Source organism: Streptomyces sp. NPDC007945 (genome assembly GCF_042958885.1).
Taxonomy (GTDB): domain Bacteria; phylum Actinomycetota; class Actinomycetes; order Streptomycetales; family Streptomycetaceae; genus Streptomyces.
This window is the reverse complement of record NZ_JBIBJV010000005.1, coordinates 170,774-227,204: the sequence shown is the minus strand read 5'-3', so window position 1 is coordinate 227,204 and position 56,431 is coordinate 170,774. Positions and strand designations below refer to the sequence as shown.

General features: G+C 74.2%; 48 protein-coding genes and 1 pseudogene (1 of these 49 only partly in view). 16 read left to right on the top strand and 33 right to left on the bottom strand.

All coding sequences use genetic code 11. The annotated features are described in order from the left end of the window. The 7 genes from asnB to ACFZCF_RS18060 form a co-directional block, all read right to left on the bottom strand. A protein-coding gene (gene asnB, locus ACFZCF_RS18090; RefSeq protein ID WP_391287230.1) for an asparagine synthase (glutamine-hydrolyzing) crosses the window boundary here: on the bottom strand, nt 1–1,121 show its 5' portion. The gene continues 814 nt to the left of window position 1, outside the view; 1,121 of the gene's 1,935 nt are visible here — the first part of the coding sequence; it begins with the start codon at nt 1,119–1,121; its stop codon lies off the left edge, out of view. 2 nt (nt 1,122–1,123) lie between these two features. Further along, complete coding sequence (locus tag ACFZCF_RS18085; protein ID WP_391287229.1) at nt 1,124–2,677, bottom strand: Wzz/FepE/Etk N-terminal domain-containing protein; 1,554 nt, start codon at nt 2,675–2,677, stop codon at nt 1,124–1,126. After that, nucleotides 2,674–4,008, bottom strand: coding sequence for a Wzz/FepE/Etk N-terminal domain-containing protein (locus ACFZCF_RS18080; RefSeq protein WP_391287228.1), 1,335 nt, complete (start codon nt 4,006–4,008; stop codon nt 2,674–2,676). Before ACFZCF_RS18080 ends, ACFZCF_RS18085 begins: the two co-directional genes overlap by 4 nt. After that, nucleotides 4,005–5,252 carry a glycosyltransferase gene (locus ACFZCF_RS18075; protein ID WP_391287227.1) on the bottom strand — a complete coding sequence of 416 codons (1,248 nt, stop codon included), beginning with the start codon at nt 5,250–5,252 and terminating at the stop codon, nt 4,005–4,007. Before ACFZCF_RS18075 ends, ACFZCF_RS18080 begins: the two co-directional genes overlap by 4 nt. Further along, entirely contained in the window at nt 5,242–6,558 is a 1,317-nt protein-coding gene (locus tag ACFZCF_RS18070) for a nucleotide sugar dehydrogenase (RefSeq protein WP_388444091.1), read from the bottom strand. Before ACFZCF_RS18070 ends, ACFZCF_RS18075 begins: the two co-directional genes overlap by 11 nt. A 73-nt stretch (nt 6,559–6,631) precedes the next feature. After that, nucleotides 6,632–8,110 carry an exopolysaccharide biosynthesis polyprenyl glycosylphosphotransferase gene (locus tag ACFZCF_RS18065; RefSeq protein ID WP_391287226.1) on the bottom strand — a complete coding sequence of 493 codons (1,479 nt, stop codon included), beginning with the start codon at nt 8,108–8,110 and terminating at the stop codon, nt 6,632–6,634. 391 nt (nt 8,111–8,501) lie between these two features. Next, nucleotides 8,502–8,789, bottom strand: coding sequence for a hypothetical protein (locus ACFZCF_RS18060; RefSeq protein WP_388444085.1), 288 nt, complete (start codon nt 8,787–8,789; stop codon nt 8,502–8,504). Between the two features lie 88 nt (nt 8,790–8,877). On the opposite strand from ACFZCF_RS18060, the gene ACFZCF_RS18055 reads away from it, so the two are divergent. Next, a complete protein-coding gene (locus ACFZCF_RS18055; RefSeq protein WP_391287225.1) occupies nt 8,878–9,414 on the top strand; it encodes a hypothetical protein in 537 nt (178 codons plus the stop codon). A gap of 42 nt (nt 9,415–9,456) precedes the next feature. On the opposite strand, the gene ACFZCF_RS18050 is transcribed toward ACFZCF_RS18055, so the two are convergent. Beyond that, nucleotides 9,457–9,834 carry an ArsR/SmtB family transcription factor gene (locus ACFZCF_RS18050; RefSeq protein WP_388444079.1) on the bottom strand — a complete coding sequence of 126 codons (378 nt, stop codon included), beginning with the start codon at nt 9,832–9,834 and terminating at the stop codon, nt 9,457–9,459. Between the two features lie 151 nt (nt 9,835–9,985). On the opposite strand from ACFZCF_RS18050, the gene ACFZCF_RS18045 reads away from it, so the two are divergent. After that, entirely contained in the window at nt 9,986–11,182 is a 1,197-nt protein-coding gene (locus tag ACFZCF_RS18045) for an MFS transporter (RefSeq protein WP_391287224.1), read from the top strand. Between the two features lie 184 nt (nt 11,183–11,366). Here the strand turns inward: ACFZCF_RS18045 and ACFZCF_RS18040 are convergent, their stop codons facing one another. The 7 genes from ACFZCF_RS18040 to ACFZCF_RS18010 all read right to left on the bottom strand — a co-directional run bounded on the left by ACFZCF_RS18040 (nt 11,367) and on the right by ACFZCF_RS18010 (nt 24,908). After that, entirely contained in the window at nt 11,367–13,322 is a 1,956-nt protein-coding gene (locus ACFZCF_RS18040) for a hypothetical protein (protein WP_391287223.1), read from the bottom strand. Next, complete coding sequence (locus tag ACFZCF_RS18035) at nt 13,319–16,876, bottom strand: DUF5682 family protein (protein WP_391287222.1); 3,558 nt, start codon at nt 16,874–16,876, stop codon at nt 13,319–13,321. The genes ACFZCF_RS18040 and ACFZCF_RS18035 overlap by 4 nt, the downstream gene beginning before the upstream one ends. Continuing rightward, nucleotides 16,873–18,030: an AAA family ATPase gene (locus ACFZCF_RS18030; protein ID WP_388444068.1), complete on the bottom strand. Its 1,158-nt coding sequence runs from the start codon at nt 18,028–18,030 to the stop codon at nt 16,873–16,875. The genes ACFZCF_RS18035 and ACFZCF_RS18030 overlap by 4 nt, the downstream gene beginning before the upstream one ends. Before the next feature lie 397 nt (nt 18,031–18,427). Then, nucleotides 18,428–23,335 (bottom strand): DNA-binding protein, encoded by a 4,908-nt coding sequence (locus ACFZCF_RS18025; protein WP_391287221.1) that lies wholly within the window; start codon nt 23,333–23,335, stop codon nt 18,428–18,430. Then, a complete protein-coding gene (locus ACFZCF_RS18020) occupies nt 23,332–24,189 on the bottom strand; it encodes a DUF4132 domain-containing protein (RefSeq protein ID WP_391287220.1) in 858 nt (285 codons plus the stop codon). Before ACFZCF_RS18020 ends, ACFZCF_RS18025 begins: the two co-directional genes overlap by 4 nt. A 255-nt stretch (nt 24,190–24,444) precedes the next feature. Further along, nucleotides 24,445–24,642: a hypothetical protein gene (locus tag ACFZCF_RS18015; protein ID WP_391287219.1), complete on the bottom strand. Its 198-nt coding sequence runs from the start codon at nt 24,640–24,642 to the stop codon at nt 24,445–24,447. Continuing rightward, entirely contained in the window at nt 24,603–24,908 is a 306-nt protein-coding gene (locus ACFZCF_RS18010; RefSeq protein ID WP_391287218.1) for a hypothetical protein, read from the bottom strand. Before ACFZCF_RS18010 ends, ACFZCF_RS18015 begins: the two co-directional genes overlap by 40 nt. 350 nt (nt 24,909–25,258) lie before the next feature. Here ACFZCF_RS18010 and ACFZCF_RS18005 point away from each other — a divergent pair, with 350 nt between their 5' ends. Then, the gene (locus tag ACFZCF_RS18005) at nt 25,259–27,175 is read left to right on the top strand and encodes a rhamnogalacturonan lyase (protein ID WP_391287217.1); all 1,917 of its coding nucleotides are present in this window, start codon (nt 25,259–25,261) and stop codon (nt 27,173–27,175) included. A gap of 62 nt (nt 27,176–27,237) precedes the next feature. Here the strand turns inward: ACFZCF_RS18005 and ACFZCF_RS18000 are convergent. The 5 genes and pseudogenes from ACFZCF_RS18000 to rpmB form a co-directional block, all read right to left on the bottom strand. Continuing rightward, nucleotides 27,238–27,770: pseudogene (locus ACFZCF_RS18000) on the bottom strand (GTP-binding protein). 22 nt (nt 27,771–27,792) lie between these two features. After that, the gene (gene rpmF, locus ACFZCF_RS17995; RefSeq protein ID WP_391287216.1) at nt 27,793–27,963 is read right to left on the bottom strand and encodes a 50S ribosomal protein L32; all 171 of its coding nucleotides are present in this window, start codon (nt 27,961–27,963) and stop codon (nt 27,793–27,795) included. A 64-nt stretch (nt 27,964–28,027) separates the two neighbouring features. After that, nucleotides 28,028–28,651, bottom strand: coding sequence for a hypothetical protein (locus ACFZCF_RS17990; protein ID WP_391287215.1), 624 nt, complete (start codon nt 28,649–28,651; stop codon nt 28,028–28,030). Nucleotides 28,652–28,874: 223 nt separating this feature from the next. Then, complete coding sequence (rpsN, locus tag ACFZCF_RS17985) at nt 28,875–29,180, bottom strand: 30S ribosomal protein S14 (RefSeq protein ID WP_388444047.1); 306 nt, start codon at nt 29,178–29,180, stop codon at nt 28,875–28,877. Then, the gene (gene rpmB, locus ACFZCF_RS17980; protein WP_388444044.1) at nt 29,180–29,416 is read right to left on the bottom strand and encodes a 50S ribosomal protein L28; all 237 of its coding nucleotides are present in this window, start codon (nt 29,414–29,416) and stop codon (nt 29,180–29,182) included. Before rpmB ends, rpsN begins: the two co-directional genes overlap by 1 nt. A 67-nt stretch (nt 29,417–29,483) precedes the next feature. Between rpmB and rpmG the strand changes: the two genes are divergently transcribed. The 4 genes from rpmG (at nt 29,484) to rpsR (ending at nt 31,509) form a co-directional block, all read left to right on the top strand. Then, entirely contained in the window at nt 29,484–29,648 is a 165-nt protein-coding gene (gene rpmG, locus ACFZCF_RS17975) for a 50S ribosomal protein L33 (RefSeq protein ID WP_169090767.1), read from the top strand. 108 nt (nt 29,649–29,756) lie between these two features. Continuing rightward, nucleotides 29,757–30,005 (top strand): type B 50S ribosomal protein L31, encoded by a 249-nt coding sequence (locus ACFZCF_RS17970; protein WP_362176309.1) that lies wholly within the window; start codon nt 29,757–29,759, stop codon nt 30,003–30,005. Next, nucleotides 30,002–31,201, top strand: a complete 1,200-nt coding sequence (locus ACFZCF_RS17965) for a GTP-binding protein (RefSeq protein ID WP_391287214.1) — start codon at nt 30,002–30,004, stop codon at nt 31,199–31,201. The genes ACFZCF_RS17970 and ACFZCF_RS17965 overlap by 4 nt, the downstream gene beginning before the upstream one ends. Nucleotides 31,202–31,272: 71 nt before the next feature. After that, nucleotides 31,273–31,509 (top strand): 30S ribosomal protein S18, encoded by a 237-nt coding sequence (gene rpsR / locus ACFZCF_RS17960; protein ID WP_388444036.1) that lies wholly within the window; start codon nt 31,273–31,275, stop codon nt 31,507–31,509. 98 nt (nt 31,510–31,607) lie between these two features. On the opposite strand, the gene ACFZCF_RS17955 is transcribed toward rpsR, so the two are convergent. Further along, entirely contained in the window at nt 31,608–32,408 is an 801-nt protein-coding gene (locus ACFZCF_RS17955; protein ID WP_391287213.1) for a helix-turn-helix domain-containing protein, read from the bottom strand. Nucleotides 32,409–32,473: 65 nt separating this feature from the next. Here ACFZCF_RS17955 and ACFZCF_RS17950 point away from each other — a divergent pair, with 65 nt between their 5' ends. Together ACFZCF_RS17950 and ACFZCF_RS17945 are read left to right on the top strand one after the other, a co-directional pair. Then, entirely contained in the window at nt 32,474–33,112 is a 639-nt protein-coding gene (locus tag ACFZCF_RS17950) for a flavin reductase (protein ID WP_391287212.1), read from the top strand. 371 nt (nt 33,113–33,483) lie between these two features. Continuing rightward, nucleotides 33,484–34,452: an alpha/beta hydrolase fold domain-containing protein gene (locus ACFZCF_RS17945; RefSeq protein WP_391287211.1), complete on the top strand. Its 969-nt coding sequence runs from the start codon at nt 33,484–33,486 to the stop codon at nt 34,450–34,452. A 111-nt stretch (nt 34,453–34,563) separates the two neighbouring features. On the opposite strand, the gene ACFZCF_RS17940 is transcribed toward ACFZCF_RS17945, so the two are convergent. From ACFZCF_RS17940 to ACFZCF_RS17925, 4 genes are read right to left on the bottom strand one after another with little or no spacing between them, the layout of a single operon-like run. Then, the gene (locus ACFZCF_RS17940; protein WP_391287210.1) at nt 34,564–37,044 is read right to left on the bottom strand and encodes a glycoside hydrolase family 3 N-terminal domain-containing protein; all 2,481 of its coding nucleotides are present in this window, start codon (nt 37,042–37,044) and stop codon (nt 34,564–34,566) included. 8 nt (nt 37,045–37,052) lie between these two features. Then, on the bottom strand, nt 37,053–37,892 hold the full coding sequence (locus ACFZCF_RS17935) for an ABC transporter permease subunit (RefSeq protein ID WP_391287209.1): 840 nt from the start codon (nt 37,890–37,892) through the stop codon (nt 37,053–37,055). Then, on the bottom strand, nt 37,892–38,776 hold the full coding sequence (locus ACFZCF_RS17930; protein WP_391287208.1) for an ABC transporter permease subunit: 885 nt from the start codon (nt 38,774–38,776) through the stop codon (nt 37,892–37,894). The genes ACFZCF_RS17935 and ACFZCF_RS17930 overlap by 1 nt, the downstream gene beginning before the upstream one ends. A gap of 19 nt (nt 38,777–38,795) precedes the next feature. After that, nucleotides 38,796–40,103 carry an ABC transporter substrate-binding protein gene (locus ACFZCF_RS17925; protein ID WP_388444018.1) on the bottom strand — a complete coding sequence of 436 codons (1,308 nt, stop codon included), beginning with the start codon at nt 40,101–40,103 and terminating at the stop codon, nt 38,796–38,798. A 153-nt stretch (nt 40,104–40,256) separates the two neighbouring features. On the opposite strand from ACFZCF_RS17925, the gene ACFZCF_RS17920 reads away from it, so the two are divergent. Next, the gene (locus ACFZCF_RS17920; RefSeq protein WP_388444015.1) at nt 40,257–41,312 is read left to right on the top strand and encodes a LacI family DNA-binding transcriptional regulator; all 1,056 of its coding nucleotides are present in this window, start codon (nt 40,257–40,259) and stop codon (nt 41,310–41,312) included. A 21-nt stretch (nt 41,313–41,333) separates the two neighbouring features. Here the strand turns inward: ACFZCF_RS17920 and ACFZCF_RS17915 are convergent, their stop codons facing one another. The 3 genes from ACFZCF_RS17915 to ACFZCF_RS17905 all read right to left on the bottom strand — a co-directional run bounded on the left by ACFZCF_RS17915 (nt 41,334) and on the right by ACFZCF_RS17905 (nt 44,066). Further along, complete coding sequence (locus ACFZCF_RS17915) at nt 41,334–42,530, bottom strand: S8 family serine peptidase (RefSeq protein WP_391287207.1); 1,197 nt, start codon at nt 42,528–42,530, stop codon at nt 41,334–41,336. Nucleotides 42,531–42,650: 120 nt separating this feature from the next. Next, complete coding sequence (locus tag ACFZCF_RS17910; protein WP_391287206.1) at nt 42,651–43,442, bottom strand: sortase domain-bontaining protein; 792 nt, start codon at nt 43,440–43,442, stop codon at nt 42,651–42,653. A gap of 96 nt (nt 43,443–43,538) precedes the next feature. Next, nucleotides 43,539–44,066, bottom strand: coding sequence for an AAA family ATPase (locus ACFZCF_RS17905; protein WP_391287205.1), 528 nt, complete (start codon nt 44,064–44,066; stop codon nt 43,539–43,541). Between the two features lie 329 nt (nt 44,067–44,395). Here ACFZCF_RS17905 and ACFZCF_RS17900 point away from each other — a divergent pair, with 329 nt between their 5' ends. From ACFZCF_RS17900 to ACFZCF_RS17890, 3 genes are all read left to right on the top strand, one after another. Beyond that, complete coding sequence (locus ACFZCF_RS17900) at nt 44,396–46,444, top strand: ATP-binding cassette domain-containing protein (RefSeq protein ID WP_391287204.1); 2,049 nt, start codon at nt 44,396–44,398, stop codon at nt 46,442–46,444. Between the two features lie 127 nt (nt 46,445–46,571). Continuing rightward, entirely contained in the window at nt 46,572–47,387 is an 816-nt protein-coding gene (locus ACFZCF_RS17895; protein ID WP_391287203.1) for an alpha/beta fold hydrolase, read from the top strand. Between the two features lie 162 nt (nt 47,388–47,549). Next, a complete protein-coding gene (locus ACFZCF_RS17890; protein ID WP_391287202.1) occupies nt 47,550–48,716 on the top strand; it encodes an esterase-like activity of phytase family protein in 1,167 nt (388 codons plus the stop codon). Nucleotides 48,717–48,911: 195 nt separating this feature from the next. On the opposite strand, the gene ACFZCF_RS17885 is transcribed toward ACFZCF_RS17890, so the two are convergent. After that, on the bottom strand, nt 48,912–49,397 hold the full coding sequence (locus ACFZCF_RS17885; protein ID WP_388443991.1) for a MarR family winged helix-turn-helix transcriptional regulator: 486 nt from the start codon (nt 49,395–49,397) through the stop codon (nt 48,912–48,914). 114 nt (nt 49,398–49,511) lie between these two features. Between ACFZCF_RS17885 and ACFZCF_RS17880 the strand changes: the two genes are divergently transcribed. Then, entirely contained in the window at nt 49,512–51,647 is a 2,136-nt protein-coding gene (locus ACFZCF_RS17880) for an MMPL family transporter (protein WP_391287201.1), read from the top strand. A gap of 92 nt (nt 51,648–51,739) precedes the next feature. Here the strand turns inward: ACFZCF_RS17880 and ACFZCF_RS17875 are convergent, their stop codons facing one another. Both ACFZCF_RS17875 and ACFZCF_RS17870 read right to left on the bottom strand, forming a co-directional pair. Beyond that, entirely contained in the window at nt 51,740–52,279 is a 540-nt protein-coding gene (locus ACFZCF_RS17875; RefSeq protein WP_388443985.1) for a DUF6817 domain-containing protein, read from the bottom strand. A gap of 117 nt (nt 52,280–52,396) precedes the next feature. Further along, nucleotides 52,397–52,762: a DoxX family protein gene (locus ACFZCF_RS17870; RefSeq protein WP_391287200.1), complete on the bottom strand. Its 366-nt coding sequence runs from the start codon at nt 52,760–52,762 to the stop codon at nt 52,397–52,399. A 61-nt stretch (nt 52,763–52,823) separates the two neighbouring features. On the opposite strand from ACFZCF_RS17870, the gene ACFZCF_RS17865 reads away from it, so the two are divergent. Further along, on the top strand, nt 52,824–53,705 hold the full coding sequence (locus ACFZCF_RS17865) for a LysR substrate-binding domain-containing protein (RefSeq protein WP_391287199.1): 882 nt from the start codon (nt 52,824–52,826) through the stop codon (nt 53,703–53,705). Between the two features lie 288 nt (nt 53,706–53,993). Beyond that, complete coding sequence (locus tag ACFZCF_RS17860; protein WP_388443976.1) at nt 53,994–54,323, top strand: DUF6401 family natural product biosynthesis protein; 330 nt, start codon at nt 53,994–53,996, stop codon at nt 54,321–54,323. A gap of 67 nt (nt 54,324–54,390) precedes the next feature. On the opposite strand, the gene ACFZCF_RS17855 is transcribed toward ACFZCF_RS17860, so the two are convergent. Together ACFZCF_RS17855 and ACFZCF_RS17850 are read right to left on the bottom strand one after the other, a co-directional pair. Next, nucleotides 54,391–55,197: a hypothetical protein gene (locus tag ACFZCF_RS17855; protein WP_388443973.1), complete on the bottom strand. Its 807-nt coding sequence runs from the start codon at nt 55,195–55,197 to the stop codon at nt 54,391–54,393. Between the two features lie 447 nt (nt 55,198–55,644). Beyond that, a complete protein-coding gene (locus tag ACFZCF_RS17850) occupies nt 55,645–56,331 on the bottom strand; it encodes a 2OG-Fe(II) oxygenase (protein ID WP_388443971.1) in 687 nt (228 codons plus the stop codon). Nucleotides 56,332–56,431 lie beyond the last annotated feature (100 nt).

Below are 56,431 nucleotides of genomic sequence, written 5' to 3'. Positions count from 1 at the left end.
TCGTCCGCGCCCATCCCCGACAGCATCACCTTCACCCCGGCCTCCCGTGCCGCCGAGCAGATCAGGAAGGTGTTGATCGCCGCCGGATCCCCGATCGGCTCGTCCAGGTGGTACGTCATCCGGGGCAGCAGCTCCTGGACGTCCGGGGCGATCTCGATCTCGTGCAGCTCGACCCCGAACCGCTCCGCCACCTGCCGCGCGTAGCGCAGGTCGTCCGGCATCGCCTCGAACCGGGCGTCCTCGGCACGGAAGCCGATCGTGTAGGCGGAGATCCCCGGCCGGTCACGTGCGGCGAGCGCCGTCAGATAACTGGAGTCGAGACCGCCGGAGAGGAAGGTCGCCACCGGCACGTCGGACAGCAGGTGACGGCGGGTCGACTCCTCGACGACGGCCGCGAGATCGGGCAGTTCGCCCGCGAGGGCCCGGTCCCGGCCCTCGGCGGCGACCTCCCGCAGGTGCCAGAACCTGCCCCGCTCCACCCGCCCGTCCGGACGGCACCGCAGCCAGCTCCCCGGCGGCAGCTTCTCCGCCTCCCGGAACGCGCACCGCGAGTCCGGCACCCAGTAGTACAGCAGCGACGCCACCAGCGCCCCGTGGTCCACCTCCAGCGACCCGCCGCTCACCGCCGCCAGCGCCTTCAGCTCCGACGCGAACACCAACCCCTCGCCGCGCCGCAGCAGGAACAACGGCTTGATGCCCAACTGGTCGCGCGCCAGGACGAGTTCACCGCTGCGCTCGTCGAGGACGCCGAACGCGAACATGCCGCGCAGCCGGGGCAGGCAGTCCGTGCCCCACCGTCGCCACGCCTCCAGGAGCACCTCGGTGTCCGACGTCCCCCGGAACCGCACCCCGGCGGACGCCAGCTCCGCCCGCAGCTCCGGCGCGTTGTACAGCTCGCCGTTGTAGGTGAGGACGAGACCGTCCTTCTCCATCGGCTGGGCGCCCGTCTCCGACAGGTCGACCACGGACAGCCGGCGATGCCCCAGGTGCACCTCGCCGTCCCCGGCGCGCCCGCTGTACCGGCCCGACCCGTCCGGACCCCGGTGCGCCAGCGTCTCCGTGAGCCGGTCGGCCACGGCCTTCCCGTCCGGCCACCGGTACGTACCCGCGATGCCACACATCCCTACCGTGCCTCCTGGTCGCTGTCCGGCACCCGCGCCGCCCGCACCGGCAGCCGGTCCGTCCGCCACCGGCCTTCCCCCACCGCCTCACGGGCGGGCGAGGTGCCCCCGCCGTTCCGCGAAGCCGGCCGCGCGCCCGGCGCGCGCGCCGGCCCCGGGGCCTGCCCGTCCCACACCGTGCCGTCGGTCCGGTCCAGCGGATCGGGGTCCACGAGGACCACACCCACCACCGGGACCCGCTGGTCGGCGAGGTGCCGCGCCACGGCGTGCAGCCAGGCGACACTGCCGAACCCGGCCCGCACGAACAGCACCGCCCGGGCCCCGAGACGGGGCAGGTCCGTCCACGCCGCACCCGGCGCCACCGAACCGACACCGATCCGCCGCTCCCGGTGCGACAGCCCCGCTTCGCCCGCCCCGTCGACCACCACCGGATCCCCCGGGACCGGCCGCCGGCCCGCCAGCGGCAGCCCCGGCAGCCCGTCGAGCACCACCACCGGACCGTCCGCGCCCATCGCGCGGGCGAGGTCCAGCGCGACCGCCCCCGTCTCCCGCGCACAGCCCAGCTCCAGCAGCGCCACCGGCCCCGCAGCCCCGCGCACCGTCCGCGCCAGCGACCGGGTGAGCCGCTCCCGCGCCTCCCGCGTACGCCTCCGCCGCCACGGCCACGACCGGCGCGGCAGCTCCGCGACGACCGAGGCGCCGAGGTGCGCGGCGATCTCCCGGCGCAGCACGGGACGGTCCGCCACCACCGAGCCGACGGCCGCCACCGCCAGACCGAGCGCGAGCCCGAGGGCCAGCCCGATCGCCGCGTCGACGGCGACGGACTTCGGCAGCGAGTGCCGCACCGCGCGCGGAGCGTCCACGATCTGCGTACCGGCGACCAGACGTGGGGTGCCGACCCGGGCCTGCGCCGCACGCTGGTCGAAGTCCGAGATGCGCGACGTGAGTTCGGCCCGACGGGCGAAGAGCGACTCCATGCCCGCCGACTCCGCGGGGGCCTTCTCGCGCGCCCCCTCGGCGATCGCCCCGTTGACGCGGGCGAGCTCCTCCCGCATGCGGTCGCGCTGGTCCAGCAGCGCCTTCGCCTCGGCGTCCGCCGTCTCCCGCAGCCGCCGCACGTGGTCGGCGACGAACGCCTCGGCCAGCGCCCCGGCACGGGCCACCGCCTCCGCCTCGGTCGCGCCCGAGACCGTGATCTCCATCAGGTTGTTGGTGAGCCCGAGCCCCTCGTACTCCTCCATGAAGTCCTCGGGCCTCACGGGGGAGCCCAGCGACCGCAGCGCCTCGCCCGCGATCCGCGTGGTGTGCAGCAACGCGACATCGGTGCGGATCAGCGTGCCCGGATCGTTCGGCTGGTCCTCCTGGTGCGCCACGAGCACCTTCGCCGTCGCCGTCGGCGGCGGCACGAGCACCAGCGCGAGCAACGCCCCCGCGAGCAGCCCGAACAGCGCCAGCGAGGACCACAGCCCGCGCCGCCTGCGCACCGCCGCCAGCAGTGTCTGCAGGTCGATCAGCGGAGCGCCGACCGCCGGCTCCTCCTCCGTGCGCGCCGTCACCGGCCACCCCCCTCCGGCCGGCCCCGTACCGCCCCCGCGACGACGAGGCCGACGACCTCCTGCCGGGCGTCCGCGCACGCCCCCGCGATGCCGGCCAGCTCGCCCGACGTCCAGCTGCCCGGGCTGACGACGACCACGACGCCCGACTCGCCGTCCCGGTCCGGCAGCAGCGGATGCGACACCGTCACCCCCACGAGCCGCGGCGCCGGGCGGCCCTCGTCCGGGGAGGAGGCGCTCCCGGCCTCGGCGACCAGCTCCCCGGCGGCCCGGCGCGCGATCTCGTCACCGTCCGGGACCACGACGAGGAGCCGGCCGGCGGCCGGCATCCGGTCCCGGAGCCGGGCGTACACCCGCCGGTACCGGATTCGCCGCCCCGAGGGGTCGCCCGACGCCCTCGGCACCGGCACGTCCCAGCGGACGTCCAGCCCGAGCAGCCGACGGAGCCACGCCCCGGGGCCGCGTGCCCCGGGACGGACCGCGGGACGCCCGCCCGGCACGTCGACGGAGCCGACCGGCACCGCGCCCAGCGCGGCCGCGATCTCCGCCTCGGTACGCGGCCGGCGGCTCATCCGCGCGGCGGCGAGGTGCCCGAGGACCGCGATCAGGAAGAACGCCACCGCCCCTCCGGCGACGAGGTGCACCCGGGTGGGCGGCGCCTCCCCGGCGGGCCGGACCGCCGCCCCCATCACCACCATCGCGACCTTCCCCGCCCGCCCGGCCGCCGGGTCCGTCTCGTCCAGCTTGGTCATGGCGTCGCGCAGCGCCGTACGCAGCTTCTCCAGCTCCGTACGGGCCTGCACGCTCTCCACCGTCCGCCCCGGGTCGGCGGCGCCGGCCAGCTCGGTGATGCGGCGGCTCGCCGTCTCCACCGACTTCCGCAGCGCCTCCAGCCGCGTCTCCGCCTCCGGATCGGCGTTCCCGCCGCCCACCCGGGTCGCGAAGGCGACGAACTCCCGCGCCGCCGTGTCGGAGAGCCGCTGCGCCCCGGTCGCGGTGTCGGCGGTGCCCGAGATCCTGATGATGTTCCCCTCGGCCACCTCCGCGGTGATCCGCTCGCGCAGCTCGACGCGGTCCGCGCCGCTCCGGCCGAGCGAGGCGGCCACCCGGTCGACCACGACCGAACTGGTCGCGATCTGCGCCTGCGTCATCAGCTCCCGCTCCTCCCACGACCCCGGCAGCAGCACCGACACCGAGGTCGTGTAGCGCGGCGGCAGCAGCAGGGACGCACCGTGCCCGAGCAGCGCGCCCGCCAGCGCGAGCACGGCGAGTAGCCGCCATCGGCGACGGAGGATCCGCCCCACGCTGACCAGGCGTATGGTGTCGTCGCTCAACGGCGCGGCCCCGTCCCCGCCCGGCCCCGGGCGCCGGCCGACAACGCGGCGGCGTAGGCGTCGAGCAGTGCGCGCTGGGAGTTCCGCCAGGCCAGCGGCCCGCCGATCCGCTCCTGGCCCGCCTTCCCCATCAGGGCCCGCTTCTCCGGGTCGTCGAGGAGCAGCGCGACGAGCCGCGCGAACGCGGACTCGTCGTTCGCCGGCGCGTACACGGCCGCGTCACCGGCCGAGACCCGCGCCTCCTTCAGGTCGAAGGAGACGATCGGCCGGCCCATCACCATGTACTCCAGGACCTTGTTCATCGTCGAGACGTCGTTGAGCGGATTGCGCGGGTCGGGGGAGAGGCACACGTCCGCGGTCGACAGGTAGCGCACCAGATCCGCGTTCGGCACCCGGCCGGTGAACTCCACCCGGTCCGCGAGCCCCAGCCGCCGCGACAGCTCCACCATCGCGTCGAAGGTGTCCCCGCCGCCCACGAACACCGCGTGCCAGTCGGTGCGCCCCAGCTCGTCGCGGAGCCTCGCCAGCGCCCGCAGCGCGTAGTCGACGCCGTCCTGCGGCCCCATCACCCCGAGGTAGCACAGCAGATGGGGCTTGCCGCGCTTCAGCTCCGGTTCCGGCGGCACGGGACGGAACCGTGCCGTGTCGGGCGCGCTGCGCACCACGAACACGTCCTCCGCGCGCCGGCCGCCACGGCTCACGGCGACGTCCCGGTAGCTCTCGTTCGTGGCCAGCACCACGTCCGCCGCCCGGTAGGTCATCCGCTCCAGCGCGCACACCGCCCGGTACAGCAGGTCCTCGCCGCGGTCGAACCGTGACAGGTACAGCTCGGGCACCAGGTCGTGCTGGTCGAAGACGAACCGCGCCCCGCGCCGCTTCAGCCACCGTGCCGGCAGGAACAGCAGGTCGGGCGGGTTGCAGGCGTGGACGACGTCGACCGGCCCGACCTTCCGGGCCAGCCGGAGCGTGTGCCAGAGGGCGGAGCCGTACTCCCGCAGATAGCCGGCCGGCCCGCCGGTGGCCGCGCGCAGCGGATAGCGGTGGATCCGCACCCCGTCGATCACCGCCTCGCGCTCCGTGTCCCGCTTGCCGCCCGCGGGGCAGATGACGTGCACCTCCCAGCCCGCCTCCCGGAGCGTCAGGCACTCCTGCCACACCCGCCGGTCGAACGGCACCGACAGGTTCTCCACCAGGATCAGCGCGCGCCGGCCGTGCCGGACACCGCCGGTCTCGTCACCAAGCAAGGCCCACGTACCCGGGTTCGGCCCGGCGCGCGTCGGCGTCGGGGAGGCGGACGAGGTCGATGATCAGCGGACCGCTCCCGTGCGGCAGTGCCGCGAGGACGGCCGGATCCCTGGTCCCGACCAGGCACACCTCGGCGTGGTCGAGCACCTCGTCGACGGTGTCGGCGAGCAGCTGCGCCAGGTGCGGCAGCCGGTTCTCGATGTACTCGCGGTTCGCGCCGAGCAGCCGGGACAGGTTCACGTTCGCGTCGTGGATCCGCAGGTCGTACCCCTTGCCGAAGAGCCGTTCCGCCAGTTCGACGAGCGGGCTCTCGCGCAGGTCGTCGGTGCCGGGCTTGAACGACAGCCCGAAGAGGCCCACGCGCCGCTTCCCGGTCCGCTCGACCAGCTCGACCGCCCGCTGGAGGTGGTCGGCGTTGGAGACCAGGACGTGCGAGAGGATCGGCACCGACACGTCGGCCCGCCGCGCCGCGTGCACCAGGCTGCGCAGGTCCTTGGGCAGGCACGAGCCGCCGAACGCGAAGCCGGGCCGCAGATAGGCGGGACTGATGTTCAGCTTCCGGTCGGCCAGGAACACGTCCATCACCTGGTGCGAGTCCACGCCGAGCGCCTGGCACACCGCGCCCAGCTCGTTCGCGAAGCCGATCTTGAGGCCGTGGAAGGCGTTGTCGGCGTACTTGATCGCCTCGGCCGTCGGCACCGGCACCCGGAACACCGGCCCGGGCAGCCCGTCGTACAGGGACTCCACGACGTCGCCGCTGTCCGCGTCGAGTTCGCCGATGACGGTCTTCGGCGGGTCGAAGAAGTCCCGCACGCTCGTGCCCTCGCGCAGGAACTCCGGATTCACCGCCACCCCGACGTCCACGCCCACGGTGCCGCCGACGCGCTTCTCCAGGAGCGGCACCAGCAGGTTCAGGCAGGTGCCCGGCAGCATGGTGCTCCGGTACACCACGGTGTGCCGACCGCCCCGCTCGGCCAGGGCCGCGCCGATCTCCTCGGTGACCCGCTCCAGGTACGTCGTGCACAGACTGCCGTTGGCCTCCGACGGCGTCCCCACGCACACCAGCGACACGTCGCTGCCCGCGATCGCCTCCCGGGCGTCGGTGGTGGCGCGCAGCGCCCCCGAGGCGACGACCTCGGCGACCAGCTCGCCGATCCCCTCCTCGACGACGGGCGCCCGGCCGCCGTTCACCAGGTCGACCTTCACCGGGTTCACGTCCACCCCGATGACCTCGTGCCCCAGACTGGCCAGGCACGCGGCCGACACGCAGCCCACGTAACCGAGCCCGAACACGCTCACCCTCATGACCCGCTCCTCCCCCCGGGCAGGCCCTCGCGGCCCGCCCTCCACCCAGCCCCGGATCCGCCGACCAACCCCACTAATAAGCTCCCTGACCGTGTATCACCGCGCGAAGGGTCTTCCAGAGGATCACCGTGTCCAGTGCGAGCGACCAGTCCTCCACGTACCGCAGGTCGAGCCGCACGGCCTCCTCCCACGACAGGTCGCTGCGCCCGCTGATCTGCCACAGGCCGGTCAGCCCGGGCTTCACCAGCAGCCGCCGACGGATGTCCGGGCTGTACGCGGCGGACTCCTCCGGCAGCGGTGGCCGCGGGCCCACCAGCGACATCGATCCGGCCAGTACGTTGACGAGCTGCGGGAGTTCGTCGAGCGAGTACCGGCGCAGCACCGCGCCGACCCGCGTCACCCGCGGGTCCCGGCGCATCTTGAACAGCGGCCCCGCCCCTTCGTTCCGCCCGGCCAGCTCGTCGCGCGCCCGGTGGGCCCCGGGGACCATGGTCCGGAACTTCAGGATCATGAACTCCCGGCCGTCCTTGCCGACTCTGCGCTGCCGGTAGAGCACCCCGCCCCGGCTGTCGGCCAGCACGAGCAGTCCGACGACCAGCATCAACGGCGCCAGCAGGACCAGGAGCACCGCCGCGCCGAGCCGGTCGACGACCTCCTTGACGGCCCGTCGGCCCCCGGTGAACGCCGGCATGCTGACGCGCAGCAGCGGGATGCCGAGCACGGCGTCCACGTGCAGCCGCGGCCCGGCCACCTCCATCAGCACCGGGGCGACCACCATCTCGGCGTCGCTGCCCTCGAGGTTCCACGCGAGCCGCCGCAGCCGGCCCGGCGACCAGTGCGGGTCGGGGGTGACGGCGACGACCCGGAAGCCGTCGCGGTGCACGTGGTCGGCGACGTCCGCCAGCCGGCCCACGACCGGAACCCCGTCGAGCCGGCCCCCGTCGGGCCCGAGCCCGTCCGTCGTGCACACCGCGTCCACCCGCCATCCGAGGTGCGGGAACTGCCTGGTGCGGGTGATCAGATCGCGTACCGTCGCCGTGCTCCCGGCGGCGAGCACCGGCCGCAGACAGCGCCCTTCCTTCCGCTGCTTGTGCAGCCACAGCCGCAGCAGGTACCGCGCCGTCATCGTGACCAGCGCGATCGCGGGGATCGCGACGAAGATCCACAGTTTGATGTTGCGCGAGGTCAGGGCGATCCCGCCGAGCGCCAGGGCCACGGTCGCCATGAACAGCGAACGTCCGAGCCGCCGGAATTCCTCGGCGCCCTGCCCGAGCACCGCCGGCGCCCACGCCCGGCTCACCGCGAGCGCCCCCAGCACCAGGAGTTCGGTGCCGAAGGCCAGGATCCCCCACTTCTCGTGCCAGTCGGCCGCATCCCTGGCCCCGAAGAAGTCCCCTATCGTGCCCACCACGAGGGCGGTGGCCACCATGTCACCGGCGATCACGGTACGGCGGTACCGTTGTTCCCAGTCCATCGACGGCCGACTGATCTGCCCGTTCGCCAGGCGCTCACGCGCAGACGGAAACGGGCTGAGTAATCCCCCTTGCCGCACAGAACCCCCCAGGTCCCAGTGGTCGACGCGCTCGCCTTGCACTGTTCCTCAGCCCGGGGCGGCTCCCCACCGTCCCCGAATGGCACACAGGTTCACGAAGACCGACCGCGTTAGTCCGCCGCGATCAGCTGAAGCATGGTCAATCTAGAGCATGCGAACCGGGTTGGAGAGAGGGTGTGTGCAATTTGTGCGTAAGGTTTGAGCCGTCGTCCACCACCCCCTCGCAGGGCCGGTACGACCGCGCGTTCTCACCCGTCACATCAGTCACAAGCGCACCACGCGACGGCTCAACTGGTGCTCTCCGCAAGGACAATGACGAGACGTCAAGAACCGCTCCGTGTTGATCGGCGGCGACGAGTCGTGCGTGCGGTGGGGTGGAGGGCCGGGCCGTTCAGCCGAGTCCGCGGTGCGCCGCCCACAGCCCCGCGGCCCGAGTGGCGGCCTCGGAGACCAGGGCCGCGAGCCCGGGCTCGTCCGGGACCGGGAACGACACGTACGCGCCCCGCCCGCCGGCCACCGGTCGCCCGTATGCTTTCACGGCGAGGTGGCCGTCCGGGAGGAGTCGGACGTTGAGCGTGGTGAGGGTGAACTCCTCGCCGCGCCGGGTGTCGGTCCATCGGAGCGCTTCGGGAATCGTCACGTTGATCGCCAGTGCGCTTACTTCCAGGTCGCTGCTCATGCGGCGATCCTTTCATCCCGGGCCGCGAGCACCCCGTGGTGCCGCGTACCCTCGACGTCGCCGGGGGCGATCACGAGGGGCGGGCTCCATGCCGACATGCGGGGACGTGCGGGCCGATGGGCACGGCGCACGCGGGCGGTGCCTGCCCGAGCCCTGGATGTGCCGTGTCTTCCGCGTCGACGGCAGTCTGAGGGACGTCAGGGCCCTCGACGTGACCCGTGCCGAGTGGATCGCGGTCCTGGAACGGTTGCGCGTCGTCGCCGACGAGACGGAGGTGGAGCATCCCTACCCCCGGCTCGATCCGGTGCGGCCCGCCGTCGCCGAGCTCTTCCGGGCCTGGGCGGACGAGCCGGAGGGGGAGGGGACGTCGTTCGCGTTCCGGGCGCGCTTCGGCGCCGTGTGGTTCTTCGCGCTGCCCTGTGACGAGGAGGAGATCGAGTTCTCGTTCCGTCCCGACGACGTCGTCGACGCGGCGGGCGTGGACGACGTGCTGCGCTTCCTGGCCGAGGTGGCCGCCGCCTCCGGACGCCGGACGATCCTCACCGGTGAGACCGTCCGCTACGACACCGGCCTTCCGACGCTGGTCTCCCACGACCCGGCGACCGGTCGCACCGCCCACATCTGAACCGGTCCTCCGCCCGCCCGGCCCTCGGGAGCCGCCCTTCCTCTACGCCCTCTCTCCCGCCGCGAGCGCGTCGCCGGGCCCGGGGGGTCGGCCCTCCGGGGCCGGTCGCGTGCGGCGGGCTCCGTTCAGTACGGAGTCGAGCAGGCCGGGGAACAGCGCGTCCAAGTCGTCACGGCGCAGCCGCACCAGCCGCGACCGGCCCTGGATGGTCGTCCAGGTGACCCCGGCCTCGCGCAGCACCCGGTAGTGGTGGGACAACGTCGTCTGGTGGACGTCCAGTTCGGCGCCGATGGCGGTGCAGTTCTCCTCGCCGGTCGCGGCGAGCCGCTGGACGATCTCCAGCCGCACCGGATCGGCCAGGGCGCGCAGCACCTCCACCATGCGGATCGCCTCGGTCGCCGGCTGGGACACCTCGCGCATCGCCCCCCGCCCTTCTTCCGTGCGTCCGTCCGCCTGTCCGTGTCAGGCCCAGAGCCTATCATCCAGACATGGACACATGGACAAGCATCCATGTATTGCTTACAGTGCCGGTCATCCCCCTGCGGGGCACTCCGGAAAGGCGGACCGACCGTTGTTGAGACGACTCCTCCCCCTGGCCCTGGCGACGTTCGCCGTCGGCACCGACGGCTACGTCATCGCGGGCCTGCTCCCCTCCATCGCCACCGACCTCGGAGTGTCCACCCCCGCGGCCGGTCAGCTGGTGACCGTCTTCGCCTTGACGCTGGCGCTGTCGGCTCCGGTGGCGGGAGCCCTCACCAGCGGCCTGGACCGGCGGACGGCCCTGCTGATCGCCCTGGGCGTCTTCGTGATCGGCAACGCCGTCACCGCCCTGGGCACCACTTACGAGGTGGTGATGGCCTCCCGGATCGTCACCGCGGTGGGCGCGGCCACCATCACCTCCGCGGCCTCCAGCACGGCGGCGGCCCTCGCTCCGCCCGAACGCCGCGGCCGGGCCCTGGCCTTCGTGCTGGGCGGCCTGACCCTGGCGACCGCGCTGGGGCTGCCGCTCGGCACCCTGATCGGCCGCACAGACTGGCACCTCACCCTGTGGGCCGTCGCCGGGATCGGCCTGCTTGCGATGGCCGGCATCCTCGCCGGCCTTCCCCGGGTGACGCTTCCCGCCGCCTCCCTGCCCGACCGCCTGCGTCCGCTCGCGCAGGGCCGCGTACTGGCGCTGCTGGCCGTCACCTCCCTCGCCCTCCTCGGCGCCTACACCCTCTACACGTACATCGCCCCCGCCCTGAGGGGTGCCACCGGCGGCGACGAGTCGCTCCTGACCCTCGTCCTGCTGGCCTGGGGCGTCGGCGCCCTGGCCGGGAACATCGCCGCCGGCCGCCTCGTCGACCGCCACGACGCCGCCCGCGTCGTCACCGGCTCCCTCGCCCTCGCGGCCCTCGCCCTCGCCCTGACCCCGCTGGCGACCCGCGCCCTCGCGCCCACCCTGGTGTGGGCGGTGGTCTGGGGCGTGAGTGTCGGCATCGTCGTCGTCCCGCAGCAGCACCGCCTCATCGCCCTGAGCCCCGCCGCCGCGCCGGTCCTGCTCGGCCTCAACTCCTCCGCGCTCTACCTCGGCATCGCCCTCGGCGGAGGCCTCGGCGGGCTGGCGCAGGAGTGGTTCGGGCTCGCGCCGGCGCACCTCGGCCCGGTGGCCGCCGCCGTCACCGTCCTCACGCTCCTCTGGCACCTGAGGACCACCCGCAACCGTGCCACGTCCGCCGCCCTGACACCGGAACCGACGGCTGCCGGGCACGAGAAGTCCCCGGCGTGACGGTCCTCCGCCGTTCTCCGAGGTCGTTCTCCGAGTTCGTCCTCCGAGTCTGACCCCCGGGGGAGTCGCCGCCGGTGCCGTCGTCTCCCCGCCCGCTTCGGCGTGACCACGCGTCCCCGGCGTCGGGCCCGACAGGACCGGGGTGCCCCTCGGGCCTCGGGGCACCCCGGTCCGGCACGGTCGGTCAGGACCAGGACGCCAGGACCAAGGCGCGTTCGGCGGCCTCCAGATGGACCGCGGAGGCCAGCCACGCGCGGGCGTAGCCGTCGGAAGAGGCGTCGACCAGGCGGCCGAAGGAGTCCCGGGGCCTCCGGTCGGCCTCGGCGGCCAACCCCTCGGCGAGCTCGGCGGCCCCGGTGAGCCCCGCCCGGCGCAGCGGCACCGCAAGGGCCGCCCGGTCGGCGCCGCGGGCCGCCTCGGCGACGGCCCGCCGCCCGCCCGCGACACCGGTCTCCAGGAGCCGTCGGACGCGCCACAGCGGCGCGTCGGCCAGCGGATCCGGCCCACCGGGCACCGGTACGGGCGCCGGCGCCCCCGCCTCGGGGCGCGGGAAGTGGTCGCCCTGGAGCCGGTCGTAGCCCAGGTCCGCCCGACCCAACCACTCCTCCGGCAGCCGCAGCGTGTGCGACGCGCCCGGCACCGGGGCCACCGCGAGCGGCCGGAGCGTCGCCGCCCGGTCCGGGTCGGGGCGGCCCAGGACCCGCAGGGCGAGCCCGGGGTACCCGCCGATCCGCCGTAGGTTGGCCGTGTGGGGGAGCTCCGGGTGCGGGTGGGCGACGCGCAGCCGCACCAGGGGACCGCCGTCCAGGACCCGGGCCACCACGTGGTCCTCAGTCGCCCCGAGTACCTCCACGTCGCAGCCGAGCAGCTCGGACCCCGTACCGCCGTCCGCCTCCGCGCCGGCCGCGAGCGCGGCCGCCACCGCCTCCCGTACCGGCCGGGCGAAGAGCGCCGCGACCGGCTCCTCCGACCAGTCCACCCCGCGCACCGGGGTCGCGCGGACGCCCCGGCCCGCCCCGAGCCGCCCGTCCGCCGAGACGGTCGCGCCCGCGATCAGCAGCCCGCCGCGCGCGAGCCCGGCGTGGTCGAGCACGGCACCGCCGAGCGCGACCGACGCCGTGCCCGCGCCCTTGGCCCGCCCGATGCCGCCCGGCCGCACGTCGGACACGGTGTGGAACGCCCCCTCGGGGCCGAGGAGATGGGTCGTCACCCCGCCGTACCCGGTCGCGGAGAGCACCGGCTCACGGCACAGTCCGAGCACCCGCAGGCTGCCGCCCTTCTCGTACGCCCGACGGGCGCCACCCACGGCACCCGGCCCCGCCGCCCCGGACGCGAGCGCGAACGCGCCGGCGAGCAGCTCCCGGAACGCGGCCGTCAGATCGGACAACCGCTGTTCCCTGCCCCGCTCCCGCGCGTTCCGCAGGCCGCGTACGACTCTGAGCGCCGCGGCCTCCGCCCGCGGCAGGCCGGCGAGCCGTGCCGTGTGCGCGGCACGCAGCAGCTCGGCCTGGATGACCGTCCCGCCCGCGGTGACCCCCGCGGCCAAGGCATCGGACGCGGCCCGCCACAGGGCCGCCCCCGCACGCGTCTGCGCGGGCGTGAGGGACACCGCCACGACGTCCTCGACGGGACCGGGGCTGGGAGCGGGATGGGGACCGGGGCCGGAACGGGAAAGGGAACCGGGACCGGGGCCGCGACCGGGACCGGAGGGAGAGGTGGCGTCGAGACCGGATCCGGACGCGCCGGTGGAGGCCGGCACAGGCTCCGCGGCCCGGGCGTCCCCCTGTCCGGGGGCATCCGCCGCGGCTTCGGCGGCCTCCGCCTCCACCCCGGGCAACGCCTCCGCGTCCGCGAGCGGCGCCGCGCCGAGTACGGCCGTGCGGTGCAGGCAGCGCGGGGCCAGCAGACAGGTGCACACCGCCTGCCCGGCCTCGGTGACCGCGCCCGACGGCCCCGGTGCGAGCGTCACCAGGGTGTCCTCGCCGAACCGCACCTCCACGGTGCCGTCGGCCCCCTCCGTCGCCTTGCCGGCGCACTCGGCGACGGCGGCGTCGAGCTTCTTGCGGAGCCGCGCGGTCAGCGCCTCGACGGCCTCGGCGAGGACCTCGGGGGCGACGGGCGGCAGGGATGCGGTGCTCAACGGGCTTCTCCACGGAGGCGGTCGCCGACCCAACGGGCGAGGGCGAGCGGGCTGAGGGCGGCCACCGGCATCCCGGCGGCGACGAGTCGGCGCGCCACCGGCACCGAGTAGCGGGGCGCTCCCGCGTCGTCCAGGGCGGCGCAGCCGAGGAGGTGCGCCCCCGACGAGGCCAGCGCGCGGACCTCCCCGAGGAGGCCGGAGAGCGGCGCGCCCTCCTCGAAGTCGCTGACCACGACGACGAGGGTGCGGCTGGGCACGGTGATGAGCGTACGGGCGTGCGCGAGGCCCGCCGCGATGTGCGTGCCGCCGCCGACCCGCACCTCCAGGAGCAGCGACAGCGGATCCTCGACCCGGTCGGTCAGGTCCACCACCTGTGTGGAGAACGCCAGGAAGTGCGTGGAAAGCGTCGGGACGCCGCCGAGCACGGCGGCGGTCAGGGCCGACCACACGACGGACGCCTCCATCGAGCCGGACACGTCGACCACCAGGATCAGCCGCCAGTCCGCCTGCCGGGACGCGCGCGTGCCGAACACCGGGCGCTCCGGGACCACCACGACCCGCCCGTCGTCCAGGCGCCGTGTGTGCGCCAGGTTCGCCCGCAGGGTGCGGGCGAGGTCGAGGCGGCCTCCGGGCCGCCGGGTGGGCCGGGGCGAGGCGAGGCCGGTCAGGGCCGGACGCACCCGGGTCGCCAGCTCCTTCGACAACTCGTCCACCAGCCGCTTCACCAGCGGTCGCAGCCGCGCCAGCTGGGCCTCGGGCATGCCTCCGGCCAGCGAGAGCACCGAGGACAGCAGCTCCACCGAGGGGCGCACGGACGCCGGGTCCAGCTGGGCCAGCACGTCGTGCCGGCCCGCGTCGGCGGCGTCCGCGAGGACCTCCTCGCGGACGTCGGCCCCGAACAGCGCCTCCAGCTCCTCCGCCCATTCGCGGGCCGTCGGGAACGACGCCTCCTGCCCGCCGCCCGTCCCGCCCGCGCCCCCGTCGAGCCCTTCCGAGCCCTCTCCGCGCCCGTGCCCGTACAGCTCGTCCAGGGCGTGCGCGTACCGGCGGGCCCGCCCGCTGAGCCTGTCCGCATGGCGGCCGAGCAGCAGCCGCCACCGGTCGGCGGTCCCGATCCCGTGCTCCGGGACGGGCAGCGGCGCCCCGCCCACCGTCGCGGCCCCCGCCTCCGTGACCGTCGGCGCGGCATCCGCCCCCGGCACGGGAGCCGATTCCCCCGCGGTGGCCGTCGCCGTCGCCGTCGTCTGTCCGGGCCCGGTAAGGGTCAGCGACTTTAGTGCGGCCGATCCGGCCGCGTCCGCCGCCGCCCACAGCGCGAGGAGTTCCGCCGGGGCGTCCAGGGAGAGGTCGAGACGGTCGCCGAGGCGCTCGCCGACCGTGGTCAGCAGCCGCTCGCGGGCCGCAGGGGACAGCGCGTCGAAGCCGCCCCGCAGGGCCGGCAGACGGTCGAGGAACTCCTGGTCGGCCAGCGTGTCGACCCGGTCCAGGAGCGGGACCAGGGCGTCCGGGGACACCTGGAGCAGCGGCCCGGCGGCGGTGAGCAGCCCGGCCAGCCGCTTCGACAGCGCGCGGCGGGCCTCCGGCCCCGAGGCGCCGTCGATCCACCCCGCCGCCCGCTCCCCGAGCCCGGCGGCCGGGTCCAGGTCCAGCAGGACGCGGACCGCGAGTGCCGCGCCCTGCACCAGGGGCGAACCGTCCGCGGCGAGTTCCGCCAGGGCCCGGTCCATCCGCAGGCCCAGCTGACGGGCAGCCGTCCGGTCGGCCAGCGCCACCAGGGCGGTGGCGTCCTCGGGCGCGTCGCTCCCGGCGAGACCGGGCAGCGCGCGGACGGCGGCGTCGAGGAGCTCGCCCGCCAGCGCCTCCGCGGAGGCGCGCGTCTCCTCCGTGGTGCCCGGGTAGTGACCGCGCCGCAGCCCCTCCAACAGGTCCAGGGCGCCGAGGAGTTCCGGGAGCCCCGCGCTCTCGGGCAGGACCCGGGCGGCCTCCCGCAGCCGCTCCCCGACCAGCTCGGGCAGGTCGCAGCGGGCGGCCGCGGCGAGCCCCCCCAGCACCTGCGCGGGTGTCGGCCCGCCGTCGGCGGCCTCGCGCCGCGCCGTCTCGGCCAGCGTGCCGGCGGCCGCCTGCGCGGCCGTCACCCCGCGCACCCCCGCCAGATCGAGCCGGGCCGGCACCGAAGGCGTCCACGTCAGACGCCACTTGGTGCCCAGGGCCGTACCGTCCCCGGTCGACGCCACGGCGACCGGCTCCCCGTACGAGGCACCGATGACGAGCAGCCGCTGGAGCAGCACCTCACGGCGCCCGTCCAGCTTCGACCGCAGCGGGTCGAGCCGCACCTCGCGCGGCTCCGGCTCGTCCGGGCGCGGCAACCGGAGCTCCGCCAGCTCCTCCTCCACGGACGGGCCGAGTCCGGAGCGCGGCGCGTGCGGCGTGAGCCGCCCCCGGACCGTCCCCACGAACACCGCCTCCAGGGCACGGGCCAGGGCCCGCCCCCGGCCCAGGGGTTCGCCCTGCCCGAGCACCGTGGTGACGGCCTCCAGGACCTCCCCGCGCCCCGGCGCGGGCAGCCCCCGCAGCGAGGCAAGGTCGCAGGCGAGCCGCAGCGCCTCAGCGGCCTCGCCCGTGCCGGCCGTGTGGCCCGCCCGGCGCAGTTCCCGGCACAGCCCGGTCAGCGCGGCGGCGGCCGCCTCCCGCAGCCGTTCGGGCTCGCCGCCCGCCTCGAACACGGCCTGCTGCCACCGCGGGTCCCGGATCCCCGCCGGATAGCCCGACCGCGAGTCGAGGAGATCGAAGGAGTAAGGAACGAACGAGGTGACCGTCGCCTCGCCCGCCCCGGCGGCGGGGTCGTGCTCCTGCCCGGCCGGGTCCCCGTCCGCGGGCGCCGCCATCAGGGCCGGGGCGTGGAAGGCGCCGATCACGGCCGCGACCCGTCGCCCGCCCGCGCCCGCCTCGGTGATCACCCGGCGCATGCGGGTCTCACGGGCCAGGTCGGTCGCGGGCACCTCGGCGTCGGCGCGCAGCGCCCAGCCCACGCCGAGCGCGGCCCTGCGCACGGCCTCCGGCGCGCATCCGGGGGCCAGCACCTCGACGGCCCGGTCCCACAGGTCGTCGCCGTCCCGGCCGGTTCCCGCCGCCGTCAGCGCGTCGGCGAACAGCCGCCGCCCCGGGCCGCCCGGCCCGGCGGGCCCGCTCTCCGCCGACCAGCCCGGGTCGCCCAGGGGCAGGTCGCAGCAGACGACCTCGGCGCCCCGGGCCCTCGCCCAGCGCACCGCCGCCAGCTCGGGCGAGAAGTCGGCGAACGGGTAGAACGCCAGCCGCCCGCCCTCGCCCGTCCCGGCCAGCGCCACCGGCGCGACCGTCTCGGGGTCCGCGAGGTGCCCCAGCCACGGCTGGAAGTCGGCGGGCAGCTCCACGCAGACGACCTCGGCGTCCGCCGCGTCGAGGAGCGCGGGCACCACGGCGGCCAGCGCCGGGCTGTGGTGCCGCACACCGAGCAGGTACGGCGCGCGGGACGCGGCCAGCGCGTCGACGGCCGCCCTCGGGTCGGGCACGGTCACTTCAGGCTCCCGCGCAGGTCCCAGAGGCGGCGCCACATGGCCGAACCGGTCTCCGCGCGGCGGCGCACCGGCCCGTCCCAGTAGCCGAGCAGCCGGGCGTGGTCCGCCGGGTCGTCCTTGCGGACGACGCCCAGGAGGTGGCCCGGCAGCAGGTCGAGGACGTCACCACCGGGCAGGTACGCCGCCGAGAGCCCGAGCGACGCCGCCACCTGCACCGCTTCGGCGGTCGACATCACCGTGCCGGGCCGTTCCACGTCCCAGCCCTCCGTCGACCGGCCCGACCGCAGATCGCGGAAGACCGTGACGAGCGCGTCCAGGACGGCGTCGTCGACCGAGAACTCCGCCCCCGCCCGCCGCACCGCCGCCACGGCCTGTCGCCGGATCAGCGTCGCCTCCGCGTCGGCGTCCGCGATCGGGTCCACGGTCTCGAAGTTGAAGCGGCGCTTGAGCGCGGCCGACATCTCCGAGACGCCCCGGTCCCGGAGGTTGGCCGTCGCGATCACGGTGAAGCCGGGCGCGGCGCTGACCACGGCGTCCTCCGTCGCGGTCAGTTCGGGGACGGTGATGCGGCGGTCCGAAAGCAGCGACACCAGGGCGTCCTGCACCTCGGGCAGACAGCGGGTGATCTCCTCGACCCGCACGACCCGCCCGGTGCGCATGGCGGACAGCACGGGGGAGTCGACCAGGGCCTGCGGGGTGGGGCCCTGGGCGAGCAGCAGGGCGTAGTTCCACCCGTACCGGAAGGCGTCCTCGGTGGTCCCGGCGGTGCCCTGGACGGTGAGGGCGCTGGTGCCGCAGACGGCCGCGGCGAGCAGCTCGGACAGCATTGACTTGGCCGTGCCCGGTTCGCCGGTCAGCAGCAGACCGCGGTCACCGGCCAGCGTCACGACGCAGCGCTCCACGAGGGCCCGCTCGCCGACGAACTTCGGGGCGATCTCCAGCTTCGCGGGCAGCCCCTCGCGCCGCTCCGGCAACGCGAGTTCGACGCCGGCGCTGCCGCAGACGAAGGTGACGACGGCCCGCGGGGTGAGCGCCCAGCCCGGCGGACGCGGGCCCGGGTCCTGCGCGGCGAGGAAGGCGAGCTCGGCCGCGTACCGCTCCTCGGCGGGCCGGACCTGCCGGGCGGGGGCGGACTGTTCGGTGGTGACGGTCATGCGCGGTTCCTTCGGAAGATCGCTGGTGATGAGGGACGAACGGTGTACGGAGGAGGGGGCGGGCCCGGCCGGGAGGGGCCGCCCCGTCGAGGCGGCCCTTCCCAGCGGGGACGTGTTCCGGCGGCCCTGCCGGGTGAGTCCACCACGGCGCCCCACCCGGGAGAGGCCCGCCCCCCGTGGACTGGGGCCGGGCGCCGCCGAGCGGGGTCCCCCTGCGGACCCCGCCAGGAAGGGGCCCGCGCCGACGGGCCCGCGTCTACGGGACCCGCCTACGGGCCCGCGCCTACGGGCCCCGCCGGCGGGACCCCCTCCCGGCAGGGGACCACCGGCAGGGGACCCCGCCGCGGCGGACCGGCACCGCCTCGGCGGGAGGAGGAGCCGGCTGCGCCGTGACGGGTCAGCGTCGTCGGCGCGTGCGCTTCACCTTCAGTTCCTCGAAGCGCGGCAGGTCACCGTCGACGATGCGCTGCCATGCCCGGGCGTACAGTTCGGCGACCGGCTCGGCGGGCACGAGCGGACCGAGGACGGGCCGGCCGCCCGCCGGCAGGCCGAGCAGCGACAGCTTCCACTGCTCGACCGGCAGCACCGGCGACGACTGGTCCACCCAGGCGCCCGGCAGGAACAGCGAGCGGCCCGCGCGGGCCCGGACCGCCGACACCACCAGGTCGGTGGCGGCGAGTTCGGCCCGGGCCGCCTTCAGCCGCGCCGGCTTCCACCCCGTCCACCGGGCCGTGTTCCGGTCCGTCGGATCGGGGAGGGCCAGCAGCATCAGATACAGCGCCGCCGCGTCGGCCCCCAGGCCGTGCGCCTCCGCCGCCTCCGCCACGAGCCCGGGCACCGAGCGCGTCGGGTCGTGCGGCCACCACGTGCCGTCCGCGTCGGCCGTGCCCGCCGCGGGCGCGCCCGGATCGGCCAGCAGCCGCGCGAACGCCGGGTCGTGGCAGTGGCGCAGCGCCGCCTCGACCGGCGTGGGCCGCTGGTCCTCCCCGCGCAGGGCCACCAGGTACGGGTCGGAGCCGGTGGAGTCGAGCAGCGCGGGCCGCAGCGCGGGCAGCGGCTGCCCGTCGTGCGTGGCCATCAGCACCGCCCCGTACCGCTCGTGGTCCGGTGCGGTCTCCGTCGGCGTGCCCGCCACCCGCCGGAACTCCGACAGGCTGGTGTAGTGCCCGACGGCGATGAGCAGCTCCGGCGCCGCCAGCCGCTGACGTACGGCCGTCAGCGCGCCCGGCAGTGCCGCCCGCAGCGGATCGCCCGCCGGAAGCCGGTACGCCAGCCACGTCATGAGGCTCACGGCACCGGTCAGCACGGCGTTGGTGAACGGTGCCTCGGCGGGCGCCGCCGGCTCCGGCCGGTCGTTCTGGATCCGCCACGCCACATCCGTGCCCAGCTCGGGGGAGCCGGCCGGGTCGAGGAGGGCGGGCAGCGCCCGGGCCACCGGCCAGCCGGTCCGCACCGCCCGCGCCGCCTCGGTCGTCAGCCAGTCGGGCACCGGCACCCGGCGGCCGACCCGCGCGTTCCACACCTCGGCCGCGGTCGCCACGTCCGGGCCCTCGGTCCACAGCAGCGCCGGGTCCTCGGGCAGCAGCGCCGCCACGACCTCCTGGCGCACCTCGACCGGCAGGGCCCGCAGCTCGTCCCGGGCCTGCCCGGCCTCGGCGACCTTCAGACCCAGGGTCTTGCGGAGCTCCAGGGGCAGGAAGTTGGACTCGTGGCTCTCGATCCCGGGCATGCCGGCCAGCACGAGCCCGGACAGCGACCGGGAGGCCCCGGTGAGCCGGCCGAACTCCTCGGCCGCCGCCGGCAGGAAGGGAACCGCGCCCCGCGCCTCCGCCTCCCTCAGGAACGCGGCCGCCCAGCCGGCGCCGCGGGCCGGGTCGCCGACGGGCAGGCTGCCGCGCACCGTGTACGGCCCGGGCACCTCGAACCGGCCGCTCGGGTCGTGCAGCAGGGCGCCGAACTCCCGGCCGTCCGCGACGCCGTCCTGGTGCTCGGTGAACCCGAGGACCGCCCCGCCGCCGAGCGGAACCACGCTGCGGTGCGCGTGGTTCCGGCTCTGACCGTGCGCGTCGGCCAGGTGCGCCTGCCCCAGGTGGAGCAGGACGCGCCGCCAGCGGCCGGCGGACCCGGCCGCCGACAGGAGGCCGAGGGCGTCGGCCGTGGACAGCAGACCGAGCAGGGCCGTCCGGTGCTCCTCGTCCGCGCCGGGCGCGACGGCCCGGTAGGCGAGCGCCGCCGGCCGGTCGAGGAGCTGTGTGAACGGCAGCCCCGACCAGGGGAGCGGCGGCAGGTCGAAGTGGAGCCGCCCGGGAACGGCCTCCGCCTCCGTGTCGGCGCACGCCGCCGCCAGCTGCTCCAGATAGCGGTGGGTGACGTCCGACTCGGTGCCCCACCGGTAGTAGCCGGACCCCACCACGCCGTTGAGCGCCTGGGCGAGGACCCGGTCGGAAGGGCCCGCGACCCGCTCCACGACCGGCTCGGCCGTGGGGTGGAGGCGGGCGGCGACCGCGTCGAGCGACCGCTGCTGCCGGGCGGCGAAGAGCACCGTCTTCACCACGCCGGCGACGAGCTCGGGCGCGGTCACCTCGGGGAACGAGTCGTTGACGAGGGCCGTCACGTCCTGGACGGTCTCCGCGTCGAGGGCGGCCTTCAGGAGGGTGCCGGCCGTGCCCGGGTCGGCGGCCCGCAGCGCGGCCGACCCCTGCGGGTCGCGGGGGCGGAGCGCGTACAGGAAGGGCAGCGGCGGCAGCACCGACGCCGCCGTCCGGAACAGCTCGGTCCGGCCGCTCTCGGCCGTCGCCGTGACGACGCCGTCCGGGTCCGTCAGCGACAGGGTCCGCCACGCCCGGCTGAGCGCGCGCGGACGGTCGTCGCCGGGGAAGACCAGCGCGGCGACCGGAAGTTCGGCGCCCTCGGGGAGCACCACCTCGCGTCCGGCGGTGTCACCGGCGCGCCAGCCGTTCCCCGGCAGCCGCACCACGCGCCAGCCCAGCAGGCCGTCGACGGGCGCGCCCACGGCGGAGCCCTCGACGGTCGGGGCGGGCCGCAGCCACGAGGAGAACGCCCCGAGCCTGGCGTCCGGGCCGTGCCCGCGCAGCGCGTCGGCCAGGAAGCCGGGCTGCGAGCGCCGCCCGTAGGTGCCCTCGGCGGGGTCGTACTCGACCCAGCCGCTCTCCTCCTCGCCGTGGCGGTTCTCGAAGACCCAGTACGAGGTGCCGTCGGAGATCACCGGGGCCTCCGCGGGGAGCCGGGTGTCCCCGGCGTGCAGCACACCACGGCCGGTCGTGCGGCCGCCGCCGGGCAGCGGCAGGCTGACCTCGGAGGAGCGCAGCGACCACGGGTTGACGTCGTCGAGCGTGATCAGCCGGTCCGGTGCCGTGTGCCAGTACCCCTGCACGGGGCCGCCGCGGTAGCCGATCCAGAAGACGAGCAGGGCGCCGTCCACGTAGTGGAAGCCGCGGTCGCGGACCGTGGATGCCACGGAGGCGGGGATGCGCAGGTCATGGGTGAGGACGGTGGAGTCGGCGTCGATGACCCGCACCTGCGAGGCGTTCGACACGATCAGGTGGGGCCACGCCTCGACCACGGTCAGCTGGGCCGGGTCCGACGCCAGCTCCGCGACCGTCCGCTCCCACTCGGGCCAGTGGAACTCCTCCCACACGCCGCCGCGCAGGCTGCGCGCCAGCGTCTCGCCGAGGTCGGCGCCCGCCGCCGCGGCCACCTCGTCCGGCGCGAGCGCCAGGGCCTCGGACGGCAGCCACGACAGGGTGGACAGGGCGTTCGGCAGGGCGGGCAGACCGGCCGCCACCGACTTCCGGGCGACCCCTGCGGTCCAGCGGGCGAGCAGCACGCGCCCGCCGGCCGTCCCGGCGAGACGGCGCAGTACGTCGGCGTCGTGCCCGCCGCCGCGGAAGCCGTCCGCCCCCCGGTCGAACGCCTGGTGGAAGCGCGGGTCGGCGGCGAGCGCGGCCAGGTCCCTCGGCCGTTCCGACTGGTGCCAGTCCATCAGGTCCAGCGCCGCGTTCCGCCGGCGGTCGGTTTCCTGGTCCGGCGCGGTCACCGGCACGTCGAGGGCCAGCAGCAGGTCCAGCAGATTGACGTCCTCCACCCCGATCCGCAGCGCACGCCGCCCCTCGGGGCGGGCCGCCAGGTCGGCGCGCAGCCGGTCCGCCGCCCGCTCCACCAGATCGAGCAGTGCCGTCGGCGTGAGCCGCCGGCCCCAGCCGCGGTGCCGGGCGGCGTGGTAACGCTCCAGCCATCCGGCCGTCCCGTCGGCACACCGCTCCTCCTGGGGCAGCCCGTCGTCGACGAGCCCCGCGTCGGCGCCGGACTCCGCGAGGATGTCCAGCCACAGCTCGCTCAGTTCGCCGTCGTCCGAGGACGGCGTCAGCGTCAGCAGCGTGCCCCGCACCGCGGGCACGCGCCGCGCCAGCGCCACCAGCGTGGCGCGGTGCGACTTCCACCAGCCGGCCGCCGCCCGCAGGGTCGCCGGCAGCGGCAGCAGCTCGGCGACGAAGTCCTGCTCCGCCTCGCCACCGGACAGACCCGCGGCCTTGGCGAGGCGCCGCAGCTCCGTGGTGGCCTGCGCGGACGGCGCGAGCCCGCCCGCCGTACGGCGCACGCACAGCCGGCGGAAACGCTCGTACGCCTCCTCCGGCGCGAGCCGCGCCGACAGCTCCTTGCCGTACGCGGACAGCACCTTCACCGGCAGCGCACCCGCCAGGGCGAACTCCAGGAACACCGCGTCGAGCCGGTCCTCGTCGACGGGCAGCCCGTGCTGCGCCTCGCTGGTGCGGGCGCGGCCGAACAGCTGCCCCGCGTAGGTGGTGTTCTCCACCGCGAGGAAGATCCGCGCGGCCTGCTCGTAGAACACGGGCAGGAAGTGGGGCACGGACGAGGCGAGCCGCCCGGCCAGTTCCAGGCAGGCGTCCAGCGCCGCCTTCGGCTTCGACTTCGCCTGCCGCGCCACCCGGTCCAGCTCCGGCACGACGGCCAGCGCGTGGTGCCCGTCCTCGGGGTGGTGCACGAGCACCCACTCGGGGAACCCGAGCTCCTGTCGCCTGCCCAGGCCCACCACGACCGGCTCGCCGGCGGGTTCGAGCCCGAGGAAGCCCGCGGCCAGGTCCTCGGCGGCGCCGAGTTCCGCGGCGGTCAGCCGCACCACGACCCGGTCCTCGCCGAGCACCGGATGGCGGTACGTCCGGGCCGTCAGCTCCACGGCGGCAGGCCCCGCCCCCTCGGTACCGGCCGGGAGCACGGCCCCGGCGTTCAGCAGTTCCCTGTCGTTCGTCGCGGTCGTGCCCGTCACGCCTTCCCACCCTCTTCGATCGTGCGGCCGGCGTAGAGCGCGGCGGCCATGCGCATCCCCTCGGACCAGGCGACCGGTCCGACCCCGTCGAGCCGCACCGCGCGGCCGTCCTCGTCGTGCCAGCTGAGCGCGCCGGTCTCCGACTCCCCGTCCCAGTACGGCTCGCCGATCCACACCGACGCCTCCGTCGTCCGCCCCGCCTCGCGGACCTTGCAGGTGGCGTACCCGCCGGACACGCGGTAGCCGAGCCCGGTGGCCCGTGCGGCGAGCCCGAAACGGGAGGCGAACTTCCCGCCCGCGTACTCCCGCACCTCCGTGGCGTTCGCCGCGGGCGCCTCCGTACGCGTCCAGGTGGCGCGGTGGATCTGCTCCACGCGCTGGGTGATGCCCAGCTCGGCCGCGAACTCCCGGACGTCCTCCAGGTCGGGCAGCAGCACCGGGTGCGGCAGGGTCACCGTGCGCGGCGCCAGCCGCACCGTCTCGCCGTCGAGGTCGACGACCTTCAACCCGCCGTCCTCCGACACGTCCCTCAGGAAACCGACCTCGTCCGGATCGTCACCCACCACGGCCATGTCCCGCAGCGCGGACCGCCAGGCCTCGTCCGGCCACACCTCGGCGATCAGCGCCGTCGGCACCGGCAGGGAGGACACCATCCACGCGTCCACCTGCGCCACGCACGCGTCCGCGTGCCGGTCCAGCCACTCGGAGAGCCGCCGCAGCCGGTCCACCCCCGGATCGTCCCGCAGCGCCTTGGGAACGGTCTTCAACTCCCGCCCCCCGGACCGGCGAGCGACCACCCGCCCGCCCTCGCCGAGGGTCACCTCGTACCCTTCACCCGCTTCCAGCCACGCCATCAGCCGTGCCCCTCCACCCGTACGTCACTCGTCCACGCAGCCGGAACCAGGGGCGGAGGCGCCCCTGAACTGCGGTATGAGCACGACAGTATGCGGGCCCACTGACAACGCCTCCGCCCCCCTCCCCCGGGGCGGTGGTGGTCGATCCGGTGAGGCGGGGCGGGAGGGCACGGCCGACGCCTCGTCCCGGGCGGTAGGGGAGCGCGGGCAGCCGACGGTGATCACGCCCCCGCCGCACCGCCGGAGTGGGGTCCGCTACGAGGACCTGTCGCCGGGGTCGGCGCCTGCGTCCATGTCGACCCCCTTGCGCGCGGCGAGCGCCCGCAGCTTCTCGGCGGCGTCGACCGGAACGTACACGTACGCCCGCAGACCGTTCCCGCCGCGCCGCAGGACGTAGCAGCCCGTGCTGTCGGTCAGCAGTTCGCCGTCGGCGTCACGGAAGAGCCAGCGCACCCGGACGAGGAGACGGCCTCGCTGAGCCGGTCGAGGCGGAGCAGTTCGTGCCCGACCGATGTCAGGCCGAGCCGCCGGTAGAGGGGGTAGGACTGCTCCAGTCCGGCGACCATGGCCTCCTGGGTGTCCAGGACGCCGACGGCGTGATCGTCCAGGAGCATGCCCGGGCTGCCCCACAGCGAGGCCGCCGCCTCGGCGTCGAAGGAGGTGAGGGCGGCGGCGTACCGGACGAGGAAGTCGTCGAGCTCGGCTTCGATGTCGTTCATGCGGCTCAAGGTAGGCGCGAAGCACCAGGGCGTCCGCGAAGGCCGAGCAGCGCGTGAGCGTGTCGCGCCGTGACGGTGCCGCCGCCGTGTCCCCGCCGCACCCCGCCGGTCGCCACCTCCCCGCAGCCCGTGGCGCAACTGCGGGCTGCCGCCCCGAGCCGGGAGAATTAACGAATCTCAACATCGACGAACAACAAGACGCGACAGGATTCTTGACCGGGCGTCAGTGGTTTCCTACCCTCACGTGACATGGGAGCGTTCCCACATCACCCCCCCGCCCCGCGAAGTCGACGTGACGAACGCAGCCCTCCCGTCCCACGGGCCAGCACCCCCACGCCACGGAGGCCACGATGCCCGCCCCGCCCCCTGCCCCCGCCCCCGCCCCCGTCCCCACGCCGTCACCCCGCCGTTCCCGGAAGCGGTCGACGCGCCGGCTGCTGACGAGCGGCGTCACCGCCGCCGCGCTCGCCGTTTCCGGGCTCGTCACGCTCCCGCAGCCCGCGCACGCCGCCACCGCCCGCCAGGTGGAACGCCTCGACCGGGGGCTGATCAGTACGCACACCGCGAGCGGGAACCTGGTCTCGTGGCGCTGGCTCGCCACCGACCCGGTAGACGTGGCGTTCCACGTCTACCGGGGCACCACGAAGCTCACCTCCACCCCCCTCACCGCCTCGACCAACTACTTCGACACCGGCGCCGCGGACTCCGCCGACTACACGGTGCGCGCCGTCGTCGGCGGCACCGAACAGCCCGCTTCCGAAAGGGCGTTGCAGTTCCGCTCGGGATACCTGGACGTGCCGATCTCGGCACCCGCCGGCGGCACGACACCGGACGGCGTCGCGTACACGTACGAGGCCAACGACGCCGCCACCGGTGACCTCGACGGCGACGGCCGACTCGACCTGGTCCTGAAGTGGCAGCCGACGAACGCCAAGGACAACTCCCAGGCCGGCTACACCGGCAACACCGTCATCGACGGCGTCAAGCTCGACGGCACCCGCCTCTGGCGGATCGACCTCGGCCGCAACATCCGCTCCGGCGCGCACTACACGCAGTTCCAGGTGTACGACTACGACGGCGACGGCCGGGCCGAGGTCGCCGTGAAGACGGCCGACGGCACCCGCGACGGCACGGGCGCGGTGATCGGCGACGCGGCGGCCGACCACCGGAACGCGAGCGGCTACGTCCTCTCCGGGCCCGAGTTCCTCACCATGTTCAACGGCCGGACCGGCAAGGCGATGGGCACGGTGGACTACGTCCCCGCCCGTGGCACCGTCTCGTCGTGGGGCGACTCCTACGGCAACCGCGTGGACCGCTTCCTCGCGGGCACCGCCTACCTGGACGGTGCCCGGCCGTCGCTCATCATGGCCCGCGGCTACTACACCCGTACCGTCATCGCCGCCTGGGACTGGCGGGACGGCCGGTTCACCCGCCGCTGGACCTTCGACACCAATTCCTCCACCAACATCGGCAAGGGGTACGACGGGCAGGGCAACCACGCCCTCTCGACCGCGGACGTAGACGGTGACGGCAGGGACGAGATCGTCTACGGCGCGATGACCGTCGACGACGACGGCGCCGGACTCTGGACGACCCGGCTGGGTCACGGCGACGCCGGTCACGTCGGCGACCTCGACCCGTCCCGGCCGGGACTGGAGTACTTCAAGGTCTCCGAGGACAAGAGCAAGCCCGGCTCCTGGCTCGCCGACGCCCGCACCGGCCAGATCCTGTGGCAGACGGCCGCCGGAGCCGACAACGGCCGGGGCGTGGTCGGTGACGTCTACGCCGGCAGCCCCGGTGCCGAGGCCTGGTCGGCCTCCGACACCACCTTGCGCTCCGCGACCGGCGCCTCCCTCGGCCGGGAGCCCTCCAGCATCAACTTCCTGTCGTGGTGGGACGGTGACACCGTCCGCGAACTCCTCGACGGCACCCGCATCGACAAGTACGGCACGGGCGGTGACACCCGCCTCCTCACCGGTTCCGGCGTCTCCTCCAACAACACCACCAAGGCCACCCCCGCCCTCTCCGGCGACCTCCTCGGCGACTGGCGCGAAGAGGTCGTCTGGCGCACCTCGGACAACACCGCCCTGCGCATCTACTCGACGCCGCACCCGACCGGCAGCAGGATCACCACCCTGCTCCACGACACCCAGTACCGCACCGCCCTCGCCTGGCAGAACACCGCCTACAACCAGCCCCCGCACCCCTCCTTCTTCATCGGCTCCGGCATGCCCACCCCGCCCCGCCCCGCCGTCTACACCCCTTGAGCGGGTCGGACGGTGCCGTGGCTGCGACCACCGTCCGACCCGGGTTCGTCCGGCCTGACGCGTCAGGCCGCGTGTGCGGGCCCGTGCCCGGGCTCGTGTCCCTGCGCGGGGGAGAGTTCGTGCGCGCAGGCGTCGTCGATGCCGTACGTCTCCCACTCCGGGAAGTCGTCCTCGACGGGGGCGGGTTCGCCCGGGTTCAGCAGGCAGGCGTCCAGTGCGGCGCGCAGGGCCCCGGGGCGCAGGCCGGTGCCGATGAAGACGAGTCCCTGGAGGTGCGGGGTCGCCGGGCCGCCGACGCCCGCGGGTTCGAACCGGATACCGTACTCCTCGGTCTCCGGTACGTGGTCGCCGTTGAGCTCCTTCACCCAGCCCGGTGCCTGTTGGGCCCGTTCGACGTCGAACAGCCCGGTGCCCAGGACGTGTGGCAGCGGGAGGGCGCGGCCTCGCCACCTCGGACGAGGGCGGCGTCGATGTTGACCTCGCTCATGTCATTGACGATCACCGCGACCCCAAGGCCCTCGCGATTCGCCAGCACATGGTTGAGCAAGGTCGTCTTCCCCGCCCCGAGGAACCCGGACAGCACCGTCACCGGCAGGTGTTCGTAGGAGGTCGACCGCTCAGCCCTCGGGACGGAGGAGGCCGCGCTCGTACGCCTTCACCAGGCGCTGCGGCACCTGGTGGACGACGCCGTCGACCGTGACGGCCACCAGTTGCGGGACGCTGGCCTTCCACTGGGCGCGGCGGTGACGGGTGTTGCTCCGGGACATCTTCCGCTTGGGGACGGCCATGGGGGCTCCTCGGGGTTGGTGGGGGAGGGGACGCCCCGAGGTTATATGAAAACGGTACCCATTATCAATTAGGGCTGCGGGGGGTCTGCGGGGCCCCTGCGTCGCCGTCGCCGCCGCCGCGAGTCGGAGGCGCCAGCCAGTGGCCCCGGGCCGGCTGTCCGGTGAGCTGTTCCGCCACCCGGCGATACTGCCGCGACCGTTCTTCCGTCAGCTCCCACAGCGCGGGCAGGCCGTCCCGCCGCAGACGGTCCTCCGCCTCCCGCAGACAGGACCGTTCGAAGGCGGCCAGGGTGTCGAAGTCACCGACAGGGGCGGTGGACGGCCAGGCCGCGGCCGCCTGCGAAGCGAGGTCCAGCACCTGCGCGGCCCCGAAACTCTCGCCCCCGGGGCGGGCCAGCACCACCGTGCACCACACCAGGGAAGCCCAGTCCTTGAGGAAGGCCCGGCCGGGGAACTCGGCGGGGTGCCGGGCCTCCAGGAACCAGCTCTCCGCGAACGCGGTGGCGCGCAGTTCGTCGTCCAGTTCCCGGCCGCCGAGAAAGGCCCTGATGTTCTCCACTCCCGCCATGATCGGCGTGTAGTGGTCGAGCAGACCGGACCGGTCGACCAGTACCCGCACCGCTCCGCCCAGCCGGATGGCCGCGGAGCAGCACAGTGCCACTCCGACGGCGTCATGCGACTCGCCCATCATTCCCCCCCGCCCGTGCCCGCCTCGAATGTCCTGTCCTGGCGCCCTGTCCACCGGGGCGCCGCGGGAAACATGGCTTTCCCCTGTTGCGTGGGCGGGAGGGGCGAATCGCGTCGGGATGGCGAGGGGCCCTGCGGTGTCGAGGTCCGGACGCGCGTCGAAGTTCGCGGGCCGGGTGTGCGCGTGCCCCCGCCGGGAGGGTTCGGCGGGGGCGCGGCCGGACTCACCAGGAGGACTTGGTCACTCCGGGGAGGTGGCCCGCGTGGGCCTGCTGGCGGGTTCGGACGCGGGAGAGGCCGAACTTGCGGAGGTAGCCCCGGGGGCGTCCGTCGACGCTGTCGCGGTTGCGTACGCGGGTGGCGCCGGCATCCCGCGGCTGCCGGCCCAGTTCGGCCTGGGCCGCGGCCCGTTCGGCGGGGGTGGACGCCGGGCGGCGGATGATCTCCTTCAGCTCCGCCCGCCGCGCGGCGTACCGCTCGACGACCGTCTTGCGCCGCTCGTTCCGCGCGATCTTGCTCTTCTTCGCCATCAGACCTTCCCTCCCCGCGCACGGATGCGGGCCACGGCGGCCTCGATGCCGATCGTGTCCACCGTCTTGATCGCCTTGGCGCTCAGGGTGAGGCGGACGTGCCGTCCCTCGCTGGGCAGCCAGTAGCGCTTGCGCTGGATGTTGGGGTCGAAGCGGCGCGAGGTGCGCCGGTGGGAGTGGGAGATGGCGTTGCCGAAGCCCGGCTTGGCTCCGGTCAGTTGGCAGTGTGCCGACATGGGTGCGGTCGCCCTTCTCGCTGAGGAAGCGTGTTGGTAATGGAAATCATTGCCATATACTAGCCCCATGGCACGCAACGAGATCCGCCCGATCATCAAGCTCCGCTCCACCGCGGGCACGGGCTTCACCTACGTCACCCGCAAGAACCGCCGGAACGACCCCGACCGGCTCGTCCTGCGCAAGTACGACCCCGTGGCCCGGCGGCACGTCGACTTCCGGGAAGACCGCTGAACCTGCGCCGGTAGCCCCTGCGCCTCAGTCCTGCCCCCGCCCCGCTCTCCCCTCTACCTCCGACTCCCCTTCCCCCCTCCCTCTCTCCCTCCCCGAAAGGTTTCTGCCGTGAAGCCCGGAATCCACCCCGCCTACGGTCCCGTCGTCTTCCGCGACTCGGCGTCCGGCACCGCGTTCCTCACCCGGTCGACGATGACCAGCGACAAGACGGTCGAGTGGGAGGACGGCAACGTCTACCCCCTCGTCGACGTCGAGATCTCCTCCGCGAGCCACCCCTTCTACACCGGTACCGCCCGCGTCCTCGACACCGCCGGCCGCGTCGAGCGCTTCGAGCGTCGCTACGGCAGCGGCCGATGAGCACGGGCAACCCGCGGAGCACGGGGAGCGCCGGCGGCCCGGGGCGGGCGCGCGACGGACTGCCCGTCGTGGTCGTCGCCGGCCTCCACTCGGACGCCAGGCGGGAGGTCGTCGACCGCCTGCTGCGGACCGTCCCCGGAAGCGTCGCCCTCCACCACGACCTGTCCGACGCCCCCGCCGGGACCGTCCTCCGGCTCGTTCGCGACGCCACCGGAACCCTGTCCCGGGACGAGACGCCGCTCGTCGACGACTGCGCCTGCTGTGCGCTGCGCGAGGACCTGGTCCCGGAGCTGGCGCGGCTGGCGGACGGCGGACTGACCCGGCTCGCCGTCGTGGAGCTGTGGGACTCCGTGGAACCCAAGGCCATGGCGGAGGTCATCGCCGCACACGGCCGGGACCGCCTCGCCCTCACCGGCGTCATCACCGCCGTGGACCCGGCGCTCGTCCTGCCGTACCTCGGCAACGGCGACGACCTCGCCGAGGCCGGTCTCGCGGCCGCGCCCACGGACCGGCGGACCGTCGCCGACACCTGGGCCCGGCAGCTGGAGTACGCCCCGGTCCTCGCCGTCGTCGACAACGACGAAGCCGACGACGAGGACCGCGCCTTGCTCACCCAGCTGCACCCCACCGCCCGCCAGGTGCCGGTGGACTCCGCCGAGCTGGCCCGCGCCGCCTTCGCGGGCTTCGACGTCGAGGCCGCCGCGGCCGCCCAGCACCCCGCGTGCGCGCTCCTGCCCCAGGAAGCCGACGAGGCCGGCGTCACCACGCTCGTCTGGCACCGGCGCAGACCGTTCCACCCCGAGCGCCTCTACCAGGCCCTCGAGGACCTGTGCTGCGCCGCGGCCCGCAGCCGCGGCCGCTTCTGGCTCGCCGACCGCCCCGACACCCTGCTCGCCTGGGACGCGGCCGGCGGCGCGCTCTGCGTCGAGAACGCCGGCCCCTGGCTGGCTTCCCTGCCCGACGCGGCATGGGAGTTGATCCCTCCGGTGCGCCGGGCGGCGGCCGCGCTCGACTGGCACCCCGAACACGGAGACTGCTGCCAGCACCTCGTCTTCACCTCGCCCGGCCTCGACCGGGACGGCCTCGAACGACTCCTCGAATCCTGCCTGCTGACGGACGAGGAGTACGCGGCCGGGCCCGACGCCTGGAAGCACCTGCCCGCCGCGTTCGACCCCCTCCTCGACACCGCCGCCTGACCCCCGACCGCCGCATCCTCCTCGTCCCGCCTCGTCCCACACCCCACCCGACATCCCAGGAGACGCCCGCCATGGCTCGACGCCAGGAACCCCGCAAGCCCGTGAAGTCCCGCCCCAACCCGCTCGACGCGGCGGGGATCACGTACATCGACTACAAGGACACCGACCTGCTGCGCAAGTTCATCTCCGACCGGGGCAAGATCCGCAGCCGCCGCGTCACCCGCGTGACCGCCCAACAGCAGCGCGCCCTCGCCACCGCCATCAAGAACGCCCGCGAGATGGCCCTCCTGCCCTACACCAGCCGCTGACGGCCACGGCCGGACGACGCCGGTCGCGACGTGCCACCGGGAGCTCGTGTTCCCGGAGCACCCCGGTGTGCCACCGCGTCACCGCAGCCCGGTACCCGCTACCCACCGTGCGGTGCGCCGGACGGGTCGGTCCCCGCCGTGCTCGCGGGGGCGGTGAGCGTCCCTCGGCCCGGCGCCAGGGGCGCGTCCGGCAGGTCGAGGCGGAGGTGCAGGCGGATGGAGGCGCGACCGGCGTCCGTCAGTCGCACCACGCGCGTGTCGCCGGTGCGGACCAGCCACGACTCCTCGACCGCGTGCCGGAACACGGCTGCTCCCAGGCCGCCCGCCAGGTGGAGGCGTTGCTCGCTCCAGTCGACGCAGGTCCGGACGTGCGCGCGGGCGGGCGCGGGGCCGGCGGGTTCGTCCGTGATCCCCAGCTCCCTCAGCCAGGTGGCGCCGTCGGCGGTGAGGGCGGGGCCGTAGTCCCAGGAGAGCAGGCCCTCCGCGGTCATGGCGTCGGTGATCGCGACGGCGAGCGAGCCCGCGAGGTGGTCGAAGCAGATGCGGGCGAAGGCCAGATCCCGGCGTCGCCGGGCGGCGGTGAGGGAGCGCACGGGCCGCGTACGCCGGGGGGCCCGCGCGGCCAGCGCCTCGATCATCTCCGCGATGTCCGGGTCGGCGAGCCTGACGTACCGGTGGCGGCCGTTGCGTTCCTCCGCGAACAGGCCGCCCGCCACCAGCCGGTTCAGGTGGCTCGTCGCCGTCGAGGGGGCGACACCCGCGAGGCGGGCCAGTTCGGCCGCCGTCCAGGCCCGGCCGTCGAGCAGCGCGAGACAGAAGGCGGCGCGGGTCCGGTCCGCCAGGAGCCCCGCGAGCGCGGCGAGGTCGGGCTCGTCGGCGTACGCGTCGATGCTGGTCACGCGGCCATTGTCGACCGCCGACCGTTCGACGCCCGTCGAAGGGTCGCGCACCTAGCGTGCCGTGCATGACGAACGACACCCACCGCGTGATCCGTCCGAGCATCCTCTACTTCGGCACCCCCGTCGTCCTCCTCACCACCGAGAACGGCGACGGCACCTACAACCTCGCCCCTGTCTCCTCCGCCTGGGCCCTGGGACAGCACGTCGTCCTGGGCCTGGGGCGCGACAGCCGGACCGTGCGCAACCTCGCCGAGCGGCCCGACGTCGTCCTCAACCTCGCCTCGCCCGACCTCTGGGAGCGGGTGGAGCGCCTCGCGCCGCTGACCGGCGCGCATCCGGTCCCGGAGAGCAAGCGGGCGGTGTACCGGTACGAGCCCGACAAGTTCGCCGCCGCCGGGCTGACCGCGCGGCCCTCCGAGCTCGTACGGCCGCCCCGGGTCGCCGAGTCCCCGCTCCAGCTGGAGGCGCGGGCCGTCGCGCTGACCCCGGGCGGCGGGGGCGACTTCTTCTCCGTCGAGTGCGAGGTGGTCCGGGTCCACGCCGCCGAACGCATCGTCGTCCCCGGCACGCACCACGTCGACCCGGGGGAGTGGAGCCCCCTCATCTACAACTTCCGCCACTACCACGGCCTCGCCCCCGAGCTCGGCCACGGTTTCCGCTCGGAGACGGCCGGGAGCGCCGGGGCGGCCGCCCGGGTCGGCTGAGCCGGAGGCGGCGGGCGTCACCTCAGCCGCCGCGGCGGGCGTCGGCGCGTGCCCGTGTTCGTGCGGCCGCTCCGAGTCCGTCGTGGTGGCACGTCTGGACGACTGCGTGGCGCGGGCGTCCCGTGGTCGAGTGGGCGACCGTCCGGCGCGCAACGGCCCCGCGGGGGAGGACCCGTTCTCGCGGCGTTCCGGCACGTCAGCCCGCCGACACCCCCGTCGAACGGCGGTCCCCGCGCACGCGCGTCGCGGTGGACGGCGGTTGTCGTGGTCCTCGGCCGGCGGACAGGGTGGGGGTCTTCGCCGCGACGCCTCGCGAGAGCGCGAGGTGCGCGGGGAGGCCCACGGAGACGTGACGAGAGAGAGGGGTCAAGATGCCGAGCCCGGGGATGGTCAGGCCGCCGTTCGATCCGGAACTGGACGCCGTCCTGTCCGTCGTCAACGAACAACTGCCGGCCCTGACGCTGGAGACCGTCCCGCGGTTCCGGGAACTGCCGATGGGGGGCGGACCCACCGACGAGGAACTGGAGTCGGAGGGGCTCGTGCGCCGCGAGGTCACCGTCCGCGGCCACGAAGGGGCGGAGTTGGCCGCGACGGTGATCTCGCGCCGCGACCACAGGGGCGCGGGCCCCAGCGTCTACCACATCCACGGCGGCGGCATGGTCCTCGGGGACCGGCTGCTGGGTGTGGTCCAGATGCTGCCCTGGATCGTCGAGCACGACGCGGTCCTCGTCACCGTCGAGTACCGGCTCGCCCCCGAGTTCCCGGACCCGTACCCGGTGGAGGACTGCTACGCCGGACTCGTCTGGACCGCGGAGCACGCGGCGGACCTCGGGATCGACCCGGAGCGGATCGTCGTCGCCGGGGCCAGCGCCGGAGGCGGACTCGCCGCCGGCACCGCCCTGCTGGCCCGCGACCGCCGGGGCCCGGCGCTGCTGGGCCAGGTGTTGATCTGCCCGATGCTCGACGACCGGGGGCGGACGACCTCGACGTATCAGTACGCCGACGCCGGCACTTGGAACGGCGACAACAACCGGGTCGGCTGGAGCGCCCTCCTCGGGGCACGGCGCGGGACCGAGGACGTCTCCGTCTACGCGGCACCGGCCCGCGCGACGGACCTCGCCGGACTGCCGCCCACGTTCATCGACTGCGGCTCCGCGGAGCTGTTCCGAGACGAGGACGTCGCCTACGCGACGGCCCTGTGGGCGGCCGGCGTGCCGACGGAACTCCACGTGTGGTCCGGCGGGTTCCACGGTTTCGACCTGCTGGCCCCGCACACCGCCGTCTCCCAGGCCGCGACCGCCGCTCGCGACGACTGGGTGGCGCGCCTGCTCGACTCCTGAGCTTCCCGAGCCGGGACCACCGGCGGCGGAGGGCCCCGGGGCACCCCGCCGCGGGGGCGGGAAGACCGTGTCCTCGCCGCCGGCCCCTTCCTCGTCCGGGTGGCCCAGCGGTCACCGGACCGAGGGGAGGGACGGCGCGGCAGGGCCGATCCGGAAGTCGGCGTGCAGACGCCGGCGGTGGTCGACCGGGCGCACCGGGCCCGTGAGCGTGACGTGCGCGGTCAGGCGGGGCGCGGTGCTGGAGGCGGCGAGGCGGAGCTCCAGGCTTCCCGGTTCCACCAGCCGCGTCCCGTCGCGGCCCGTGAACGAGGCGAGGTCGGCGGGGACGTCCACGTGGACGAGCCTCCGTTCGCCCGCGGCGAGTTCGAGCCGCGCGTAGCCGATGAGTCTCTGCACCGGCTGCACCACCGAGGCCACCGGGTCGTGGAGGTACAGCTGGACGAGTTCGGTTCCGGCGCGGGAGCCCGTGTTCTCCACGGTGAAGGAGAGGTGGAAGGTGCCGTCCGTCGGCGCCTCGGCCGCCTCCACCGCGAGGTCGGTCCACGCGAACGTCGTGTACGTCAGGCCGTGTCCGAAGCCGTACGCGGGCGCCGGGTCGATGCTGGAGACCTCGCTGGCCTGGCCGAGGCGGGCCGCCAGATAGGTGGACGGCTGGGCGCCGGGGTGCCGGGGCACGCTGACGGGGAGCCGGCCGCTGGGCGCGGTCCGGCCGCTGAGGACGGAGGCGATGGCGGCGGTTCCGGCCTCGCCGGGGAAGAAGGACTGGACGAGGGCGGCCGCCTCCTCGGTGGCCCGTCCCAGGACGTACGGCCGTCCGGCCAGCAGCGTGGCCACCAGCGGCGTACCGGTGTCGCGAACGGCGTCGAGCAGGGCGTCGAGGAGACGGCCCTGGGCGCCCGGCAGTTCGAGGGACTCCGCGTCGCAGCCCTCGCCGCTGGTGCCGCGGCCGAAGAGCCCGGCGCGGTCGCCGAGCGCCACGACGACGAGGTCGGCGCCCCGCGCGAGCGCCACGGCCTCGGCGATGCCGTCGGTCGCTCCGTCGTCGATGCCGGTGCCGGCCGCCAGGACGAACTCGGCGGCCGGGAACTCGTCCCGCAGCGCCTCGTGGAGGGTCGGCAGCTCGATGCCGAGCGGCACGTCCGGGTGCTGTCCGCCGACGTGGACGGGGAAGGAGTAGCAGCCGAGGACGGCCGTGGGGGCCTCGGCCGTGGGGCCGATCAGCGCGATCCGGCGCGGCACTGCGGGGTCGAGGGGGAGGGTGCCGTCGTTGCGGAGGAGGACGACGGCCCGTTCGGCGACGCGGCGGGCGAGCTCCCGGTTGGACGCGGGGTCGAGGTCGATCGTGCCCCGCAGGTCCTCCGCGGCCGGGACGTGCGAGGCGTCGGTCGAGTCCGACGGGTCCGTGGCGACGTCGAGGCCGATGCCCGCGAGGGCCGGCGGGACGGGGCTCCAGTCGGGGTCCAACAGGCCGAGGTGGACCTTCTGCAGGAGGACGCGCCGGACCGCGCGGTCCACGAGGGACTCGGGCACGCGCCCGTCCTCGACGGCTCCGAGCAGCGGACCGCCGTAGGCCTTGACGGTGGGGAGTTCGACGTCGACGCCCGCCGCGAGCGCCATCCCGGCCGCCTCGTCGAAGCTTCCGGCGACGCCGTGCAGGGTCTTGAGGAACGCGATGCCGAAGTAGTCCGCGACGACCGTGCCGGTGAAGCCCCACGTGTCGCGGAGCAGACCGGTGAGGAGCCCGTCGTCGGCGGCGGCGGGGATGCCGTCGGTGTCGGTGTAGGCGTGCATCACGGACCGTACGCCGCTCTCCCTGACCGCCATCTCGAACGGCGGCAGGATCACGTCGGCCAGCTCGCGCCGGCCCATCCCGACGGGGGCGAGGTTGCGGCCCGCGCGGGAGGCGGAGTAGCCGGCGAAGTGCTTGAGGGTGGCGACGACGCCCGCGGACTCCAGCCCCCGCACATAGGCGGTGGCGAGGGTGCCGACGAGGTACGGGTCCTCGCCGATGGTCTCCTCGACGCGACCCCAGCGGGCGTCGCGCACGACGTCGAGGACGGGGGCCAGGCCCTGGTGGACGCCGACCGCGCGCAGGTCGCGCCCGATCGCGCCGGCCATCTCCCGGATCAGCTCCGGATCGAAGGTCGCGCCCCAGGACAGCGGGACGGGGTACGCGGTGGCTCCCCAGGCGGCGAAGCCGGCGAGGCACTCCTCGTGCGCCACGGCGGGGATGCCGAAGCGGTTGGCGGCGGCGATCCTCGCCTGCGTCCGCATGAGGGAGACCGCGCCGAGCGCCGGGTCGACGGGGACCGTGCCGAAGGGCCTGGTGAGCTGGCCGAGCCCGTGGGGCAGCAGCGCGTCGAGGTCGACGGCCTCCTCCATGTCGTGCTGGTGGGGCGCGACTTCGGCGCCGTCGTCGGAGGCGCCGACCCAGACGCCGAAGAGCTGCGCGATCTTCTCCGGGAGGGTCATCGCGCGCAGGAGCGCGTCGACGCGGGTCTCCGGATCGAGTGAGGGGTCCCGCCAAGGACCGGCGAGGGGACCGGAGCCGGGGCCGGGGGCAGGAGGGGTGTCGGGCGTCGCCGTGGTCATGGGGGCGGTCACTTTCCTCCGACTCCCATCAGGCCCTGGACCAGGGCGCGACGGGCGAACAGATAGACGAACAGGATGGGGAGCATGGACAGGACGACGGCCGCGAGCAGACCGGGGATGTCGACGCCGTGCTCGGTCTGGAAGTCGTAGAGGCCCATGGTGATGACCTTGTTCTCCGAGGACTGGGTGAGCACGAGGGGGAAGAGGAAGCCGTTCCACGCCTGGAGCGCGGAGAAGACGACGATCGTCGAGAGCCCGCCCTTGGACAGCGGCAGCACCAGCTGGAGGAAGATCCGCCAGGAGGAGGCGCCGTCCACCGTCATCGCCTCGTACAGCTCGGAGGTGATGTCGCGCATGACGCCGGTGAGGATCAGGGCGCACACGGGCATGGCGAAGGCCGCCGTCGGCAGGATGACACCGAGGAGGTTGTCGTAGAGGCCGGCCTCGTTGATCAGGTAGAACATCGGCACGATGACGGCCTGGGAGGGGATGGCCAGACCGATCAGGAAGAGCCGGAAGACCCGGCCGGCGGCCTTGCCGTCGCTGCGGACGATCGCGTACGCCAGGGGCGGTACGAGCAGCAGGACGATCCCCACGACGGCGACGGTGACGACGACCGTGTTGAGGAAGTACTGCGCGAAGCCGTCGTTCAGGTCGCGGACGTAGTTGTCGAGCGTGACGCTCTCCGGGAAGCCGAGGGGGCCGTTCGCGGCGTACTCGGTCCGGGTCTGGAAGGTGGCGACGAGCATGACGTACAGCGGCAGGCCGACGACGACCAGCCAGACGAGGGAGCCGAAGCCGGCCAGGTAGTTGGGGCGCCTGCGCACCGCGCTGTCCCGCGTTCGCATCACACGCCCTCCAGGGTGCTGCGCATCCGGTCGTAGCCGCTGAGGCGGACCATGACGAGGGAGACGAGGGTGGCGACCAGCACGAGGAGCAGCGCGATGGCGGAGGCCGTGCCGAAGTCGAAACTCTTGAAGGCCTTCTGGTACATGAAGTAGGCCGTGTTCGTGGTGTCGGTGCCCGGGCCGCCCTGGGTGAGGATGAGGACGGTGTCGAAGGTGGTGAGCCCGCCGACCACCATGAGGATCGTGGAGGTCACGACGGTGTTGCGCAGCTGCGGCAGGGTGATGTGGAAGAACTGCCGGACCCGGCCCGCCCCGTCGATCTGCGCCGCTTGGTAGAGCACCTGGGGGATGGCCCGCGCGGCGCCCTGGTAGAGCAGCGTGTGCAGGGGCGTGAACTGCCAGGTGCCGACGAGGACGAGGACGCCGATCGCGCTCGACTGGACGCCGAAGAGGTTGCCGTCGCCGAACAACCAGGTCGCCTGGGCGGGGAGGCCGAAGTTGGGGTCGAGGAGGGCGCGCCACAGCACGGACACGGCGGTGACGGAGAGCAGCAGCGGGACGAAGTAGATCGCCGAGAGGACGGCGCGGTTGCGCTGGTGGCCGGCGGCCCAGACGCCGAGCAGGATGCTGATGGGGGTCTGGACGGCGACGCCGAGGACGGTGAGGACGAGGCTCAGCCAGAGGCTCTTCACCATCACGGGGTCGTCGAGGAGTTTGCTCCAGTTCTCCAGGCCGGCGAACTCGGGCGAGCCGAGGCCGTTCCAGCGGGTGAAGGAGAGCACGACGACCAGGAGGAGCGGGACGAGGGCGAACAGCCCGAAGAAGACGGCGGCCGGTGCCGCCCAGGCGAAGCCCGGGCGGCCGACACCGGTGGCGGGGGTCATGTCGGAGGAGTCCCGGAGGTCAGGCCGCGGGCAGGCTCTGCATGGCGGCGATGAAGGCGTCGGCGTCCGACTGTCCGTTGAAGAACTGCTGGACCGCCTGGTGGAGCGTCGTGGTGGCGGCCGGCGGGAACGCCTGGTCCCAGGAGAGCTGGAAGGCGGGGGCCTTCTTCACCAGGTCGTACTGGAACGTCGAGTACTCCGGGTTGGCGGCGGTGTCGAGGAACTTCGGGGTGTTGGTGGTCGTGGGCAGGTTGCCGATGGCGAGCTGCGCCTTGACGAACTCGTCGGAGTACATGAGCTTCAGGAAGTCCGCGACGGCCTCGGGGTGCTCGGTGCTCTTGAGGACCGAGTAGAAGTTGTTGGTGTTGCCGGCGATGTTGTCGCCGTTCCCCTTGCCGCCCGGGACGGCGGGGAAGGCGCCGTAGCCGAGGTCGCTCTTCACGAAGTCGGGGTAGGCGTCCTGGAGGGTGGAGTACTCCCAGGAGCCCATGAGTTCGAAGGCGGCCTTGCCGGTGGCGAGCAGCGCGGGCGAACCGCCGTCGGTGAACTTGACCGAGTCGTAGTTGGTGCCGAAGGCGCCGGCGTCGATCAGCTCCTTGAGCATGCCGAGCGCCTTCCTGCTGTCGGCGCTCGCCCAGACGTCCTTGTCGCCCTGGACGGCCTTCGCGAAGTGCTCGGGCCCGGCCACCCGGTCGTAGACGTACTGGAACCACATCTGCGTGGGCCACTTGTCGCCGCCGCCCAGGGCGATGGGGGTGACGCCCTTGGCCTTCAGCGCCTTGACGGCGGCCAGGAGCTCGTCCCAGGTCCGCGGGGCGGCGACGCCCGCCTCCCGGAGCACCTTCTCGTTGCTGAAGAGCAGGACGGGCTGGGTGCCGCGCATCGGCACCCCGTACGGCTTGCCGTCGACGACCGCGGTGTCGAAGACCGACGGCAGGAAGTCGGACTTGAGCTTGGGGTCCTTCGCGATGAAGTCGTCGAGGGGCATCAGCAGCCCGGCGTCGACGAACGGCTTGATGCTGCCGCCGCCCCAGTTGAAGAACACGTCCGGGGCCTGCTTGCCGCTGATGATCGTCTGCAGCTTGGACTGGTAGTCGGCGCCCGGGATCGTGTCGAGGACCGCCTTGACCTTCGAGGTCTTGTTGAAGGTGTCGACGAGCTGCTTCTCGACCTTGTTCGTCGCGTCCCCGTAGACGAGGACGTGGATCGTGTCCGAGTCGCCGCCCGCCCCGTCCCCCGAGCCGCCGCAGCCGGCCAGGGAGAGGGTCAGGGCCAGTGACGCCCCGCCGACGACCGCCGTTCTCAGGAGCCGTATGTGCCGCTTCATCGCACCGCCTCGCTTCGAAAGAGTTTCGGAACTGTTTCCGAAACTTCATGGGCGGGACGCTAGGACGGCGCCGCGAAACCGGTCAACCCCCTGTCGCCGCGTTATGGAAACGTGACATCCGGTCGGGGGCGCTTGGTGCTTTATGCTGCTCGGATGCGTGATGACGAGGAGAACCGGCGGATCACCCTGGCCGAGGTGGCCGAGAAGGCCGGAGTCTCGCTTTCGACAGTTTCGAAAGTCCTCAACGGACGCCAGGACGTCTCGCCCCGGACCCGCGGCAAGGTCGAGGCCCTCCTGGAGGCGCACTCCTACCGGCGGACCACCCGGGCGGCAGGCGAGGCCCCGCTCATCGAACTCGTCTTCCACGAGCTCGACAGCGTGTGGTCGATGGAGCTGATCCGAGGCGTGGAGAACCTCGCCAAGGCCCATCAGGCGAGCGTCGTCCTCACCGAGAGCGGCACCCGGCACGCGCCGGGACCGGACTGGATCGAGGGCGTCCTGCAGCGCCGCCCCATCGGCGTCGTCCTCGTCTTCTCCTCGCTCCCCGCCGAGGTCAAACGCCAACTCGGAGCCCGCTCCATCCCCTTCGTGATCGTCGACCCCGCCGGAGACCCGGAGCCGGACGTGCCGTCGGTGGGCTCGGCCAACTGGGCGGGCGGCGTCGCCGCCACCCGCCACCTCGTCGACCTGGGCCACCGCCGCATCGCCATCATCACCGGCCCCGAGGACGTCCTCTGCTCCCTCGCCCGCCTCGACGGCTACCGCTCGACCCTCGGCATGGCCGGACTGGAGAGCGATCCGGCGCTCGTCCGCTTCGGCGACTTCCACGTCGACGGCGGCTACGCCCACGCCCTCGACCTGCTGCGGCTCCCCGACCGCCCCACCGCGATCTTCGCCGGCAGCGACCTCCAGGCCCTCGGCGTCCTGGAGGCGGCCCGGGTCTGCGGCCTGCGCGTCCCCGAGGACCTCTCCGTCGTCGGCTACGACGACGTGATGCCCGCCCGCTGGTCCAGTCCCGCCCTCACCACCGTCCACCAGCCCCTGCGCCAGATGGGCGAGGAGGCCGTCCAGATGCTGCTCCGGCTCCGCGCGGGCGAACCGTCGGTGACCCGCCTGGAACTCGCGACCAGCCTCGTCGTCAGGAACAGCACCGCCCCGCCGCCCGCCGCCCCCGCCCCGGCGTCGCCGACCACCCGGGGCGGGGTGTGAGGAGGGCGGCGGGGGCGGGCGCTACAGGCCGCCGGTGTACAGCAGCTTGTTGGGGGTGTTGTTGCTGAGGCTGGTCAGGAGGCCCTTGGTGGAGTTGCCGTCGAGCCACTGGCCGACCTCGGCCGGACCGGCGGTGGGGTGCTGCGCCTTGTAGAGCGCGGCGACCCCCGTTACGTGCGGCGCGGCCATGGAGGTGCCGTTCATGGCGACGGCACCGCCGCCGAGCTTCGCCGAGACGACGTCCTGGCCGGGCGCGAAGATCTCGACGCACTCGCCGTGGTTGGAGAAGGACGTCTCCTGGTCCCACACGTTGGACGCGGCGACCGTGAACGTGCCCGCGGCGGACGCGGGCGAGACGTCGCAGGCGTCCTTCGCGGAGTTGCCGGCCGCGATGACGGGCAGGACGCCCGCCGAGTACAACGCGGTCGTGGCGTTGTCGACGGCGACGGACTTGTCCCCGCCCAGCGAACCGTTCAGGACCGCCGGCTGCTTCGCGTTCTTGGCGACCCAGTCGATCCCCGCGATGATCCCGGAGTACGACCCCCGGGAGTCGCAGCCCAGCACCCGCACGCTCACCAGCGCGGCCTTGCGCGCGACGCCGTACGTCTTCCCCGCCACGGTGCCCGCCACGTGCGTCCCGTGGCCGTGGCAGTCCTGCCCGGCCCGCCCGTCGCCCATGGCGTCGAAACCGAACGAGGCCCGGCCGCCGAACTCGTCGTGCGCGTAGTCGATCCCCGTGTCGAGGATGTACGCGGTCACCCCGGCGCCGCTCCCGCGCGTGGTGTAGTCGTCGTCGAGCGGCAGGTTCCACTGGTTGATCCGGTCGAGCCCCCACGTGGCGGCCGGAGCGCGGGTGTGGGCGGGCGCGACGGGCTGCGGCGGAGCCAGGGCCACCGCGTCCTCCTCGACGGACGCCACCCCGGCCGTCTTCCTGACGAGGTCCAGCTCGGCCGCGCTCAGCGGCACCGCGAAGCCGTTCAGGGCCTTCTCGTAGACGAACGTGGGCTTCAGCCCCAGCTTCTTCGCCACCGCGGCCGCGTCGGCCGTGCCGTCCAGGGTCACGATGTACTGGCCCGGTACCGCGTGGGCGGCGGTCATGAGCGGCGCCGGGGTCGGATCCTGCACGGCGCCGGTCTCCGCGGCGGTGGCGGCGGGCCCGGCGAGGGCCAGGGCGGTGACGGCGGTGCTCGCGAGAGCGAGTCTGGTACGTGTGTTCATGCCGGGAGGGCACCACGCGGAAACGATCACGGGCCAGCACATTCCCGAGGATTCCAACGGATGCCGCGAACATCACCGCAATGCGCTCCGCCGAAGCGGTGCCGTCGGCGCTCCCGGTCCTCAGCCGGACGCGGGACCGGACCCGGACACGGATCCGGCACCGGCCCCGGACGTGGATGCGGCACCGGCCCCGGACGCGGGCCGGGTCGTGGTGAGGAGGCCTATCTTGTCGATCCGGTGCTCCGGATTTCCCTGGGCGTCCCGCCAGAAGTTGCCGGCCGCGTCGTCCTCGGGAGTCGCGCAGGTGGACAGCGTGATCATGGCCCGGGTGGGCCGCTCGCCGGGCGCCCCCGGGACCGCGGCCCGCTGCTCTTCGAGGGACCGCTCGGAGCGGAACGAGGTGGTGCGGGTCTCGACGATCCGGTAGGTGTACGTGGCGCCGCCGGCGGTGACGTGCACCAGGTCGCCGACCTCGACGTCGGGCAGCTCGCGCAGCGGCCCCCCGGCCGAGAGACGGTGCGCCGTCACCTGGTAGTTGCCTATGTCACCGGGCCCGACGCCGCCCTGGTCGCCGTACGGGCTGGCCGCGACGCCCCGGTCCTGGATGCGGGTCCCGGCCCGGTCGTCGGTCTTCCCCTCGTACGGCACGACCCGCAGGTCCGCGACCCCGATCGCGGGGATGTCGATTTCGGCGGCCCGCGGCCGGGGGCTGGGCACGGGACGGGGCACGGGACCGGGAGAGGTGGCCACGGGCGTGGGCTCGGCGGCCTGGGTGACACGGACCGGCGGGGGAGCCGTGACGGTGCTGCCGGAGGTGGCGGGGGGCGGCGGGGCGCACGCGGCGAGCAGCAGGAGAAGCCCCGCCGAGGCGGCGGAGGCGGTGGAGACGGCGGTACGGCGGGTACGGCCCATGGCTGCGCAACACCGGCCCGCCACCGGACATTCCCGACCTCACGGAGGCGGACCGATGCGGGACGGACGGTGACGGCGCGGAGCGGACGGCGCGGATCAGCCCCGGGCGGACTCCGCGATCCGCAGGGCGGCCTCGGCGGGGGTGAGATGCGTGGTGTCGACGACCTCGGCCTCGGCGTGCAGCCAGGTGCGCGCCGCTTCGGCGTACGGCTCCAGGTACTGGAGACGGAAGGGGGAGTTCGGGCCGGTGACGGTGTCGCCCGCGATGCGGGCCCGGAGGGTGTCCTGGTCGGCGTGGAGGACGAAGTGCCGGACCGGAACGCCGTGCCGGGCGAGGCCCCCGTTGATCTCGCGCCAGTACTCCTCGACGAGGACGGTCATGGGCATCACCAGCGTGCCGCCCGTGTAGGCGAGGACGTGCCGGGCGGTCTCCACCACGAGCGGTCGCCACGGCGGCCAGTGCTGGAAGTTGCTCGTCGCCGGCAGCCCCGGCGTGATGTCCATGAGTGTCTCGCCGACCTTCTCGGCGTCGAACACCCTGGAGCCCGGGATGAGTTGCCGCACCAGCGCGGCGGTCGTCGTCTTGCCCGCGCCATGGGTGCCGTTGAGCCACACGATCGTCATGGGAGCCGAGGCTAACGCCGGGTGGTCCGGCTGGTCCCGGCGTCCACACGGGCATCGGCGTTTCGGCCATGCCAGGACTCCGCCCCGATCCGTGCCCCGCACGGATCGATGTACAGGGAACGAACCTCCTTTCGCCTGCCCGCCGGGTTCGAACGCCGTCCGAATCGGATGTGCTCGACCCGGGACGCCACCTCGTTGAGCCGTCCGACACCCCACCCCGCAGGCTTGGAGGACGTGTTGTACTCGCATCTCGCCGCTTCTCCCCTTCTCCCCGCCCCACCGCCGGCCGGCCACCACCGGGCGCGAGCCACGGCTCCGGGGTGGTCCGCATGAGCGCACGCACCCCCGGGGCGACGGCCCCCGACAGCTCCGTCCCCTCCCCGCGCACGCCGACGCTCGGCCCGCCCCCGTCCTCGGGTACCGCCGGCGGGGACGGAGCGGACATCACGGAGGGGATGGAAGAGGCCTACTGGTCCGTCCACGACGGGGCCGTGGCGACGGCGACCGTCCGGGAGATCCTCGGCGGGCTGCCGCGGACCACCCGCCGGATCGGTCGGCTCGCCTGGCGGGCGGACCCGCGCGCCACCCTCGCCGTGATCACCTGCCAGCTCGCCTCCGCCGCCATGACCGCCTTCGGGCTCCTGGCCTCGGTGGGCGTCCTGCGGGAACTGTTCGCGGACGGGCCGACACCCGAGCGCGTCCGGGCCGCCGTCCTCCAGGTCCTCCTCGTCGCCGGCCTGCTCGCCCTGCGGGCCCTGCTGGACGCCGGCGTCGGGATGGCCCAGGCACGGGTGACGCCGAAGATCCGGACCGCGTTGGAGAAGGAGTTCCTCCGGCTGACCGCGCACGTGCGCCTGGAGGCGGTGGAGGACGCGGACTGGCACGACGAGGTGTTCCGCGCGTACGACCGCGGGCTGTTCTACGCCCGCGAGCTCATCGGGCAGGTCGTCGCGCTCGCGTCGGCCGCGCTCGGTCTGGCCGGCACCCTCGGCGTCCTCGCCCTCCTGCATCCGGCCCTGCTGCCGCTGATGCTGCTGTCGGTGCTGCCCGTCGGCATCGCGGCGGTCCGCAGCGCACGGGCCAGGTTCCACTCCTTCAAGCGGTGGAACGCCCTGCAGCGCCGCCTCCGCGTCTTCACCTGGCTGCTGCTCGACCAGGACGCCGCCGCCGAGGTGCGCTCCGACACGGTGCAGACGGCGCTGCTCGACGAGCACGACCGGCTGATCACCCGGATCGCGCAGGAGGACACGCGCCTCCGGGAGCAGGCGGCCCTGCTGCACCTGACGGGCCGGGGAGTCGGCGGCCTGGGCACCGCCGTCACCTACGGGGCGCTGACCGCCATGCTGATCGGCGGCTGGCTCCCCCTCGCCGCCGGCGCGAGTGCCGTCCTGGCCGTGCAGAGCGGACAGGCCGCGCTCACCCGGCTCGTCGACGTCGCCCACCTCGTGTACGAGCACGCCCTGTGGGTGACGGACCTCGAAGCCGTACTCGAACGCTGCCGCGGCCTGCAGATGCGGGCCGGCACCCGCCAGGCTCCCGGGCGCGTGGCGACGATCGAACTCGACGACGTGTCGTTCACGTACGCGGGAAAGCCCGAACCCGCCCTCTCCCGGGTGTCGATGACCCTCACGGCGGGGGAGACGGTCGCCTTCGTCGGCACCAACGGCGGCGGCAAGACGACGGCCTCCAAGCTCCTGGCCGGACTCCACGAGCCACAGGGCGGAACGATCCGCTGGGACGGCGTCGACGTACGGGCGATGGACGCCCGGTCGCTCCAGCGACAGGTCGCCTTCGTCCTCCAGGAACCCGTACGGTTCCCGTTCAGCGCCCTGGCCAACATCACCGCCTCCACCGGCAGCCTCACCGACGCCGACCCGGACCGCGCCCTCGCCGCCGCCCGCGCCTCGGGCGCCGACCAGGTCATCGCCCGCCTGCCCGAACAGTGGAACACGCTGCTGTCCAAGCGGTTCCGCGGCGGGCAGGACCTCTCCGGCGGCCAGTGGGCCAAGATGGCCGTGGCCCGCGGCCTCTACAACGACGCCCCGCTGCTCCTGCTCGACGAACCGACCGCGAGCATGGACCCGCCGTCCGAGCACGCCGTCTACGAGGCGGTCCTCCGCGGCCGCCTGCGCGAGGACCAGATCACCGTCCTCATCTCCCACCGCCTCGCCAGCGTCGTCGACTGCGACCGCATCTACGTCTTCGACGCCGGCAGGGTCGTGGAGGAGGGCACCCACGCCGAACTCCTGGCGCGGGACGGCCTCTACGCCCGCATGTTCGCCCTGCAGGCCGCCGCCTACCAGCCCGCCACGGCACCCGCCGTCGACGGAGCGCCCGCTGTCGTCGGAACGCCCGCCGTCGACGGAGCGCCCGGCTAGGAGCCGGCGGCGCGAGTGGAGCCGGTCGGCCCCGTCATCCGGGGCCGACCGGCCGACTCGGACACGCCGTCCCTCACCCGGGAAACACCACTGCGCGCCCGGCGATCACGGGGCTAGGGTGCCTGGCATGGACACCGTAACCCTGCGTGGCGTCACCGTTCAGTACGACGACTCCGGCCCGTCGGCCGGACTGCCGGTCCTGCTGATCCACGGCCACCCCTTCGACCGGACCCTGTGGGCACCCCAGGTCACGGCGCTGACCGGGGCCGGCCACCGGGTCGTCACCCCCGATCTGCGCGGCTACGGCCGCAGCGGCGTCACCCCCGGGCAGGTGTTCCTCTCGGACTTCGCCGACGACCTCGCCGCGCTCCTCGACCATCTGGGCATCGAGCGGGCGGTGGTCGGCGGCGTCTCCATGGGCGGCCAGATCGCCATGGAGTTCCACCACCGCCACCCGCGCCGGGTGCGTGCCCTCGTGCTGTCCGACACCTCGGCCCCCGCCGAGACCGACGAGGGCAAGGACGTCCGCAACCGCCTCGCCGACCGGCTCCTCGCCGAGGGGATGGCCGGCTACGCGGACGAGGTGATCGACAAGATGCTCGCCGCGTACAACGTCACCGCGATGCCGGAGGTCGCCGAACGGGTCCTGGCGATGATGCGCGCCACCGACCCCCGAGGCGCCGCCGCGGCGCTCCGTGGGCGGGCCGAACGCCGCGACTACCGTGACACGCTCCCCGCCGTCCGGGAGCCGGTGCTCGTCATCGTCGGAGCGGACGACGTCTACACCCCCGTCGCCGCCGCCGAGGCGATCCACCACCTCGTCCCGCACGCCGTCCTGACGGTCCTGCACGGTGCCGGACACCTGCCGGGCGTCGAGCAGCCCGACCGCTTCAACGCGGCGATGCTGGACTTCCTCGACAGCCAGGTGAAGACCCGGGACTGAACCCCACCGCGCCCCGGCCGGCCCCGGACCCGCTCGCCGTGCGGCGGCCCCCGCGGGGCCCGTCCACGGCCGCCCGCCCCGGGCGATCACCGAAGCGTCGCCCGGGAAGCCTTACCCGATTGGGCGACTGTGCTCCGGCCCTTCAGAGGCCAAGATCAACTCGTGAGTTCTTCCCTGACGCGCCGCGCGTGCGCCGCAGCCCTGCTCCTGACCGCCACCCTCGCCCCCGCCGTGGCCTCCGCCGCCCAAACGTCCGACACCGGACAGGGGTTGGGGCGCTCCGTCCAGGCCCGCCTGCTCGGCGAGAAGACCGTGCCGCACAAGCTCCCCTTCGAGGACACCACGGTCGGCGGCCTCTCCGGCATCGACCGCAACCCGTGCACCGGCGAGTACGTGTTCATCAGCGACGACCGTTCCTACCTCCAGCCCGCCCGCTTCTACACGGCGAAGCTGGACGTGGACGCCGACGGCGTGCACGCCGTCGACTTCACCGGCACCCACCCCTTCCGCCAGCCGGACGGCTCGGTCTACCCGGCCCCGACCGTGGGCGACGGAAAGGCCGTCGACCCGGAGGAGATCCGGGTCGACCCGCGAGGCTGCCACTACTGGTGGGCACAGGAGGGCGACCGGCCCAAGGCGGTCGGCCCGGCGGTCGTCCAGCCGTCGATCCAGTACGCCTCCGCCACCGGCGACCACCTCGGACAGCTGAGGCTGCCGGCGAACTACGAGATCACGATGGAAGAGCGCGGCCCGCGCCGGAACCAGGCGATCGAGGCGATCACCTTCGGCTCCCGGGGCAAGGTGGTGACCAGCGCGATCGAGGGACCGCTCCTCCAGGACGGCCCCGAGCCCGACCTGGCGAACGGCGCGCTGATCCGCGTCACGCGGCAGAACCGCGACGGGCGGGTGCTCGGGCAGTTCGCCTACCCGCTGGAGAAGATCTTCGCCGAGAGCGACCCCGACAGCCCCTGGGGCCCGGACACCGGCGTCCCCTCCATCCTGGCCTTCCCGGACCAGCCCCACCGCTACCTGGTGCTGGAGCGCACCTGGGTCGCCGGCGCGGGCTACAAGATCCGCCTCTTCGACGCCACCACGCGCGGGGCGACCGACGTACGGGAGCTGTACTCGCTGGCCGGGCAGCCCGTGACGCCGATGCGCAAGCGCCTCGTCGCGGACTTCGACACCCTGGGCCTCTCCGCCGTCGACAACACCGAGGGCATGACGTGGGGCCCGGACCTGCCTTCCGGCGAGCGCCTGCTGATCCTCGTCAGCGACGACAACTTCGCCGAGGACGCGATCACCCAGGTCGTGGCCCTCGGCCTCCGCTGACGAAGCTCCGACGCACGGCACCGGCCCCTCCGGCATGACGAAGGGTGCCTGGTCCGGGAACCCTCCCGAGCCAGGCACCCTTCGTCGTGACGCGGACCGACCCGGCAGCCCCGCACGGCGACGAGGCGGCAACCGGCTGCGGGGCCCCTTCCGGTCTCGCCCCCGGTGGCGGTCGCACCGGATCCCCGCCACCCCTCACGCCCCGCGTTCCGCGGCCAGTTCCGTGTTGAGCGCGTGCAGGAAGGCGGCGATCGTCGTGAGTTCGGCGGGGGTGAACTTGCCGCGGGCGGTCTCGGTGGCCCGGGCCAGGGGGCTGAAGTACGCGCGGGCCAGGGTGCGGGCTTCGGACTTGTAGACGACGTGGACGACTCTGCGGTCCGCGCTGTCCCGTTCCCGGCTGATGTGCCCCGAGCGTTCCAGGCGGTCGAGGCAGGCGGTGACGGCCCCGGACGTCAGGCCCAGTTCTTCCCTCAGGCGTGTCGGGGTGACGGGCGCGTCCGTGCCGGCGGAGGAGTCCATGATGACGGAAAGGGCGTGGATGTCCGTCGCGTGCAGCCCGTGGTCGTGAGCGAAGTCCAGGGTGCTCCGGTTCAGCTCCCGATGGAGCGTGCGGAGCAGGACGGCGTACGCGAACAGGTCGTTCGGCTGCTCGGCGGGGTCCGACGGCGGGGGTGACTGCATGGGTAGAGTATAAGATCACTCAATCATTGAGATACATTCTCGTTGAGATATCTCTCTCGGCCTCCTTTCCCTCTCCTCTCCTCTTCCTCCGTCCCTGCCCCCGTTAGGGAGTCGATGAACAACGCGCGCCGACCAGTCCGCTGGCTGGTCCCGATCGTCCTCGTGGTCGTCTGGCTCGGCCTGGGAGGAGCCTTCGGCTCCTACGCCGGCAAGCTCGGCGAGGTCTCCACGAACGACCAGGCGGCCTTCCTGCCGCAGAACGCCGAGTCCACGAAGGTCATCACCGAGCAGAAGGCCTTCAGCCGACAGGAAGTCCCCGTCATCGTCGTCTGGACCGCGCCCGGCGGCGCCGACGTGACGGACAGCCAGCAGAAGGCGGCCACCGCCGCCCTTCGGTCGCTGGCGGGCACCGAAGGCGTCGCCGGGCCGCCCTCGCCCGCCTTCCGCTCCCAGGACGGAAAGGCCCTCCAAGGCGTCGTGCCCCTCGCGCCCGACCTCGGGGAACGACTCGAAGGGGTGCTGGACGAGGTCGAGCGGGCGGCGGCCGAGGTGCCGGACGCGCGGGCCCAGCTCGCCGGGCCCGCGGCCACCCAGGGCGATCTGGGCGAGGCGTTCGCGGGAATCGACGGGCTCCTGCTCGGCGTGGCGCTGGCCGCCGTCCTGCTCATCCTCCTGCTCGTCTACCGCAGCGTCCTGCTGCCCTTCCTGATCATCGTCAGCGCCGTCTTCGCGCTCGGAGTCGCCGGCGCGATCGTGTACGTCCTCGCCGACCACGACGTCGTCCGAGTCGACGGGCAGGTCCAGGGCATCCTGTCCATCCTGGTGATCGGCGCCGCCACCGACTACGCGCTGCTGCTCACCGCCCGGTTCCGCGAGGAGATCGCCGCCGGTCGTGACCGCTCCACCGCCGCGTGGGCCGCCACCCGGGGATCCTTCGGCGCCGTCACCGCCAGCGCCGCGACCGTCGCCCTCGGCCTGCTGGCCCTGCTCCTCAGCGACCTGACCAACAACAGGGCTCTCGGTCCCGTCGGCGCGATCGGCGTCGTGTGCGCCGTCCTCACGACCCTCACGTTCCTGCCCGCGGTCCTGGCCCTGATGGGCAGGACCGCGTTCTGGCCGGCCAAGCCGAAGTCGGCCGACGCGGAGACGGGCGGTCACGGCATCTGGCGTCGCGTCGCCCACCGGGTCGACGCCCGCCCCCGGCAGCTGTGGATCGTCACCACCGCCCTCCTGCTGGCCGGTGCGGCGTTCTACCCCGCCCTGCAGTCGAAGGGCGTGCCGCTGGACGAACTGTTCGTCAACGACGCCCCGTCCGTCGCCGCCCAGCAGACCCTGGGCCGGCACTTCCCCGGCGGCTCCGGCCAGCCCGCGGTCGTCATCGCGGACGCCACGAGCCGGGACGCCGTGGAGGAAGCGGCGGCGGCGACCCCCGGAGTGGCCGACGTGCGGGTCACCACCCGCGGTCCCGGCGGGCCGCCGCTGGTCGTCGACGGCAAGGTCCGCATCGACGCCACCCTGGCCGAGGCCCCCGACAGCGACGAGGCCAAGCGGACCGTCCGGACCCTGCGCGAGCGGGTCCACGCCGCCGACACGGAGGCCCTGGTCGGCGGCTACACGGCACAGCAGTACGACACGCAGCGCACCGCGGAGCACGACAAGAACCTGATCATCCCCGTCGTCCTCGCCATCATCCTCGTCATCCTGATCGTCCTCCTCCGGTCCCTGCTCCTGCCCGTTCTCCTCGTCGCCACCGTCGGTCTGAACTACCTGGCGACGCTCGGCATCGCCGGGCTGGTCTTCGAGCACGGCTTCGGCTTCTCCGGAACGGACGCCTCCGTCCCGCTGTACGGATTCGTCTTCCTCGTGGCCCTCGGAGTCGACTACAACATCTTCCTCATGTCCCGCGTCCGTGAGGAGACCCTGCGGCTCGGCACCCGGCAGGGCATGCTGCGCGGGCTCATCGCCACCGGCGGTGTGATCACGTCGGCGGGCGTCGTCCTCGCGGCGACCTTCGCGGCCCTCATCGTCATCCCGCTCGCCTTCCTGGCGCAGATCGCCTTCATCGTCGCCTTCGGCGTGCTCCTCGACACGATCGTGGTGCGGTCGCTCCTGGTCCCCGCCCTGGTGCGCGACATCGGCCCGAAGGTTTGGTGGCCCAGCGGGCTCGCTGACGAGGCCGTGCCGAAGGCGTCGGACCCGACCGCGACGGGTGTGACGGCGACGGCGGGGGATGCGGGCGGCACCCGCTAGCACGGCTCCGACCGTCCGCGAGGACACCCCGGTGCGCCCGCCCGCCTCGGGCGCACCGGAACCGGAAGCCGGGAGCGGGGCGCCTCCCTGCCTTACGGGGCGGGCTGGTCCAGCACCCTGCGGCAGTGGGCCCACGCCGCATCCGACAACAGCGGCCGCCACCGCGTGAAGAGGTCCAGCAGGTCGGCGCCGTGACGGTCGCGGACCTCCGGGCTGATCGCGGCGATGTCCAGCTCGTTGGCGGCGGTGAGTTCGGCGAAGTCCCGGCGCGCCCCCAGGCTCGGGGTGAGGCGTGTGCCGGTGAACCGGTCCACGAAGGTGGCCGGGTCGTCGACGAGCCCGCTGTAGGAGGACGCGCGGTCGCAGGAGGCGTAGAAGTGGACGAGGGCCTCGGCCTCGCCGCCGATGGCCGCCACCAGCTCAGCCCGGCGTCCCAGGTCCAGCAGGGCGACCGGGAACCCGTCGGTCCCGTAACAGGCGTGGCACAGTCCCGCCGACACCAGCGCCGGGCGGGCGCCCCACGAGGCGAGGAGGCCGCTGACGCGCCGCAGGTGTGCCAGCAGAGTGCCGCCGGGATGCTCGATCGTCTGGGCCCCGGCCGTCCGCAGGATCGCCATTGCCTCCGCGGTCATCTCGGCCTCCCCTGCCCGAACGGTCTTCGCGCGCTTCGTAGTCGACCCTAATCGCTCCTGGAGCGGAAGGCCGCCGATCAGGCGGAACCGCGTCCGCGCGGGGGCGGGGCGCCCTCGTCAGGCGAGGACGGTCAGGGCGAGCGTGGCGGCTGCGGTGCCGAGGAAGAAGGCGGGGAAGGCCAGGTTGTGGAGCACGCGGGCGCGCAGGTGGAAACCGACGGCGCCCAGGTAGAGCAGGGTGAGGCCGAGGGCCGCGGCCGTGCCGAGGTGCCGTGGCGCGGAGTCGTGGAGGCCGAGCAGGAGGCCCGCCACCCCGGCCAGCTTGAGGGCGGCCAGCCGGGGGAGCCAGGACCGGGGGACGCCGACCTCCGCGGAGTTGGCCAGCACGAAGCGCGCCCCCGCGAGGTCGGCGGTGGCGATGCCGACGTTCAGGGCGGCGGTGAACAGGGTGACGACGAGCGGCGCGAGCGGGGAAGCGGTCATGTCTCCAGGATCTGAGGCTCGCCCCGGCGCCGTCCAATACCTGCTTCTATAACCTGGTGGCATGGATGTGGACCTGCGCGTGCTCCGGTACTTCGTCGCGGTGGCGGAGGACGGCAGCCTGACCGGGGCGGCGGCGAGGCTGTTCGTGTCGCAGCCGGCACTGACCAAACGGATCCGGCGCCTGGAGGAGGACCTCGGGGTCCGGCTCTTCACGCGGTCGCGGTCCGGGATGGCGCTCACCGAGGCCGGTCGGGAGTTCGCCGCCCGGGTGCCGACGCTGCTCGACGCGTGGGACGGGACGGTGCGTGCGACGGGCCGGGCGGCGCGGGTGCTGCGCCTGGGCTTCCTGGACGCGGGGGCCGTGGGTGCCGTGCCCGAGGCCGTGGCCGAGTTCCGCCGGGGCAGGCCGCAGTGGCGGGTGGAGCTGCGGCAGTGCGACTGGTCGGATCCGAGCGCGGGCCTGGCCCGGGGCGAGGTGGACGCGGCCGTGGTGCGGCTGCCGTTTCCCGGCCAGGAGAGGTGGGAGGTGCGCGAGCTGTTCGCGGAGGAGCGGGGGGTGCTGCTCCCGGCTTCGCACCGGCTGGCGAAGGCCCGGACCGTCGACTTCCAGGAGCTCCTCGACGAGCCGTTCGTCGCGGCCGGCGGGGAGACGGCAGCCTGGAGGGAGCACTGGCTGGCGGTCGAGGAACGGGAGGGGCATCCGGTGCGGGTCGGCGCCGTGACGAGCCGTCCCGACGAGTGGCTCGGCGCGGTCGCGGGCGGCTGCGTGGCGCTGGCCCCGGCGTCGGCGGCCCGCTTCTACTCCCGTCCGGACGTCGTGTTCCGTCCCGTCCACGGAGTGTCCCCGAGCCGGGTGGGGCTGGCCCGCCCGCGCGGCCGGACGCGCGAACCGGCCCTGGACGAGCTGCTGACGGCCATCGCGCGCCGCTTGAGGGGGAGTTGACGGAGGCGGCGCCCGCGGACCGGCGTTCGGGGACCGCGGTACGACGCCCGACGTCCGACGACCCACCGGACCCCGCCGGACGCGAGAACCCCGCACACGAGGCACGCGGGCGCGGGGGCGTCGGGAGCCGGACTCCTCGTGCGCGGCCCGGAGGCGGACCGCTGCCGTACGGCCCGGCGCGGCCCGGCCGTGGCGTGGCCGCGAACGGTCGCGCGCGCCGTTCCCGCCGGTCGGCTCTGCGAGCAACGTCACGATTCGACGGGGTGCCGGTGCGCCTAATGTATAGGGATGAACGATTCGCCCGCCTGCCCCCTGGTCGGGGTGGCCGCCGCCTACATGCCTCGGCTCTCGGAGTTCGGCTTCGAGCCGGGGCTCGTGGCGGCGGTCGATCAGCACGCGGCCGCCGTGTGCGACGCGCTCGTGCCCGCCCAGCGCCGGCCGGCGGACGAGGGCATGAGCCGGTCGGTGCGGCGGGAGGACCTGTCGGACTACGTGCTCGGCTTCACCGACTGGCTCTCCGAGGTCGACTGGGTCGAGCCGGTCGGGCACGACTTCGCGACCCTCCGGCTGACCGCGGTCTGCTGGCTGATCCGGGAGCACGACCTCCTGGCCGCGTGACCGTCGCGCGACGACGGCGTGAGGGGCGGGGCCGTCTGGCCCCGCCCCTCACGCCGTCGGTTCGGTGTCACATCGGGTCCTGGCCGCCCGGCTCGTCACGCCGGGCCCCGCGGTCGAGGCGCTCCTGTGTGGTCGGCATGCCCCGCTGGGCGTCCGCGCGGCCGCGCTGGTACGCGCCGATCTGGTCGCGGGCCCGGCCGGTCTCCGCCTCGGCCACCGCCAGCCAGCGCTCCCAGCGCTGGCGCATGGGCTGCACGAGCCCGCCGCCGACGCCCACGATCACCGTGCCGGCGATCGTGGCGAGGACGGCGATGAGGACCGGTCCGGTGATGGCGGTCGCGATGCCGGCCTGTCCGAGCGCGGCGATGACGCCGAGCGCCACGATGAACGCCCAGGCCGCGGTGGCGACGAACTTGCCGTAGGACATCTGGCCGAGCGCGCCCATGATGATGTCGCGCACCGCCCGGGCGATGGCCATCGCGACGACCACGATCACACAGGCGACGATCGCTCGCGGCAGCCAGGCGACGATGCCGTTGATCATCTGGCTGACCGGGTTCGGGCCGAAGACGCCGAAGGCCAGCTGGAGGGCGATCAGCAGGATCCCGTAGTAGAGGATCTTGACGATGATCCCGGTCGCGTCGTACTTCGAGCCCCGGAGGGTGTTCGCGACGCCGCTGCGTTCGGAGAGCCGCTCGAATCCGACCTTCCGCAGCAGGCGGTCCGCGACCTTGGCGATCATCTTGGCGACGAACCAGCCGATGAGGAGGATCACCAGGAAGGCGATGAACTTCGGGATGAACTCGGCCACGGCGGACCACGCGTCGGTGAAGCCCTGTCCGAAGTCGACCGAGAGTGCGAGGGTGCGCGACATGACACTTCCGCTCAGTTCGGGTTGGGCCCGCACCGTCCGATGGGGCCCCTGAACCCGTCCTAACACCAGGTCGCCCTCGGCCGCCTCCGCTCGACCCCGGGGCTGGGCCGATGGGGTGGCGGGGATCGCGACACCTCCCGCGCATTCCTCGGGAGCGGCGGCGTGGGAAACGCGCCGCCGGTGCCATTCCTTGCCTTTTCAACGGATGAATTCGCAAGGGGAATATTTCACCGGCGGGGCAGGAAAGATCGCGGGCGCCCGCCGTCGACGGATTCCGCGATTCGTGTGCCGCTCACGGGCCCGTCCGGTCCGGTCACGGAAATGAGGGACGCGGAAGGAACCGGAAGATCCGCCCCCGGATTCCGTGCGCGTACCTTCTTTCAGGGTCCTTCCGTCTTTTCCCTCGCATCCGGATGTGTTTCTCAGGCACCTCGGGCGTCTCGGGTGTCATGGGGCGTCGTGGAAGATGACGCCGAGGACGTGCCTCTGGCCGTCGTGCACCGCGCTCACCCCGTGGCGCAGCATGACGCGGCTCCAGCCCCGCGCCGAGCGGACCGGACGGTCGTGGACCGCGAAGATCAACGCCTGGCCCTGGCCCGGGCGCTTCACCAGCGGGCGGGACTGGGCGCGCGGACGCTGTTCGACGAAGACGCTCTCGCCGCCGGTGAAGTCGACGTCGGGGCGGTCCAGCATCACCGCCACCTGCAGCGGGAACGTCAGCTCGCCGTAGACGTCCTGGTGCAGGCAGTTGTAGTCGTCCGGGCCGTACCGCAGGAGCAGGGGAGTGGGCCGCAGCTGGCCGGCCGCGGCGCAGGCCGCAGTCAGCTCGGCGTGGGTCGGCGGGAACCGGGGGCGGTCCAGGCGCTCCGCCCACTGGTTGGCGATCCGGGCCAGGGGCGGGTACAAGCGCCTGCGCAGGGCGGTCACCACCGGGGGCAGGGGGGCGGCGAAGTAGCGGTAGCGGCCGCTGCCGAAGCGGTGGCGGCCCATGTCGACGGTGCTGCGGAACACGTCGTCCCGGTCGAAGAGGGCCCGGACCTGCTCGCACTCCTCCGGCGACAGCAGCGGCGGGGTGACGGCGACTCCCTCGGAGTCGAGTGCCGCGGTCAGCGCGGGCCAGTCCAGGGTGTCCACGGCGGGCAGTGCGATCGTGTCGCCGGTGCCGGTGTCGCGCGCGGTGGGGGTGCGGGCGTGGTCCAGGCCCGGCAGGTGGGGGGTGTCGTAGCTGGTCAGG

Bases quoted from the DNA above. Each gene is read 5' to 3' on its own strand.
- ACFZCF_RS18070 (WP_388444091.1), bottom strand. From the start codon at position 6,558: ATGAGGGTGAGCGTGTTCGGGCTCGGTTACGTGGGCTGCGTGTCGGCC.
- ACFZCF_RS18060 (WP_388444085.1), bottom strand. From the start codon at position 8,789: ATGAGCAGCGACCTGGAAGTAAGCGCACTGGCGATCAACGTGACGATT.
- ACFZCF_RS18055 (WP_391287225.1), top strand. From the start codon at position 8,878: ATGCCGACATGCGGGGACGTGCGGGCCGATGGGCACGGCGCACGCGGG.
- ACFZCF_RS18050 (WP_388444079.1), bottom strand. From the start codon at position 9,834: ATGCGCGAGGTGTCCCAGCCGGCGACCGAGGCGATCCGCATGGTGGAG.
- ACFZCF_RS18030 (WP_388444068.1), bottom strand. From the start codon at position 18,030: ATGACCGTCACCACCGAACAGTCCGCCCCCGCCCGGCAGGTCCGGCCC.
- ACFZCF_RS18020 (WP_391287220.1), bottom strand. From the start codon at position 24,189: ATGGCGTGGCTGGAAGCGGGTGAAGGGTACGAGGTGACCCTCGGCGAG.
- ACFZCF_RS18010 (WP_391287218.1), bottom strand. From the start codon at position 24,908: ATGAACGACATCGAAGCCGAGCTCGACGACTTCCTCGTCCGGTACGCC.
- ACFZCF_RS18005 (WP_391287217.1), top strand. From the start codon at position 25,259: ATGCCCGCCCCGCCCCCTGCCCCCGCCCCCGCCCCCGTCCCCACGCCG.
- rpmF (WP_391287216.1), bottom strand. From the start codon at position 27,963: ATGGCCGTCCCCAAGCGGAAGATGTCCCGGAGCAACACCCGTCACCGC.
- ACFZCF_RS17990 (WP_391287215.1), bottom strand. From the start codon at position 28,651: ATGGGCGAGTCGCATGACGCCGTCGGAGTGGCACTGTGCTGCTCCGCG.
- rpsN (WP_388444047.1), bottom strand. From the start codon at position 29,180: ATGGCGAAGAAGAGCAAGATCGCGCGGAACGAGCGGCGCAAGACGGTC.
- rpmB (WP_388444044.1), bottom strand. From the start codon at position 29,416: ATGTCGGCACACTGCCAACTGACCGGAGCCAAGCCGGGCTTCGGCAAC.
- rpmG (WP_169090767.1), top strand. From the start codon at position 29,484: ATGGCACGCAACGAGATCCGCCCGATCATCAAGCTCCGCTCCACCGCG.
- ACFZCF_RS17965 (WP_391287214.1), top strand. From the start codon at position 30,002: ATGAGCACGGGCAACCCGCGGAGCACGGGGAGCGCCGGCGGCCCGGGG.
- rpsR (WP_388444036.1), top strand. From the start codon at position 31,273: ATGGCTCGACGCCAGGAACCCCGCAAGCCCGTGAAGTCCCGCCCCAAC.
- ACFZCF_RS17950 (WP_391287212.1), top strand. From the start codon at position 32,474: ATGACGAACGACACCCACCGCGTGATCCGTCCGAGCATCCTCTACTTC.
- ACFZCF_RS17945 (WP_391287211.1), top strand. From the start codon at position 33,484: ATGCCGAGCCCGGGGATGGTCAGGCCGCCGTTCGATCCGGAACTGGAC.
- ACFZCF_RS17940 (WP_391287210.1), bottom strand. From the start codon at position 37,044: ATGACCACGGCGACGCCCGACACCCCTCCTGCCCCCGGCCCCGGCTCC.
- ACFZCF_RS17935 (WP_391287209.1), bottom strand. From the start codon at position 37,892: ATGCGAACGCGGGACAGCGCGGTGCGCAGGCGCCCCAACTACCTGGCC.
- ACFZCF_RS17930 (WP_391287208.1), bottom strand. From the start codon at position 38,776: ATGACCCCCGCCACCGGTGTCGGCCGCCCGGGCTTCGCCTGGGCGGCA.
- ACFZCF_RS17925 (WP_388444018.1), bottom strand. From the start codon at position 40,103: ATGAAGCGGCACATACGGCTCCTGAGAACGGCGGTCGTCGGCGGGGCG.
- ACFZCF_RS17920 (WP_388444015.1), top strand. From the start codon at position 40,257: ATGCGTGATGACGAGGAGAACCGGCGGATCACCCTGGCCGAGGTGGCC.
- ACFZCF_RS17915 (WP_391287207.1), bottom strand. From the start codon at position 42,530: ATGAACACACGTACCAGACTCGCTCTCGCGAGCACCGCCGTCACCGCC.
- ACFZCF_RS17910 (WP_391287206.1), bottom strand. From the start codon at position 43,442: ATGGGCCGTACCCGCCGTACCGCCGTCTCCACCGCCTCCGCCGCCTCG.
- ACFZCF_RS17905 (WP_391287205.1), bottom strand. From the start codon at position 44,066: ATGACGATCGTGTGGCTCAACGGCACCCATGGCGCGGGCAAGACGACG.
- ACFZCF_RS17900 (WP_391287204.1), top strand. From the start codon at position 44,396: ATGAGCGCACGCACCCCCGGGGCGACGGCCCCCGACAGCTCCGTCCCC.
- ACFZCF_RS17895 (WP_391287203.1), top strand. From the start codon at position 46,572: ATGGACACCGTAACCCTGCGTGGCGTCACCGTTCAGTACGACGACTCC.
- ACFZCF_RS17885 (WP_388443991.1), bottom strand. From the start codon at position 49,397: ATGCAGTCACCCCCGCCGTCGGACCCCGCCGAGCAGCCGAACGACCTG.
- ACFZCF_RS17880 (WP_391287201.1), top strand. From the start codon at position 49,512: ATGAACAACGCGCGCCGACCAGTCCGCTGGCTGGTCCCGATCGTCCTC.
- ACFZCF_RS17875 (WP_388443985.1), bottom strand. From the start codon at position 52,279: ATGACCGCGGAGGCAATGGCGATCCTGCGGACGGCCGGGGCCCAGACG.
- ACFZCF_RS17870 (WP_391287200.1), bottom strand. From the start codon at position 52,762: ATGACCGCTTCCCCGCTCGCGCCGCTCGTCGTCACCCTGTTCACCGCC.
- ACFZCF_RS17865 (WP_391287199.1), top strand. From the start codon at position 52,824: ATGGATGTGGACCTGCGCGTGCTCCGGTACTTCGTCGCGGTGGCGGAG.
- ACFZCF_RS17860 (WP_388443976.1), top strand. From the start codon at position 53,994: ATGAACGATTCGCCCGCCTGCCCCCTGGTCGGGGTGGCCGCCGCCTAC.
- ACFZCF_RS17855 (WP_388443973.1), bottom strand. From the start codon at position 55,197: ATGTCGCGCACCCTCGCACTCTCGGTCGACTTCGGACAGGGCTTCACC.